The sequence below is a fragment of the Streptomyces sp. AA4 genome (assembly GCF_000158875.1).
Lineage (GTDB): Bacteria > Actinomycetota > Actinomycetes > Mycobacteriales > Pseudonocardiaceae > Amycolatopsis.
The window spans coordinates 1170641-1228311 of sequence record NZ_GG657746.1 but is presented as its reverse complement, the minus strand read 5'-3'; the positions used below and the strand labels follow the sequence as shown (position 1 = coordinate 1228311).

The window sequence follows — 57671 nt, the reverse complement described above, 5'->3', positions numbered from 1 at the left end:
AGTCCTTCGCCCACCGACTCCAGCACATGATCGAGGTTCGTCGGCGTGAGTCCGGCGGCGACGAAGATGCTGGCGAGGTCCCAACCCTGGTCGATGCCGTGGTCGTCGAACCAGTCGCCGATCTCGTCCTCGCGGTCGGCCTGCTGCATCGCGGAGAGCTTGGGCGCGTCGCCGACCTGCTTCACCAGGCGTTCCTGCACGTCGAGGAGCAACTCGAGCAGGTCCGGGTCGATGTCTTTCTTCGCCAGGATCGCCAGCTTGTGCCGCATGCCGGCGACTCGCTCCCGCAGCGCGGCAGTCGCTCGTACCGCGGCCGCGGCCGGGTTGTTGAGTTCGTGCATGAGCCCGGCGGACAGCTCGCCGAGCGCGACAAGCCTGCGGCGCGACGACACCAGCGCGTCGGTGTTGCGCCAGCCGAGGTACATCCCCTCCAGCAGGTGCGCTGCCATCGGGAACCACTGCCGGAACTCGACAGCGAACTCCGCGGCGGGAAGCGTGAGGAAAGTCAGGTCGCTGACGGCGTAGATCGTCGCGCCGTAGGTGGCTTCACTGTCCTGGAAGGCCAGGAATTGCGTTGCGCCGCAATAGGAACCGCGCTGATCGGACCGCTTCATTTCGACCTCGGCACCGGCCACCACGCGGGTCATCCGCAGCGCGCCGTTGAGCAGGACGTAGAAGCACGTGGCCGGGTCGCCCTCGCGGATCACCACGGAGTCCGCTTTGAACTCCTCTCGCACCGCGTTCTGCTCGATCCAGTCGAGCTGCGCGTCGGAGAGATGTTCGAACAAGAACAGGCCGCGGAGTTCTTCGCGCGGCAAGGCGGGCTGAGTCACTGTTCCTCCAAGTAACGGTGGACCAGGGTCACGGCCATGGCACCCTCGCCGACGGCGGAGGCCACGCGTTTCACCGACTGCGAGCGCACGTCTCCGGCCACGAACACGCCGGGTACTGACGACTCGAGGTAATGCGGATCGCGGTCCAGGGTCCATCCCGGCGGCCTGCGCCCGTCCTCCACGAGGTCTGGGCCGGTCCGGACGAATCCGTGGGCGTCCCGGAGGACGCTCTTCCCCAGCCACTCCGTGCGCGGAGCGGCCCCGATGAAGATGAAGAGGTGTTCCGTGTCCAGTTTCTCGGTCACGCCGTCTTTGCAGACCGTGATGGCCTCGAGGTGATCGTCCCCATGAGCTTTCACCACCGTGGTGTGCGTGCGGACGTGGACGTTCTCGATGGCCGCGATCTGTTCGATGAGGTAGTGCGACATCGAAGACTCCAGCGACGCGCCGCGAACCAGCAGCGTCACATCGGTGGCGTGCTGGGCGAAGAACACCGCTGCCTGACCCGCCGAATTCGCGCCGCCGACGATGTACACGTGGTCGTTCGAGCACTCAGGTGCTTCCGTCGCCGCGGAGCCGTAGTAGACACCCCGGCCGGTCAGCTCCTCGATTCCCTCGGCTTCCAGCGCTCGGTAATTGACGCCGCTGGAAAGGATCACGGAGTGCGCTGCGATCTCGGACCCGTCGCCGAAGGTCACGACGCGGCTCGACCCGCGCGCTTCCAGGCCCACAACGTCGCGCGCCGTGAGCACTTCGGCACCAAACTTCTGCGCCTGGCGGCGGGCTCGGTCCGTAAGCTGCGCGCCGGACACTCCGTCGGGGAAGCCCAAGTAGTTCTCGATCCGGGAGCTGGTTCCGGCCTGGCCGCCAGTGGCCTTGCGCTCGACAAGCACTGTCCGCAGTCCCTCGGAAGCGCCGTACACCGCGGCACCGAGTCCGGCCGGGCCCCCGCCGATCACCACGAGGTCGTAAAAGTCCTGCGCGGGCTGCGTGGAAAGGCCCACCGCATTGGCGATCTCGCTTCCCGATGGCTGTTTCAGCACCGTGCCGTCCGGCGTCACGACGACCGGAATGTCGGTCTCGCAGGCACCAGCGGCTTGGAGGATGCGGCCGGCTTCTTCGTCGTCGACCGAGTACCAGCGGTACGGGACGGCGTTGCGAGCGAGGAAGTCGCGCATCCGGAACGACGGTGCCGAGTACCGGTGCCCGATCAGCTTCGTCTCTTCCACCGGACGATCGCCGACCGCGAGCCAGGTCTCGACGAGCGAGTCGATGACCGGGTACAGCTTCTCCTCGGGCGGGTCCCAGGGTTTGAGCAGGTAGTGGTCGACGTCGACCACGTTGATCGCCTGGATCGCGGCGTCGGTGTCGGCGTAGGCCGTCAGAAGCGCGCGCCTGGCGTTGGGGAAGAGATCCATCGCCTTCTCGAGGAAGACGATGCCGTCCATGTGCGGCATGCGGTAGTCGGCGAGGATCGCCGCGACGGCGTCGCCGCGCAGCTTGATCTCGCGAAGCGCGTCGAGGGCGTCGGCACCCGAGTCGGCACGGATGACGCGGTAGTCCTTGCCGTAGCGGCGACGCAGGTCGCGCGCCACCGACCGCGAAACGGCGGGGTCGTCGTCGACGGTCATCAGGATCGGCTGGCTCACACGGCACAGCCTACGGTGTCCTGCCGGCTGTCGTGGCAACCAACAGAACCAGGGACCGGTGCCCGTCGCGGCCGCCACCGCGGCGGGCACCGGTTGTCCAGGTGGCGGCTACGGATAGCGCGCCAAGTTCACCGGTTTCGTCCCCGCCGGAGTGGTCGCGCCGACGTCGTTGATCACGTGGGTGATCGTTCCCTGGTGGTTGAGCGAAACCGTCACCATGCCGTGGAACCGCACGTCGGGCGCGGTCGGCGCGGCGAAGGCGCGCGAGCAAGACACTGACGGGTTCGTATTGAAGAAGCAGTAGCTGCCCAAGCCCCACGCTTCGTGACTGGTCACGTCCGGGGCGACTTGGTACGCGGCGTAGCCCGCGCTCCCGCCGTCCGTCCAGGCTGCCTCAGCGGGGACGTCGTAGGGCATCTCGTTCTGGAAGAAGTAGGTGCGCCCGCCGTTTCCGTTCCAGACGACTTGCGTCTTCTGGAAGTGCTCGACGAACAACCCGTAGACGGTCACGTCGTCGCCGTTCACCACCAGTCCGGTGTCGGCCGTGTTGGAGTTCCAGCCGACTTCGCTGTCGTCGGCGCCGTGGTCGGCTCGCCAGAGCCACAGGTGGTCGCCGATCACGTCATTGCTGTTGACGACGAGGCTGGTGCGTGCTTTGCCCGCGACGGCACCGCCGACGCGGAAGAACACGTCGTGCAGCGAGGTCGGGTTCGCCGAATGGTCTGCGGCCGATCCGTGCCCGCCGACCTGCATGAGCATGTCCGACGAGGTCGTCCCGGCGTCAATCAGTAGGCCCGCGATCTTCACGCCGTCCACGTCGTCGACAGCTATCGCGGTGATCCCACCGTCCGGCACCAAGGTCGCGATGCCGAGGCCGAGGACGACAGTGTCCGGGCGAGTCACGTGAAGCGGCTGATCGAGGTGGTAGACGCCTGGGGTGATCAGGAGGTTCTCGCCCGCAGCCAGTGCCGCGTTCATCTGGGCCGCGGTCGCGCCGGGCTTCGCGATGAAGAACTGGTCGATCGGCAGCGAATCGCCTGGCGCGGGGTCGTGTTGCCAGGTGACTCCGGAAGTGTTGCTTCGCAGTGCGGGCACGAAAACCCGGTAGTGCCCGGACTCGTCAACCTGGAGGCACGGCTTCTCGCGGACGACCGGGGTCTGGCCGATCGTCGTGTACGGCGGCTCCGGGAAGGTGCTGGCGGGAGCGCCGTCCACTCCGACGAACACCATGTTCCAGGTGGACCCGGTCCAGTTGCCGAATTGCGAATCGCGCGAGATCCATTGCTGTTGCGACCCGGAACGGACCTGTCCGTCGATCTTCGTGTCCGAGATCCAGCCCCCGCTAGACCAGCCGCCGCCGTGGTCGAGACGGAGGTCGCCGCGGACGTGCATGCGCCGGTAGGGGCTCGCCTGCGAAACGGCCCATTGATCCGTGCCCCCGACGGGGTTCACAGACAGGTTTTCCGCACCGCGCCAGAAGTTCTGCGTCGCGTTGTTCGGGGGGAACCAGTCTGCTTCTACGTGCACCGCACCGTTGATCGTCACGGCGTCGGGCGTGCTGCCCAGTCCGAGGATTTGGGTGTAGAAGCCGACGTTCACGTCGTTGAAGTACGTGCCTGGTTTGAACAGCACCGCGTAGCGCTGACTGCCGAACTGGTTCTTTTCTTGCTCCGCGAAGATGGCGTCCAGCTTGCGCTGGATGCTCGCACTCGGCATCGACGGATCGAAAACGACGACGTTCGGCCCCAGGTCCACTTGTCCCGGCGGCGGAGAAGTAGTGCCACCCACAGAACTCAGTGTGAACGACTGGCCGACGGTGTCCGGACGGCCGTGTTGCGTTGGCTTCTCTCGACCGGCAGCCAGCACGGCTGGGCGCGGTTCGAGGTCACGGCCCGATGCAAGATCGACTACCGCCGCAGCCGGATACGCTGGCCATCCCGGGTCAGGAACGGTCGACGGCAACCGCGGCGGGGCTGTGACGCAGAGGGGTCCAGCGGCGCTCTTGTCCTCCGACGAGGCAAAGCGGGAGGGGCAGGTGGTCGTCTCCGTATCGCTCTCCTGAGTGAGGCGGAAGTGCCAATCGTGCGCGTTTGTTCCGGTGCTGGTGTACGGGCGGGCCAGCGAAACGGGCACAGAAGGCGGACGACTGGCGGCTCGCCGAGAGTTCGCCGCCCCGGTTCGGCCGGGCCACGCTTCAACGTTCGCATCAAAGGGCTGGCAGGCTCGCGGTTCGCTGGCCCGGCCAGGGAGACTGCCGACCGAACTCGGAGAAGGCAGCGCCAGAGCGGCCACGCTACGTGATGCGGGCTTCATCGCCACCTCCTTGCTGAGACGGGACTAGCGGACGACCCCCGGCCGGAGATGCGGTCACCGCGTGGCGGGGTCGGCTCGACGTCGCGACTGCGGAGGAATGTAACCGCGAGCACACCGACACTCAACGCAAACCTGAAGAAAAGTCAGGAAGGGCAGTCGACCTGCACTAAGACGCCAGGAGCGGTCGACGGAGAGGCAAGTTCGACCTGCTTGACCGGCCGTCTCCCCGGGCGCGCGACGGCTAACCGACCCCCTGACGAAGGCCCTGAAGGCGGGGTGTACTGTATGTCCATACGAGATGCGGAGTTCACCTCTGCTTCGGGGCTATGGCGCAGCTGGTAGCGCACCTCACTGGCAGTGAGGGGGTCAGGGGTTCGAGTCCCCTTAGCTCCACAGGTTCGATGAACCCCTTTGATCACGCGGTTGGCGCTGGTCGGAGGGGTTTTCTCATGTTCGCGGGGTGATCTCGCGTGATCGGGTCGAGCTGCTGCGGGGTGTCCCAAGTGGGAAGTCTCTGGGGCGCGCTGCTCCAGAGCACGCGCTTGCGGGCAGCGCCCTTTCCTCTTCCCCGCTGGGCAAGGCGGGAGTTGTCCCTCTTTCCATCGGCAATAAGGGCACGCGAATTCGGCCGCTGCCGGGGGTCCGGGACGGCGGAATGGGAGGCCGAGATTTGGCCGCCGCCTTTTCTGTTGTGCGGGCCGGGCGGACGCGGGCTGCGGACGGCTTTTGTGCCAGCGGCGCTGCAGGTCGGCCAGCAACCGGGTCTCCACTTCGCGCGCCACATGCGAATACGTCTCCACGACCCCGTCCGGCAGATGGTGACCCAGCCGCCGTGCCTGCGCGATCTCCGGAGCCCCGCCCGCGATCAGCCGGGTCTTGCGGCTGTGCCACAACCCGCAGAACGTCAGCCCGGGGCACACCGAGTAGGCCCGGATCCTGGGTTTGCGGCAGCCGTCGATCGCGGGCCGCAGGACACGACGGTCGAACGTGGACCGCCACAGCCAGGTCCCGCGCGAGGTGGTGAACACGAACTCGAACGGATGGGGCGGCGGCGAAGGCCGTGTTCCAGGATCGGCGACGTTGCGCGCCCTCTCGTTCTGGTCGATCCGTGCCTGAACGCCCTGCGGCCGAGGAGGAGGCGGGGCCGGGCGGGCTGCCGCGCTCCGTCTTGCCGGGACGCCAGGGTTGAACTGTGATCGCTCTTGTCCGGCCTGCTCGTGTTGACAGCGGGGAGGCAGACGGGTGCGCAGAGCAATACGCCCGCCATTTGATCGGGCGCAGCCACCCGACCGAGTCGCTGACCTCGCACCCGTGGTCGGCAGGCCGGAATCCTCGACGGCAACGTCTGGCAAGCCACCGCACACCCTGGCACCGGGCCGGGCGCTGGCTGTGCGGTACGCGGCTAAAGCTTCTAGCGGCTGCGCGAATCCGCCTCGGACCGCCGCAGACCGTGCCGAAAGGTGGCGGCTTGTCGGATTTCCTTGCGGCACGGGTGACTTTCGCACCCATCCCGGTAACGCTTCCGGGACCCCGGCGATAGCGGTGTGGACAGATACCGGGTGGAGGTTTGCGGTGGGATGGTTTCGTAGTGCGGTGAGCGCGGGTGCGGTCTCCGTCTTGCTCGCGTGCGGGTTGGCCGGGACGGCGGCCGCCGCGTCAGGGAGTTCGGCGGTCTCGAGCACGCCTAAGGTGAGCGCCGCGGGCAAACCGGCGCATCCGGGGTCGGACTACCTGGGCTCCACGATCGGCAAGGAGCCTGTCGCGACGTCGAAAGTCGCGCCGCGGGCGGCCATGGCGGCGGGGGTGACGACGCCGGGCATGGACGTCTCTCACTACCAGGGCACGGTGGACTGGGGCGCGGCGGCGGGCAACGGCGCGAAGTTCGCGTACATGAAGGCCACCGAGAGCACGACCTATGTGGACCCGCAGTTCGCGGCCAACTACGCCGGTTCCGCGAACGCCGGGATCCTGCGCGGCGCTTACCACTTCGGACTGCCTGACACCTCCTCCGGCGCGGCGCAGGCGCAGTTCTTCCTCAGCCACGGCGGCGGATGGGTCTCCGACGGCAAGACCCTGCCGCCTGTGCTGGACATCGAGTACAACCCCTACAGCACCGCTGACTGGACGGGCTGGTGCTACAACATGAGCCCGGCCCAGATCTCGGCCTGGATCACCGACTTCACCACCACGATCCACGACCGCACCAATCGCTGGCCGGTCATTTACACCACCAACGGCTGGTGGAACCACTGCACTGGCAACAATCCCAGCTTCGGCAACGATCCACTGTGGATCGCCGCCAACCTGACGATTCCGGCCAGCTGGACCGACTACACGTTCAACCAGACCGCGACCTCCGGCACGTTCCCGGGCGACCAGGACGTCTTCAACGGCAGTGTCGCCGACCTGCAGACTCTCGCCGTCGGCAGCGAGCCGGACAAGATCGCTGAGCACTACAACGCACTCGGCGGCGCGGCGTCTTACCTCGGTGCGCCGACCGGCGACCGCTACCCGGCCGCAGGCGGGTGGGCGCAGAACTACCAGTACGGCGTCATCGGCTACAACCCGCCGACCGGCGCTTACGCGGTCCACGGCGCGATCAGCCAGCATTACCTGGAACTCGGCGGACCCAACGGCTTCCTCGGCCTGCCCATCACCGACGAAACCCCGACCCCCGACGCCAGCGGCAGCTACAACCACTTCACCAACTCGGGCTCGATCTACTGGACCTCGACGACCGGGGCACGCTCGATCCACGGCGCGATCCGCGACAAGTGGGCCGCGCTCGGCTGGGAGAAGGGACTGGGCTACCCCACCACCGACGAGGCCGGCACGCCGGACGGGACCGGTCGGTACAACCACTTCAACGGGGCCCAAGGCTCTTCTATTTACTGGACCCCCGCCACTGGCGCACAGTCGATCCACGGGGCCATCCGGCAGAAGTGGGCCGACCTCGGATGGGAGCGCGGGCTCGGCTACCCCACGACCGACGAAACCAGCACGCCCGACGGGACCGGCCGCTACAACCACTTCAACGGCGCCCAAGGCTCTTCTATCTACTGGACCCCCGCCACTGGCGCGCAATCGATCCACGGGGCCATCCGGCAGAAGTGGGCCGACCTTGGCTGGGAAAAGGGTCGCCTCGGCTACCCGACCAGCGACGAATACGGCATCACCGGCGGCCGCCGCAACAACTTCCAGTACGGGACCATCACCTGGTACAGCGGCGACGGGACCACTCAGGTCGCCTACAGCTGATCCTGAACCGGCACGTCCGGCGGCCGCGGAACAGGGCGGCCGCCGGGCGCAGAAGTGCTTTCGAGCACGACGATCTCGTTCAACTGACTTCTCAGCCCAGGATGGGTCTGCCCGAAGGGAATCCGGGCTGTGGTCGGAAGTTACTCGACGTGGACGTCGGGGTGCAGCTGCCGGACAGGCGGCGCGCGAACCCGGCGCGGACGTGAGGGCGAGGCCAGCGCGAGCGGCCCGTATCGAAGGGCAGCGTGGCGCTCGTTCTGAGGCCAAGACTCACACCCTCGCCGGATGACACAGGCGTCGGGGGTCCACCAGTTGCCGGACGGGTGGCGCATGAATCCGGCGCGGACGTGAGGGCGCGGCCAAGGCGAGCGACCGTTCCGAAAGGCAGCGCTGGTTCCGAGGCGGAGATCCGCGCCGTCGCCGGGACGAGGGCGCGTTTCGGATGACAGCCTTTCTCCGTGGACCGAGGCGCGACGCTGAGTTTGGCCTCCGGCAGCGCGATCCGAGCGCGCCTCCGGGCATAATCCGCGCCGCGGGGGGTCCAACGTCGAGCGGGACCAGACTTGTCACCGGGGATTTCCCTTAGCTCGCGCGAAAAACCGTGCTTGGCCGCAGGACTTGCTACGGCCAAGCACGGGAATCTCAGCGCGAAAGTCGGCTCACTGGAACGAGATCGGCACCCCTACGTGCACGGTGACCGGCTGGTCCACCGCGCCGATCAGGCAACCTCCGGGGACCGTTGGGCAGTCGACTGGGCCCCATTGCGTGCCGTCGAGGGTGTAGCCCGTGAAGGACTTTCGGGCGGTGACCGTGGTTGAGGCGCTGCCGGTCGCGTCTGTCGTGATCCTGGCGACTTGGGACTTGTCGCAGACGATCAAACCGGCCGAGGGGATCGCGCATTCGGACACCTGGACGGTTCCCCCTGCGGTGAAGCCGTTGACCGTGGCGGTGACTACGGTGCCGTCAGTCAGGCCGGTCGAGGGGGTTGCGGAGATGCTGGGGGATGGCGAAGCGGCGGCGATTTGGGGGAAGGCCAGTGCCGTCGCGACGGCGGTGGCGCCGCCTAGTACGCACAGTGCACGCACGGAATTCCTCTGCAAGGTTCACTCCCATTGCGGACTTGATGATGGGGTTGACGAGAGAAAAAGAGAAGCCGGTTCTTTCCTTCGGCCCTCTCCCCCAGGATAGCTTGTTTCGTCAACCGGCAACATACTTTGCCGCGTTCGTATTATTCACCGTCCGGCGAAGGAGGTGGTCAGGCGGAGCGACGCGCGGCCGCGGGTCAGCGGGGCGCCGGGGTCGTCCAGCCAGTCGTCTCGGTTGAGAATGGCGACCTGCAATGATTGCAGTTGCCCGCCGGGTTCCATGCCTAACGCTTCCAGGAGCGATTTCCGGAAGGCGTTGTAGACATTGAGCGATTCGACTGTTCTTCCGCTTCGATACAGGGCCAGCATCAGGGAGAAATAGAGGTTTTCCCACAACGGATAGGTGTCGGCGAGACCGTACAGTTCGCGCACCAGGGCAGTGTGCCTGCCCAGGGCGATCTCGAGGTCGAACCGGCGTTCGCAGGCCACTATCCGGCGCTCGTCGATCTGCCTGGCGATACTGGTCAGCAGCGGGACCGGCGGCAGGTTGGCCAGCGTCGGGCCCCGCCACAGCGCCAGGGCCTCGCCCAGCAGCTGCGCCGCGTCTTCCAGCCTCCCCTCGCGTTCGGCCCGCTGCGAGCGTTCCACCAGCGCGTCGAACAGGTCGAGGTCGAGGACCTGCCGGCTCAGGTCGAGCAGATAGCCCGGCGACTTGGTGCGCAGCACGTCGGAGCCGATGCCGCAGTCCAGGAATTGCTTGCGCAATTTCGAGATGTACACCTGGAGCGCGGTGGTCGAGGTGCGCGGAGGCGAGTCTTCCCACAATCCCTTCGACAATTGTTCGGTCGACACCACGCGGTTCGCGTTGAAACACAGCATCGCGAGAATGGACCGCAATTTCGCACTGCGCGGAGTAATGGTTCTGCCTTCCGCGTCCAGCAGCTCGAATGTGCCGAGCACCCGGAAGTTTCCCGGCAAATGCTCGACGACGAGTCCCCAATTGTGACTTTCCAAATCCCCCAGCCCCCAGTTGATCCGCCCAAAACGGACGCCTTGGATATGGCAATCGGCACCCCTGCCCGAAACGCTAGCATCGCACTGGCGGCCGAGCTTGGACCGAATGGGTGATCTTTGCGCATTCACGTACCGGAAAAGATCACCGGATCAGATCGGCAAACCCGCTGTGGAATCGAGCCAATACCGTTTGCGTTCGAACGCGTACGTCGGCAGATCGGGAACAGCAGGACCACCCGTCACAGTGGTCCAGTCCACTTGCAGACCACCTGCGTGCGCGATCGCCAGGGCTTTGAGCAGGGCGCGGACCGCGGTCGTGTTCTTGCCCAGCACCGGAATGAAGGTCATCGACGGGTCGGCGGGGTCGAAATGCTGCCCCAGGTCGAGAACCGCGTGCACATTCCGCTCGCGAAGGGTGGCAACGGCATCCTCCAGTCGGCAGGCGCCGTTGCGGTACTCGGACCAATACTCAGCAGTAGCCAACTCGTCGCCGGTGGCGATTTTGCCGGTCACGGTGGAGATGAGCGGGAAGCGCGGGGCGGCGGGAGCGGATGCGGTCCGAGTGCCGGTGGCGACCAGTTCGCAAGCCTCAGTGAGCGGGACCATTCCGGCGATGTACGCGGCAGTCACCTCGCCGATCCCCTGGCCGAACACGTAATCGGGCCGGACTCCCCATTCCGCGAGCAATCCGAACAAGGCTGTTTCCCGGGCAAATGCCGCGGAACGCGCGTATTCGGCGTAATCCGCCTCGGCGCCTTGGAGCAGGAGATCGCGGAGCGGACGGTCCAGACGGCGGTCGAGGGCGGCGCAGACCCGGTCCAGTTCCGCGGCATATGCCGGGAAAGCGCGGTAGAGCTCGCGAGTGGAAAGACCCGCTGCACCGTCGGAGAAAGCGATCGCGGTCGCGCCGCCGGCGGTTCCCAGGACGACGTTTTCTGTCGACAGTCCATCCGCGAGGTCTCGGGTGGCGCTCAGGAGCTCTTCCCGGTTCCGTCCGAGGAGCACCGCGCGGTGTTTGAACGCCGCCCGGGTCGTGGCCAGTGCGTGCGCGACCTCTGCGGTGCCCGCGTCCCGCGCGTGCTGGTGGAGGAGGCGAGCTTGTCCGCGCAGGGCCTCGGGGGTGCGGGCGGAGATCAGCCACGGCAGGTCGTCGGTCAGGGCATTCGAGTCGGGCGCGGCCGAGGGGCTGGCTTGTTCGATGATCACGTGCGCGTTGGTGCCGCTGACTCCGAAGGACGACACGCCCGCCCGCCGGGGGCGTTCGTCGTCGGGCCAGCGCACCGGTTCGGTGAGCACGGAGACGGCGCCGGACGACCAGTCCACCCGAGGCGTCGGCTGGTCGACGTGCAGGGTCCGGGGCAGCACGCCGTGCTGCATCGCCATGATCATTTTGATCACCCCGGCCACCCCTGCCGCGCTCTGGGTGTGCCCGATGTTGGACTTGACCGAGCCCAGCCAGAGCGGACGGCCCGCGGGACGCTGACCGTAGGTCGCGAGGAGCGCGTTGGCCTCGATCGGGTCGCCGAGGCTGGTCCCGCTGCCGTGCGCTTCGACGGCGTCGACGTCGGCGGGCGACAAGCCCGAACTGGCGAGCGCCTGGCGGATCACGCGTTCTTGCGCCCGGCCGCTCGGTGCGCGGAGGCCGTTGCTGGCGCCGTCCTGGTTTATCGCGCTTCCGCGAATCACGGCCAGCACTGGGTGGCCCTCGCGCCGAGCGTCGGAGAGCCGTTCCAGCAGCAACAGGCCCGCGCCCTCGGCGAAGCCGGTGCCGTCGGCGGAGGCTGCGAACGCCTTGCAGCGGCCGTCGGGCGACAAGCCGCGTTGTCTGCTGAACGCCACGTACGTCGCGGGCGTCGACATCACCGCTACCCCGCCGGCCAGTGCCATCGAGCAGTCGCCCTGCCGAATCGCCTGGCACGCCCAGTGCAGCGCCACGAGCGACGAAGAACAGGCGGTGTCGATGCTGATCGCCGGTCCCTCGAAGCCGAACGTGTAGGCGACTCGGCCGGAGGCGACGCTGCCGGAACTTCCGGTGCTCAGGTAGCCCTCGAGACCGCCCGGATCGGCCATGAGGCGCGCCCCGTAGTCGTTGTACATGACCCCCGCGAAGACGCCGGTGTCGCTGCCGCGCAGCCGCGCCGGGTCGATTCCGGCGCGTTCCAGCGCTTCCCAGGTGAGTTCCAGCAGGAGCCGCTGCTGCGGGTCGGTGGCGAGGGCCTCGATCTCCTTCATCCCGAAGAAATCCGCGTCGAACTGGTCCGCGTCTCGGAGGAAGCCGCCCTCGGCGGTGTACGACGTGCCCGGGCGAGTCCGGTCGGGGTCGTACAGCGAGGCCAGGTCCCAGCCGCGGTCGGTGGGGAAGCCGCTGATCGCGTCCGTCCCTTCGGCGACGATCTGCCACAGGTCCTCTGGCGAGGTCACTCCGCCCGGATACCGGCAGCTCATCGCGACGATCGCGATGTCGTCGCCGCTGGCGGCCGGGGTCGTGGTGAGCGGGACCGCGGCCGGGCCGGTCGCGCCGGTCAGCATGGTGCGGACGTGCCCGGCGAGTGCCTCCGGCGTCGGGTGGTCGAAGACGAGGGTCGTCGGCAACGTGACGTCGGTGGCGGCGGTCAAGCGATTGCGCAGTTCGACGGCCATCAGCGAGTCGAAGCCGAGTTCGCTGAAGGCGCGGCCGGCCTCGATCGCCGACGCGTCGTCGTAGCCGAGCACGGTGGCGGCTTCGGTGCGCACCAGGGCGAGGACCGACCGGTACTGCTCGGTCTCCGGCAGTCCGGCCAGCCTCTTGCCCGGCGAAGACGGCGCGTGGTTCCGCTGGATCCGGTCGCGGACGAGGTCGCGCAGCATCGGCACGACGGAGCCGTTGGCGGTGCGCAGGGCTGCCTGGTCGATCGGCGCGGCCACCAGCGCCGCCGCCTCGTGGCGGACGGCCAGGTCGAACAGGGCCAGACCGGCGTCCTCGCTCAGCGGGGCGATGCCCATCCGCGACAGCCGGGCGCGGTCCGTTTCGCCGAGCCCTCCCGCCATGCCGCTCGCGCCGTCCCACAGGCCCCACGCCACGGAGGTGCCGCTGAGGCCGAGCGAACGCCGGTGCTCGGCCAGTGCGTCCAGGAACGTGTTGGCCGCGGCGTAGTTCGCCTGGCCCGCGGTGCCGACGTATCCGGCGACCGAGGAGAACAGCACGAACATCGACAGGTCCAGGTGTGCGGTGAGCCGGTGCAGGTGCCACGCGGCGTCGACCTTGGGCCGCAGGACGGCGTCCACGCGTTCCGGAGTGAGCGAGGCCAGCACCCCGTCGTCGAGAACTCCCGCGGTGTGGACCACGGCGGTCAGCGGGTTTTCCGGCGGCACGGTCGCGAGCAGGTCGGCGAGCGCGTCCGGGTCCGCCGTGTCGCAGCGGACTATCCGGGCCTCGGCACCGAGAGCCTTGAGCCCGGTCTCCAGCGCGGCCGCTCCCGGTGCCGCGGGGCCTTGCCTGCTGGCCAGGAGGACGTGCCGGGCTCCGTATCGGGTCACGAGGTGGCGGGCGACGAGCGAGCCGAGCGCACCGGTGCCTCCGGTGACGAGCACCGTTCCGTTCGAGTCCGGTTCGCGGACGTCGCCGCGGCCCGGTTCGGCGGTGCGGACCAGCCGGGCCGCGGTCGCGACGCCTTGGCGGATCGCCAGCTGGGGTTCGCCGCCCGCCACCGCGCCGGCGAGGGCTTGCCACGAGCGCACGTCGTCGTCGAGGTCGGCGAGCACGAGCCGTCCCGGATGCTCGGTCTGGGCGCTGCGAACCAGCCCCCACACGGCCGCCTGCGGCAGGTTCGCCAGTTCCTCGTCGGCCTTCGCGCGGACCGCGCCGGACGTGACGACCACCAGCTTCGCGTTGGAGAGTTCCGGATCGGCGAGCCACTCGTTCAGCAGGCCGAGCACGGCGTGCACGGCGGCGCTCGTCGCACCGGGCACGTCTCCGCTGCCTTCGCGGCACGGCACCACGACGAACTCCGGCACCGGGCTGCCGTTCCGGAGGACTTCGCGCAGCGCGGCCAGGTCGAGGTAGGGCTCCGCCGCCAGCCCGTCGGGCTTGTCGCCGAGCACCGCGCCGGTGACCGCCGGGTGGCCCGCCGCGGTTGGCCGCCACGCCATCCGCAACAGCGACCGCGACGCCGGGGCGGTGCGGATCGGCCTGAGCCGCAGTTCGCCGACGGAACCGACCGGCATGCCCTGATCGTCGGCGAGCACCAGTCGCACCGTTTGCTCACCGGACCGCGACAGTGCGACGCGCAGATTCGTCGCGTCGGTGCGGGTCAATGTCGTATCGCGCCAGGAAAACGGCACGACGGGCGCGCTGCCGGAGCGCTCGGACACGAACACGGTGTGCAGCGCGGAGTCCAGCAAAGCCGGGTGCACGGCGAACCCGTCGTCCTCGGCTTGCTTGGGCAGCCGAACTTCCGCGAAGATCTCATCGCCTCGTCGCCACGCGGCGGTGAGGCCGCGGAACAGCTCGCCGTAGTCGTAACCGTTGTCTGCCAACCCGTCGTAAAGCTCGGTGACGTCGACCTCGCTCGCGCCGGGCGGCGGCCAGGCGGACAGGTCTTCGTGCCCGGCGTGCTCTCCCGCGGCGAGGACGCCGGTGGCGTGCCGGGTCCACGGCTCGCCGGAGTCGGCCGATCCGGGCTGGGCGTGGAAACCGATCTCGCGCCTGCCCTCCTCGTCCGCCTCCCCGATCGTCAGCTGGAGCCGGACGTCGCCCTCGGCGGGCAGGACGAGGGGCTCTTCCACAGTCAGTTCCCGCAGCTGCGCGGCACCGGTCAAGCTGCCGGCGCGCAACGCCAGTTCGGCGAAAACGGTGCTGGGCACGAGGGTTTTTCCGCCGACCGTGTGCTGGGCGAGCCAAGGCTGGGCCGATCGGGACAGCCGTCCGGTCAGCACCCGGCCGCCCGCGGCCAGCGGCACGGCTGTCGTGAGCAGCGGGTGGCCGGTCGCGTGCTGGCCTATCGCCGACGGTTCGCCCGAGACCGCGGGCGCGTCGAGCCAGTAAGACCGGCGCTGGAACGGGTAGGTGGGCAAGGACGTGCGGCGGGCGCCGGTGGTCGCGAAGAAGGCTGGCCAGTCGATCGCGATTCCGCGGACGTGCAAGTCGCCGAGCGCGGCAGCCACCGTCTCCGTTTCGGATCGCTTGCCGGTCGAGGTGAACAGGAACGCGGCGTCGGGAGCCGTTTCGCGGCCGAGCGCGGTCAGCACGGGTTCCGGGCCGATCTCGACAAACGTGGTGACACCCGCGCGCTCCAACGTTTTGACGCCGTCGTGGAAGCGCACCCCCTCCCGGACGTGCCGCACCCAGTACGCGGGCGTCGCGATGTCGTCCGTGACCAGCTCGCCGGTCGTGTTGGAAACCACGGGAATCCTGGGCTGGGCATAGGAAAGGCCCTGCGCGACGCGGTGGAAGTCCTCGAGCATGTCTTCCATCAGCGCCGAGTGGAACGCGTGGCTGACGTTCAGCGGCTTGGTCCGCTGGCCGCGCTCCCGGAAGGCCGCGGCGACTTCCGCGACCTCCTGCTTCGCGCCCGAGACGACGATCGCCCGCGGGCCGTTCACCGCCGCGACGGACACGGCGGGCCCCAGCAGCGGCAGGACCTCGGCCTCTTCCGCTTCGATCGCGACCATGGCTCCGTTCGCGGGCAGATTCTGCATGAGCGCGCCGCGCGCCGCGACGAGCGCGGTGGCGTCCTCGACGGTCAGCACCCCGGCGACGTGTGCGGCGACCAGTTCACCGAGCGAATGGCCGATCAGGTGGTCCGGGGCCAGTCCCCAGTGCTCGAACAACCGGTACAGGGAGACCTCGAAGGCGAACAACGCGGGCTGCGCGTAGCCGGTCTGGTCGAGCGCGGCGGGGTCGGAGATCAGCTCGCGCAGCGGACGGTCCAGGTGCGCGTCGAAGTGCGCGCAGAGTTCGTCGAACGCGGCGGCGAAAACCGGGAAGGCCTCGTAGAGCTGCTGTCCCATTCCCGGCCGTTGAGCGCCCTGTCCGGTGAACATGACCGCGGTCCGGCCGTGGGGGCGCGTCGTCGTCTCCGTGTTCGCGAGTACGGTGAGCCGTTTCCGGAGCTGGTCGTGGTCGTTCGCGACGACGACGGCGTGGTACTCGTGGACGTTTCGAGTGGTGGCAAGGGAAAACGCAACGTCGGCCAGGTGGTGGTCCGGGGTCAGGTGGCCGAGGAGGGTTTCGGCCTGTGCTCGTAACGCCGGAGCCGTTCGCGCGCTCAGTACGAACGGCAGCGGATACGCGGGGGCGGGCCTTTCCGGTGCTTCCGGCTCCGTCAGGGCTTGATCGAGAATGAGATGGGCATTGGTGCCGCTGATTCCGAACGACGACACCGCGGCGCGCCTCGGCCCCTCGCTCTCCCAGTCGACCTTCTCGGTCAGGAGCTGCACCGAACCCGTGCTCCAGTCGACGTGCGGGCTCGGCTCGTCCACGTGCAAGGTCTTCGGCAACACGCCGTGTCGCATCGCGAGGACGGCCTTGATCACCCCGCCGACGCCAGCTGCTGCTTGGGTATGCCCGATGTTCGATTTCAGCGAACCCAGCCACAATGGACGGTCCCGCTCTTGCCCGTAGGTCGCGAGGATCGCGTTGGCCTCGATCGGATCGCCCAGCTTCGTGCCCGTGCCGTGCGCTTCCACGACGTCAACGTCCACAGAGGACAAACCAGCCTCCGCAAGGGCCTGCCGGATCACGCGCTCCTGCGACGGACCACTCGGCGCGGTGAGGCCATTGCTCGCCCCGTCGTGGTTGACGGCGCTCCCCCGCACTACGGCCAGCACATCATGGCCGTTGCGGCGCGCGTCGGACAGCCGCTCCAGCACGAGCAACCCGGCGCCTTCGCCGAATGCTGTGCCGTCGGCGGCAGCGGCGAACGACTTGCACCGGCCGTCCGGAGACAGTCCCCGCTGCCGACTGAACTCCACGAACGTGGCGGGCGTGGCCATCACGGTCACGCCGCCCGCCAGCGCAAGCGAACACTCCCCGCGCCGCAATGCCTGCGCCGCAAGGTGAATCGCCACCAGCGACGACGAACACGCCGTGTCCACCGTGAGTGCCGGGCCGTGCCAGCCGAACGTGTAGGAGATCCGGCCGGACGCGACACTCGTGTGACTGCCGTTGCCGAGCTGGCCTTCGAGATCCTCGGGAACCTTCGGCAGCCGCGAGCGGTAGTCGCCGTACATCACCCCGGTGAACACGCCGGTGTCGCTGCCGCGCAAGGACTTCGGTGCGATCCCCGCGCGTTCCAGCGATTCCCAGGCTACTTCGAGCAGGAGCCGCTGCTGTGGGTCCATCGCCAGCGCCTCGCGGGGGCTGATCCCGAAGAACTCCGCGTCGAACTCGTCCGCGTCATACAGGAAACCCCCTTCTCGCGCGTACGACCGGCCTGCGCGGGCGGGATCCGGGTCGAACAAACCGGCCAGGTCCCAGCCGCGGTTCTCGGGGAAACTCCCCACCGCGTCGCGGCCCGCCGCCACCAGGTCCCACAGTTCCTCCGGCGAGGTCACCCCGCCCGGATATCGGCAGCTCATCCCCACGATCGCGATCGCGTCCTCGTCCGCCGGGACACTCGGGGCGACCGCCACGGGCGTGACGTCGCGGTCACCGAGTTCAGCGCGCAGGTGCGCCGCCAATTCGGCCGGAGTCGGATAGTCGAACACCAGGGTGCTCGCGAGCCGAACCCCGGTTGCCGCGACGAGCCGGTTGCGCAGCTCCAGTCCGATCAGGGAGTCGACGCCCAGGTCTTTGAACGTGCGGTCGGGGGCGATCGCGTCGCCGCTCCCGTGTCCGAGCACGGCGGCCGCCTCGGTCATGACGACGGACCGGCAGATCTCGTCTTGTTCCCGTTCGGACCGTCCGGCCAGCAATTCGGCGAGCGCGACCGGGGCCTGGCCCGCCCGCCGCTCCGGGCGGCGGAACAGCTCGCCGAAGACCACCGGCAGCTCGTCCGTGCGTGCCTGCCGACGCAAGGAAGCCGTGTCCAGTGCCGCCGCAACGGCGACCGGTTCGCCGATGCCGAGGATCTCGTCGAACAGGGCGAGACCGTCCTCGGCACGCAACGGCGCGATGCCGCGCCGACCCATCCGCGCGATGTCGAGTTCGGCCATGGCACCGGTCATCCCGCTCGCGTCGGCCCACAGGCCCCAGGCGATCGAAACGGCGGGCAAGCCCTCGCTCGCGCGGCGGACGGCGAGCCCGTCCAGGAAACCGTTGGCCGCGGCGTAGTTCGCCTGCCCCGGGCCGCCGACGGTGGCGACGACCGACGAGAACAGAACGAACGCGGCCAGGTCGTGGTCCCGCGTGAGCTCGTGCAGGTTCCAGGCGGCGGTGGCCTTCGGTCGCAGGACCGTGTCGAGGCGGTGCTCCGACAGGGACAACAGGATTCCGTCGTCCAGGACCCCGGCGGCGTGCACGACCGCGGTGAGCGGATGGGCCGAGGGAACGTCTGCCAGAACCTTCGCCAATGCGTCGCGGTCGGCCGCGTCGCAGGCCTTGATCGTGACGTCCGCGCCGAGTGCGGTCAGCTCGGCCTGCAGTTCGGGGGCGGTGCCCCGGCGGCTGAGCAGCAGGAGGTGGCGGATCCCGTGCCGGGCCACGAGGTGGCGGGCCAGCAATCCGCCGAGCGTGCCGGTGCCGCCGGTGACGAGAACGGTGCCATGGGGATCGAGCTGGCGACTGGTTCCGGCGGCCGGGGCGAGCCGCGGTACGCGGAGTTCCCCGTCGCGCACCGCCAGTTGCGGCTCGCCGGAGGCCAGCGCCCCGGTCAGGTCGGCGGTGCCGGAGTCGCGGTCGAGCAGGACGAATCGGCCGGGGTTTTCGGCTTGCGCGGATCGCACGAGGCCCCAGACCGCCGCACCGGCCAGGTCGACGTCCCGGTCTGCGTCCGAAGTGGACACTGCGCCCTCGGTGACGACGGCCAGCTTGCCGCCGGTCTGGTCTTCGGCCAGGAAGGCCTGCAGCCGTTCGAGAACGCACGTGGTCGCCGCCGCGACGCTTTGCCCACGCTCGCAGACGAATACCGCATCCGGTGCCTCGGCGCGGCGATCCGTGGCGGCCAGCACCGGCCACGTCATCCGCAGCAGCCTCCTGCTGTCTTCCGCGAGCAGGCTGGGCGAAAACGGCCGCAGCGCCAGGGAACCGACTTCGGCCACGAGCTGGCCTTCGTCGTCGGTCATGACCAGGCGAACGGTGCCAGCACCGACAGGAGTGCTGTGCACGCGCAGCTTCGCCGCCGGTACTCCGGTGAAGCGGACATCGCGCCACGCGTAGGGAAGAACTGGCTCGTCCATGCCGAGGACCACCGCGTGCAGGGCCGCGTCGGTGAGCGCCGGGTGTACGCCGGAACCGATGCTGTCGGCCGGGGTCTCCACCTCGGCGAAGATCTCGTCGCCGCGTCGCCAGGCCGCGCGCAGGCCCTGGAAGGCGGGGCCGTAGTCGTATCCGCTGTCGGCGAGGCGGTCGTACACCCCGTCGAGGTTCATCCGCTCCGCCCCGCGCGGCGGCCAGTCCATAGTGGACACTGCGTCGGCACCGCCGCTGGCCAGCGTTCCGACCGCGTGCACCTGCCTGCCGTCGGAGGATTCGGCGTACACCGTCACCGGGCGTCGGCCGCCGTCGACGGCACCGACCAGGACCTGCAGCCGGACGCCGTCCTCGCCGGAAAGCGGCAGCGGCGCGGGCAGGGTCAGCTCGGCAATCCGGTCGCAGCCGACGTGGCGTCCCGCTTCGAGCACCAGGTCCACGAACGCCGTCCCCGGCACCAGGACCGTGCCGAACACCATGTGGTCGGCCACCCACGGGACGGACCGCGTCGACAGCTTCCCGGTGCAGACGACGCCGTCGCCGTCCCCGAGTTCGACCACTGCGCCCAGCATCGGGTGTTCCGCGGGCGAAAGCCCGAGCGAGGAAGGGTCGGCGTCGCGTCCGGCGTCCAGCCAGAACCGCTCGTGTTGGAAGGCGTAGGTCGGCAGGTCGACCCGCTTAGCGGCCGGGTCGAGCGCGGCAGTCCAGTCGACCGGGAGGCCGTGGCCGTAAGCCTGGCCGAGGGACTCGAAGAACCGGTCGAGGCCGCCGTCGTCGCGACGCAGCGAGCCGAGGACCGTCGCGGCCGCGCCCGCCGCCTCGGCGGTTTCGTGCAGCGCCGAGGCCAGCACCGGATGCGGGCCGCATTCGATGAACGTCGTGTGCCCGGTTTCGAGCAACAGCCGTGTCGTGCGTTCGAACTCGACGGTGCCGCGCAGGTTGCGGTACCAGTAATCGGCATCCAGGCTGGTGGTGTCCAGCACGGACGCGGTCGCCGTCGAGTAGAACGGGATCCGCGAGGCGGAGGGCTGCGTGCCGTCGAGCACGGTGGCCAGCTCCGCCTCGATCTCCTCGACCATCGCGGAATGCGAGGCGTAGTCGACCGCGATCCGCCGGGCCTGCACGCCGTCGCGTTCGCAGGCGACGAGGAACTCGTCGACCGCCTCCGCCGGACCGGCCACGACCGTCGACAATGGACCGTTGACGACCGCGACCTGCAGCGCCCCGCCCGCGGCGGCCAGCCGCTCCCGCACGGCGGCCGCGGCCAGCTGGACCGACGCCATGCCGCCCCGTCCGCCGAGCGCGACCAGCGCCCGGCTGCGCAGTGCCACGATCTTGGCGGCGTCGGAAAGACTGAGCGCCCCGGCGATGTACGCGGCGGCGATTTCTCCCTGGGAGTGCCCGACCACGGCCGCGGGATGGACGCCGAACGCGCGCCACAGTTCGGCGAGCGAGACCATCACCGCGAAGAGCGCCGGCTGGATGACGTCGACCCGGTCCAGAGACGGCGCGTCCGCCCGCTGGTGCAGGACGTCGGTCAGCTTCCAGGCCACGAACGGATCGAGCGCCCGCTCGCAGGCCTCGATCGACGCGGCGAACACCGGGGACGCCGACAGGAGTTCCCGCGCCATGCCCGCCCACTGCGTGCCCTGGCCGGGGAACACGAACACGACCTTGCCGCTGGCCGGAACTGCCCCGGCCGCGTTTTCCCCGCGCGCGAGAGCGGTGAGCCGTTCCCGGAGCTGGTCATGGTCCTCCGCGACGAGAACCGCGCGCCGCGGGTGCGAGGTTCGGGTGGTAGCCAGCGAGAAGGCGAGGTCGGCGAGGTTGTCGTCAGGGGTGAGCCGGTCGAGCAACCGCTCGGCCTGCGCCCGCAACGCGGAGTCGGCGCGCGCGCTCAGCACGAACGGCAACGGGTGCGCCGGGGCGGGCGTTTCCGGTGCTTCCGGTTCCGTCGGGGCCTGTTCGAGAACGAGATGCGCGTTGGTGCCGCTGATTCCGAACGACGACACCGCCGCCCGTCGCGGGCCCTCGCTCTCCCACTCCACCGGCTCGGTCAGCAGCTTTACCGAACCCGCGCTCCAGTTCACGTGCGGACTCGGCGCGTCGACATGCAACGTCTTCGGCAGGACCCCGTGCCGCATCGCCAGCACGGACTTGATCACCCCGCCCACGCCCGCGGCCGCCTGCGCGTGCCCGATGTTCGACTTCAGCGAACCAAGCCACAACGGACGGTCCCGTTCCTGGCCGTAGGTCGCCAGAATCGCGTTAGCTTCGATCGGATCGCCCAGCGTCGTGCCGGTGCCGTGCGCCTCCACGACGTCAACGTCCACAAAGGACAATCCGGCATCCGCGAGGGCATCCCGGATGACCCGTTCCTGTGCCCGGCCGCTCGGCGCGGTCAAGCCATTGCTGGCTCCGTCGTGGTTGATCGCGCTCCCCCGCACCACAGCCAACACGTGGTGGCCGTTGCGCCGCGCGTCCGACAGTCGTTCCAGCGCAAGGATTCCCGCGCCCTCCGCCCAGGCCGTCCCGTCCGCGGCCGCGGCAAACGGTTTGCACCGGCCGTCCGGGGCCAGTCCGCGCTGCTTGCTGAACTCCACGAACATCCCCGGCGTGGCCAGCACGGTCACGCCGCCCGCCAGTGCCAGCGAACACTCGCCGCGCCGCAACGCTTGTGTCGCAAGGTGAATCGCCACCAGCGACGACGAGCACGCCGTGTCCACCGTCAGCGCCGGGCCGTGCAGCCCCAGTGCGTAGGCAATGCGGCCGGAGGCGACGCTCGTGGTCCCACCGGTGAGCGCGAATCCGTCCGAACCCGCGGAAAGCCCCGGGCCGTACTCCTGAGCGGTCGCCCCGACGAACACTCCGGTGCGGCTTTCGGCCAGCGAAGCGGGGTCGATCCCGGCGCGTTCCAACGTCTCCCAGGCGACCTCCAACAGCAGCCGCTGCTGCGGATCCATCGCCAGCGCCTCGCGCGGGCTGATCCCGAAGAATTCCGCGTCGAACTCGTCCGCGTCCGGCAGGAAACCCCCTTCCCGCACGTACGACCGGCCCGCCCGGCCCGGGTCCGGATCGAACAATCCGCCCAGATCCCAGCCCCGGTTCACCGGAAAACCGCCTATCGCGTCGCGGCCCTCCGCCACCAGGTCCCACAGCTCCCCCGGCGAGTTCACCCCGCCCGGGAACCGGCAGCCCATCCCGACGATCGCGATCGCGTCGTCGTGCACCGGGACACTCGGGGCGGCTACTACGGGCACTGCCGTGTCCTGACCGCCGCGCAGGTGCCGGGCCAGGGCGTCCGGGGTCGGGTGGTTGTAGAGCACGGTCGCGTCGAGCGGCGAACCGGTCAGCTCGACGAGCCGGTCACGCAATTCCAGCAGGCCGAGGGAGTCGAACCCGAGGTCCTTGAACGCGGCCGCCGGGTCCACCGCGTCCCCAGGCGCCAAGCCCAGGACCGCGCGCACCGCCGTACGGACCACGTCGAGCAGGTCGCGGTCCGGGTTTGCCTGCGGGACAAGCGTTTCGGTGGCAGTTTCGACCGATTCGCCCACCCAGTACCGCTGTCGCTGGAACTGGTAGGTCGGCAGTTCGAGCCGAGAGGTCCCGAGCAGCCGCGTCCAGTCCAGCGCGAGACCGTGCACGTGCAGCCGTGCCAGAGCGAGGCTGACCGCCGTGCTTTCGTCCAGATGCCGGCGCACTGCCGGGACGAACATCGCTTTCCCGTCCGCAGCGGCCCGACCGGCGACGCTGAGCACACTGTCCGGGCCGAGTTCGACGAACGTATTCGTGCCGGAGGCCAGCAGACCGCGAACGCCGTCGTGGAACCGCACCGCGCGTCGCGCGTGCTGCACCCAGTACTCCGGGGAAGTCAGGTCGCTGCCCGCGGCTAGCTCTCCGCTCAGGTTCGACACGACCGGGATGCGCGGCGGCGCGTACTGGACCTCGGCAGCCGCCACCCGGAGGTCGTCCAGGATGGCGTCCATGTGCGGCGAGTGGAAGGCACGGGTCACCCGAAGCCGCTTCGTCCGGTGCCCGCGCTGTTCGAGCGCCGTTGCGAGCGCGGCGACGGCGTCGTCGTCTCCGGCAACAACGGTCGCAGCTGGACCGTTGACCGCAGCGATGTTCATCTCGGCTTCGCGGCCGAGGAGCAACGGCCGCACCTCGTCCACGCTCGCCGAGACCGAGAGCATCGTGCCCCGGGCAGGCAGCGCGTACATCAAATGCCCGCGTGCGGCGACGAGTGCGCAGGCGTCCGTCAGCCCGAACACTCCGGCGACGTGCGCAGCGGCCAGTTCGCCGATCGAGTGCCCCAGCAGCACCGCGGGACGCACGCCCCAGTGCTCGAACAACCGGAACAGCGCGACCTCGAAGGCGAACAGCGCGGCCTGGGCGTAGTGCGTCTCGTCGAGCAGCGCCGCGTCAGGCGTTCCCTCGTCAGCGAACATCAGCGTCCGCAGCCGCCGGTCGAAGTACTGGTCGAAATGCCCGCAGATCTCGTCAAGGGCTTCCGCGAACACCGGATAGGTCTGGGCGAGCCGCTTGCCCATCCCCGGCCGTTGCGAACCCTGGCCGGTGAACAGGAACGCGGGCGCGCCCGGTTCGACGGCGGTGCCGACGACCAGGGAGCCCGGACGCTCGCCCGACTCGAGCGCGGCGAGTCCAGCGCGCAGGTCGTCGCGGCCGGAGCCGACGATCACCGCGCGGTGGGCGAAATGGGTGCGGGTGGTCGCCAGCGCGCGGGCGACCTCGATTTCGTCGGTGTCCTCGGAAATGGCTTCGTTCAGCGCCCGAGCCTGTGCCCGCAGCGCGGCTTCGTCCCGGCCCGACACCAGCCACCACGCCGGTGCCTCGCCGCGTTCCGCTGGTGCTTCGGGAGCCGAGGCTGGTGCTTCGGCGAGCACGACGTGGCAGTTCGTCCCGCCCATTCCGAACGAACTCACCCCGGCGACCAGCCGCCGGTCCGGCCGCGGCCACGGCCCGGTCGCCCGTCGCACGGAGAGGTTGAGCGCGGCCAGCGGGAGGTCCGGGTTCGGCCGCTCGAAGTTCAGGCTCGCGGGCAGCACCCGGTGCCGGATCGCCAGCACGGTCTTGATCAGGCCGACGATCCCGGCGGCGCCTTCGAGGTGCCCGACGTTGGTCTTGGCCGATCCGACCTCGATCGGTTCGTCCCGCCCCTCGCCCAGTGCCGCACCGAGCGCCGCCGCCTCGATCGGATCGCCGCGTCGCGTCCCGGTGCCGTGCAACTCCACGTACTGCACCGCGGCGGGATCGTGGCCCGCTCGCGCGTGCGCCGCGCGGATGACGTCCCGCTGAGCGTCGGCGCTCGGCACGACGAGAGCCTCGGTCTCGCCGTCGTTGTTGACCGCGCTGCCGGAAATCACGGCGTGGATCCGGTCGCCGTCCGCGAGGGCCCGCGCGAGCGGCTTGAGCACCACCAGCCCGCCGCCCTCGCCGCGCACGTAGCCGTTGGCCCGTTCGTCGAAGGTGAAGCACTGGTGATCCGGCGACAGGGCGCCGAACTCGGCCACCGCTGCCGTCGTCTCCGGCGCGAGGTTCAGATTCACGCCGCCGGCGAGCGCGAGCGTGCTCGCCCCGCTGCGGAGGCTTTCGCAGGCGAGGTGCACCGCCACCAGCGACGACGACTGGGCGGTGTCGACGGTCATGCTGATCCCGCGCGCGCCCAGCAGGTACGAAACCCGGTTGGCGAGCATGCCCCGCTGCGTGCCGGCGAGCGTGTGCCGGGTCGTCGCGCGTTCGCCGAGCCCGTGGGTGATCGCGGCGTAGTCGTCGCCGATCGCGCCGACGACGACGCTCAGGTCGGTGCCGTGCAGAGCGCGCGGCACGATCCCCGCGTTCTCCAGCGCTTCCCACGCCAGTTCGAGCACGAGCCGCTGCCGCGGGTCCATCGCCGCCGCCTCGCGCGGCGAGATGCCGAAGAACGCCGGGTCGAAAGTGTCGACGGCGTCGAGGAAGCCGCCCCGGGCCAGCCCCGGCTCCCGGCCGGGCGGCGGATCGGCGATCGCATTCCCGCCGTCGCGCAGCAGCCGCCACAAAGCCGCCGGATCGGGAGCCTGGGGCAGCCGGCACGACATTCCGATCACCGCGACTTCGCCCGCGGCATTTTCCAGGGTCGTCACACGCACTCCGAATCCTCCGGGCAGTCTTCGGAGCCGACCCTAGTAATATCTTCTTAGCACCCGCTAAAACGCGACTAATCGGCTTTGCCTAAAACCTCGCTAAAACCTTGCCTGCGCATTAGCCGAAATGCGGTCATGCCTTCGCCGCCCGGCGCGCGCGCCGCGCTTGCGCTTCCGCCCGGTCCAGTTCTTCGGCCTCCTCGAGAGTCGGCGCCGTCCCGCCGAGGCGCGCGGGCAGGAACCTCGCGTCGTCGCCGGCCAGCTCCGGATACGACTCCTGCACCTCGTGCAGCATCGTGCGCATGACCTCCTTCAGCTGCGCGGACATCTCGGCGACGGTGGCGTCCGGGGCCATCGCCACCGGCGCTCCCGCCCGCACCACGATCGGCGTCCGGCTCCGGCCCAGCCGCTTGGGAAGATCCTTCGCCCACACCCGGTGCGAGCCCCAGACGATCACCGGGACGATCGGCACGCCGGCCTCCCGCGCCATGCGCACCGCACCCGATTTGAACGGCCTGAGCTCGAAACTCCGGGAAATCGTCCCCTCCGGGAAGACCCCGACCAGCTCGCCGTCGCGCAGCGCGGACACCGCCGCTCGGTAGGCCCCGGCACCCGCCGAGCGGTCGACCCGGACGTGCTTCATGGACCGCAGCAGCGGGCCCGCCACCGGGTTGTCGAAGACCTCCTTCTTGGCCAGGAACCGGATCACCCGGCCGCGCTCGAGCGCGGACAGCCCGACGTAGGCATAGTCGAAGAAACTGATGTGGTTCATCGCGAGCACCGCGCCGCCCTCGTCCGGAATGTGCTCCGTCCCGATCTTGGCGAACCGCAATCCCTGCAGCGCGAAGAGGGTGCGCGCGAGCGCGATGACTGGCGAGTAAACCGGCCCGAATCTCATGCCGCCGACCTTACCGGCGAGGAAAGCGCCGCCGCCGCGAGGACGCGTTCCCGATCATTGCGAAATGAATGCTCGACTAACCGGCCGCCGGTCAAGTAATGTGCCCGGGAACAGCTGCGAACGGGGGAGCAGCTCAGCCGCGTCTGGTTTCACACCGCAACCACCGGGGGAAGTTTTGTTCGACAATATCCACGCCATTGCCGCTGACCGGAAATGGCGGCCGATCAAAGACACCGAACACATCCTGACCGCCGCGGGCGCGCACAACGGCCTGAGCGCGCGCCTGGTGGACGAGGCCGGCTTCGACTTCGTCTGGGCGAGCGGCCTCGAGATCTCGGCATCGCTCGGGCTCGCGGACGCCGACATCGTCGGGCGCACCGAGTCCGCGCAAGCGGTGAGCGCGATCCTGCGGGCCACTTCCCTGCCCGTGATCGTCGACTGCGACGCGGGATACGGCAACGCGGTCAACGCCTGGCACACCGCGCAGCACTACTTCGCGGCGGGCGTCTACGGCCTCTGCCTGGAGGACAAGACGTTCCCGAAGATGAACAGCTTCGTCGAGCACAGCCACGCCCTGATCCCCGCCGCGACCATGGCGGGCAAGGTCGAGGCGATGCTGGACTGCAAGGTCGTCGAGCAGCAGCAGGTCATCGCGCGCACCGAGGCCCTGATCGCGGGCGCGAGCGTCGACGAGGCCCTCGAACGCGGCCTCGCCTACGCCGAAGCGGGCGCCGACGCCGTGCTCGTCCACGACAAGACGAAGCACGCGGAGAAACTCCTCGAGTTCGCCGAACGGTGGACCTCGCCGACGCCGCTCGTCTGCGTGCCGACGACCTACTACGAGTTCACCACCAAGGAACTCGGCGAGGCCGGGTTCTCCCTGGCCATCTACGCCAACCAGGGGATCCGGTCCCAGATCGCGGCCGTCAAGCGCGTGCTGACGCAGATCCGCGCCAACGGGAGCAGCCGCGACGTCGAGGACGAGATCGCCCCGGTGAAGGAAGTCTTCGCCCTGCAACGCCTCGACGAGGTCTCGGCGCTGTTCGAAAGCTACGTCAGGTGACCGTTGACCACCTCGCCGCGGAGTCGTTCCACTCCGCCGTCGAAAAGGCGCTCGGGGCCGTCGATCTCGTGGCGGGCGTCCCGTGCTCGCTGCTGGCCCCGTGGCTGCGGGACCTCGACACCCTGGTGCCGCAGCACATCCTGAGCACCAACGAGGGCGAGGCGGTCGCGGTCGCGGCCGGTGCCCGGCTGACGGGGAAACGGTCCGCCGTGTACCTGCAGAATTCCGGCCTCGGCAACGCCGTCAACCCGCTGACGTCGCTGGCGGCCACCTTCGGGGTGCCGTTGCTGCTCGTCGTCGGTTACCGCGGCCGTCCGGGTACGAGCGACGAACCGCAGCACCGGCTGATGGGCGCGGCGACCGAGGGCGTGCTCGACGCGATCGGCGTGGGCCACACCGTGGTCGAGGACCACGATTCCCTGCTCGCCGCGACCGAGGAAGCCGCCCAGTCTGTCCACAAGGGACAGAGCCATGCCTGGCTCGTCCCGAAGGGCGTCTTCGAGAAGCAGCGCACGGAACCGTCTTCGGGCACCTTGCCGAACCGGCGGGCCTACATCGAACTGCTGGCCCGGCTCCGGCAGGGCCACGACCTCTCGGTCATCGCCACGACCGGCATGTCCGGCCGCGAGCTGGAATCCATCGAGGCCCGGGACGAGGACCTCTACATGGTCGGCTCGATGGGCTGCGTGCCCAGCCTCGCCCTCGGCGTCTCGCTGGGCTCGCCGCGGACCAGGCTGGTGGTGCTGGACGGGGACGGAGCGTTGCTGATGCGCCTGGAAAGCATGGTGGCGCTCGCGCGCTACGCGACCGTCCCGATCACGCATGTCGTCATCGACAACGGCGCCTACGACTCGACGGGTGCGCAACCGAGCCTCAGCGGCGGGGTCGACTTCGAAGGCATCGCGAGGTCGGTCGGCTACCCGTCGACCGGAACCGCCGACAGTCTCGAAAAGGCGGAGGAATTGCTGAACCGCTCCCTTGCGGCCACCGCGCCCGGCCCGCATCTGTGCGTGCTGAAGGCACGCGCGGGCGACGTCGTTCCCGTCGGCAGGCCGCGGCTCGGGCCGCGCGAACAAGGCGCCCGCTTCGCCGCGTCGGCGGTGAACGCCGGATGACGACCGCGCCCTGGCCCCAGCGTCCGCTGTTCAACCCCGGTCCGGTGTCGCTCGCCCCGAGCGTCCGGGAAACCCTTGCCTGGCCCGAAATCGGGCACCGCGACCCCGACTTCCTGTCCCTCCTCGGCACGATCCGCGCCCGGCTTCCCCTGGTGTACGAACCGTTGCTGGGCGCCACCCACGAAGCAGCGGTCTTCGCCGGATCAGGCGCGACCGCAGTGGACGCGATCGTGCTCGACGCCGCCCGGGAGGGTGGCGACACCGCGGTCGTGGTCGGCGGACCGTACGGGTCGCGCATGGCGCAAACCCTTGCCGCGGTGGGCTATCCCGTTTACGAGATCGGCTTCCGACCCGGCGAACCGCTCACCGACGTCGTGCGGTCCGGCCTTCGACCGGGAACGCACCGCCTGGCGATCGTGCACCACGACACGTCCACCGCCACGCTCAACGATCTGTCGGGCACCGCCGCGCTGTGCGCCGCCGAAGGTCTTGACCTCGTCGTGGACGCCGTCAGCAGCTTCGCCGGCGAGGATCTGACCGTGCCGTCCGGCGTCCGGACCTGGTGGGCCACGTGCTCGAACAAGGCGCTCGAAGCGCCGCCGGGGCTGGCGATCTGCCTGCGGCCGCGGGAAATTCCCGAAGCCGCTCCCCCAGTCCGCGCCCCGATCACCCTCGACCTCGGCAAGCACGTCTCCCACCAGACCGCGGGAGATCTCGCGTTCACCCTCCCCACCCAGGTCGCCGCAGGTCTTTCCGCGGCGCTGGACGACCTGCAGGCCGAGGGCGGGTGGCCGAAGCGCAACCTCCGGTACCGCCGCCGCAGCGAACAGCTCCGGGAACGGCTGGCCGCGCTCGGGCTGTGGCCGGTCCTCGACGGCGTCGAACCGGCGAGCGCGCTCACCATGGCGCGGCTGCCGGAGGGACACACCTTCGCTTCGCTTTCCGCACACCTGGCCCAGCGCGGCCTGCGCGCCTATGCGGCACAAGGGGAATACGCCGGATCCTGCTTCCGGATCAGCACCATGGGCGCCATCACGGCCGAGGATCTCGACCGGCTGGCGGACGCGCTCGAAGAGAGCGTCGGATGAGCGGCCCGGCGATCGCGCTCGTCGGCGGCGGGCCGCGGGCGACGTACCTGTTGCAGAGCCTGGTCCAGCTGCTCGACGAGGGCGCGACGCCGTGGTTCGGCGAGGTCGTCGTCTTCAACGCCGTCGGCGAGTTCGGCGCGGGCTGGGTCCACGACCCGGCCCTGCCCGCGTACGCCGTCCTCAACCGCTCGGCCGAAGGGCTTTCCCTCGGCCCCCGCGAGCAGACGCTCTTCGCGTGGCTGGCGGAGAACGGTTCCGGCGGGGAATCGCGGTCGTGGGCGGTGCGCGCGCAGCACGGTTCCGCGCTGATCGGCGCTTTCGAGCGGGCACGGCGCGAACTGACCGAACGGCACGGGATCGCGGTCCGGCTCGTGCGCGCGCTGGTCACCGACATCGAAGCCGAGCAGGGCCGGGCACCGTTCACGATCGTGACGCCCGGCGAAGGAACGTTCGAGGTCGGCGCGGTCGTGCTCCTGGTCGGCCACGAGGCCGGGCACCGGGCGCTGACCGACCGCGTCCCCACTCCTTATCCCTGGCCGGATTCCCCGCTTCCGGGCAGCACCGTCACGATCGAAGGCACCGGGCTCAGCGCGATCGAATTGGCCCTGCATCTCACCGAAGGCCGGGGCGGGCGCTTCGTCCCGCACGCGGGGCGATACCGGTACGAGCCGTCGGGCGCGGAACCGGGACGGATCGCGATGGTCAGCCCCAGCGGGCTGCTTCCGCTGCCGCGCCCGTTCGACGCGGACCGGCCGATGCCGGACTGCGCACCGGTTTTCCTCGACGCGGCGAACCACGGCCTGACCGCCGAGGCGCTGCGCACCAGGATCCTGTCGGAGATCGTCGTCGTGCACGCGGCTGCGTCGCTCTCGGCTGACCTCGCGGAACTGCCGGGGCGGCTGGACGAACTGCGCGACCTGAGCGCGCTCGACGACTGGGCCCGGGTGGCCGAAGCCGTCGACCGGCACTTGCCCCGCGCCCTCCCCCGCGTCACCGAGCATCCGCTGTTCCAGGTCTACGTGCTCGACCGCCGTCCGCGGCCGCCGATCGGCGAGCTGATCGAGAGTTCGGTGCGGACCGCGCGGCGAGGGCTCGCGGGCGACGTCCTGTGCACCGCGCTCGAAGTCGTCCTCCGCCGGTTCCGCCCGGCCATCCAGCGGCTCTGCGACCGGCGGGTGCTCAGCGCGGGCCAGGACCGCGCCGTCCGGAGCCGCCTTTTCCCGATGATCGGCAAATGCGTGAACGGGGCGAGCCTCGAATCCACCCGGCGCGTGCAAGCCCTGGTCGCGAGCGGCGTCGTGGACGTGCTGCCGCAGCAGTTCCCGGGCGCGGCAGCCGAGTCCGGCCACTTCCTCCGCGGCCGCATCGCCGCGTCGAGCGAACTCGCGCCGGGAGCCACGCTGACCTCGCGGCTGCTCGGCAAGGGGCAGCTGAGCACCGGACGCGAACCCGGCTACGAAGGCGTCGTGGTGAACGACCGCTTCCAGGTCGTGACCGCCGACGGAACCGAGGCGCCGGAGTTTTTCGCGCTCGGCGCCCCGCTGGAGGGATTCACCTCGTTCCAGTTCTCGGCCGCCCGGCCGACCGCGGGGCACGAGGTCCTGAACGAAGTACGAGTGGTCGCGGACGCCCTGCTCGGGTTGCCCGGCGCCGGGCACCGGCTCGTGGACGCGACCGCTGGGGGACAGCACCACAAGGGAGGACTATTCCAATGACACACATCGACACGTCCGGAACCGCGGTTCGGGAGCGGATCACCAAGTTCGTCGTCGGGCGCGCTTCCTACTACCTCGACCTCCCGGACTCGGCGGTCGACGTCGACCGGCCCCTCGGCGACTACGGCGTCGACTCGGTCTACCTGCTCAGCATCGTGACCGATCTGGAGGAAGAACTCGACGTCGAACTCGATCCGCAGAAGCTCGCGGAAGTCCGCACGGTGCGCGAGCTGGCGGACAAGGTCGCCCTGGAGCTGCCGGAGTGACGCGAACGATCCCGATCTGCGCGGCGTTCGAAGAGGCGGCGGTCGCCGGCGACCTGCCCGCGCTGGAACGCCTGCTGGCCGACGACGTCGTCCTGCACAGCCCGGTCATGCCCAAGCCCTACCAGGGCCGGGCGGCGGTGATGGGGCTGCTGACGGCGTTGTCGATCGCCCTCGACGAAATCCGGTACCCGTACCCGCCGATGTCGGACGAGAGCGGCGCCGCGCAACGGCACGCGTTGCGGTTCACCGCCTCGGTCGACGGCAAGACGGTGCACGGAATGGACGTGCTCACCGTCCACAATGGACTTGTCCGCGAAATCACCGTCTACGCCCGCCCGATGCCCGCGCTGATGTCCCTGGCGCGGGCCGTCGGCAAGGCGGCGGGAGGTCTCCCATGAGCATCGCCAGCACCGCCCGGCCGTCGATCGACCTCGGCGATTTCTTCGCCGAGGACAATCCGTGCGGGCTGCACGCCCTCAACGACCGGTTCGACCGGCGGGTTTATCCGCGGGAGGTCGAGGAAGCCGCCCTGCGCGCGGGGTTCGGCAAGTACACGGTTCCCGCGGCCCTCGGCGGATACCTGACGGATCCCTGGGACCTCTTCGTCATGGCCCGGCAGGTCTCGCAGCGGTCCATCACGCCGGTGATCAAATACGGCTCCAGCCTGCTGGGCGCGAACCCCGTGTGGCTGTGGGGCAGCGAGGAGCAGCGGGCGCTCGTCGCGTCCCGGCTGCTCGACGGCGGGGTCGCCGGCTTCGCGGTGTCCGAACGCGACACCGGCAGCGACCTCCAGGCGACCCGCACGACCTACCGCGTGCGCGGTCCGGGCGAAGCGGATCTTCGCGGCGAGAAGTGGCCGATCGGCAACGCGGCCAAGGGCAGCGTCTGCACCACCCTCGCCCGTTCGGACCGGGGCAGGCTGTCCGTGCTGCTCGTCGACCGGACCGCCTCCCCCGCGGTCCGCGCCGGCGATCCCGCCACTTCCATCGGGATGTGGGGACACGACCTCGGCGGGATCCGCTTCGAGGGACCCGCGGCGGCCGCGCTGGTCGGGCCGGAGTCCATCGGGGTCGCCCAGGTGCTCAAGACGCTCCAGGTCACCCGCACGCTGATCTCCGGCCTGTCGCTCGGCAGCCTGGACAGCGCGCTGGCGATCGCGGTCAAGTACGCCGACCGGCGCAAGCTGTACGGGCAGGCCATCTCGCGGCTGCCCGAGGTGCGCGAGGAAATCCTGTCGATGGCGCTCGACGCCGCGCTCGGCGAACTCTTCGCGCACATCTCGCTCCGCTCGCTCGTCCTGCGTCCGCAGAGTTTCGCGCTCTGGTCGTCGATCGCCAAGGCCGGGATCCCGTTCCTCGCCGAACGCGGAATCCGTGCCGCGCAACGGGTTCTCGGCGCGCGGAGTTTCCTCGACACGCCGTACGCGTGGCGGCTGCACCAGCTTTCGACCGAACACGACATCGCCGGGATCTTCGAAGGAACGTCGCACGTCAACCTGCGCAACGCCCTCGAACAGGCCGGAACCGCGCTCCAGGAACGCGATCCCGCGGCGCTTGCCCCGCTGGTGTCCGTCGACAGCCCGCCGCTCGCGTGGCAGCCGTCCGGTCGCGACCTGCGGCTGACCAGCCTGGGAGACAACCCGATCCTGCTCGAACTGATCCACGACCTCGACGCCGGCACGCTGCCGATCGAGATGAGCGGGCGGGAAACCGCCGCGCTCCGCGAGCACCTCGACCGCACCCGGAGCGGCGACCGGTCCTCGGCCGCCGGGTACGCGCTCGTCTGGACGCACCTTTTCGGTGCGGTGTGCGGCTTCCTGAAGGTCAACGCGGACGTCCTCACCAGCCACCAAAAGGACATCGCCGAACTGGCCGCGGTGCGCGCGCTGCACCTGCTGGGCATCCGCACGGCGTGTCCGGACGGTCTCGCCGACCGCGTGGTCGAACTCGTGCTCCAGGAGGACCGAGCCGGGTGGCCCGCGATCAGCGTCCTGAACGAGAAGGCGTAGCCCCATGCACGAGATGTTCCTGGACCGGTGGACCGCGAACGTGGCGGGCTCGGCGGGCTCCGTCGCCTTCTGCGACTTCGAGCGGGACGAGATCCTGATCGACCGGAAGTCGTCCGCGGAGGTCGACGACCAAGCCCGCCGCCTCGCCGCGGCGCTGGGCGAAATCACGAGCCCGTGCGTCGTGCTCGCGCTGGAGCACCAGTTCGAATTCGCGTACGCGTTCCTCGCCTGTCTCCTGCGCGAGGTTCCGGCCGTGCCGCTGCCGCCGCCGTCCGGCGGTTCCCGGGCGAAGGAACGCTTCGGCCGGATCGTGAACGAGAGCGACGGCGCGGTCGTCCTCACGTCCCGGACGGCGATCCCGCCGGAGAAGGCGGGCGACTATCCCCGGGCACGGATCCTCTACGTCGAAGACCTGCTGGGCACGGCCGAGCCGTGGCCGGACACACCCGCGGTGTCGCCCGACCGCGTGGCGATGGTGCAATTCACCTCGGGCTCCACGTCGTCGCCCAAGGGCGTGCCGATCACCCACGGCGCGCTCGGCGCGAACCTGGCTTCGCTCGAGGAGCTGACCGGGGTGACGGCGGACGACGTCGGCGTCGGCTGGATCCCCTTCTACCACGACATGGGCCTGATCGGGTCCCTGCTGCTCCCGATGTACCGCGGGTTCGGCGTGTACTTCCTGTCGGCGTCGGCGTTCATCCGCCGTCCCGGCCGCTGGCTCGACCTGATCGGCCAGGTGCGCGCGACGATCAGCGTCGCCCCGGACTTCGGGTACCGGCTCTGCGTCGACCGCGTGCCCGCCGCCTGGTCCGGGGACTTGTCGACGCTCCGGACGCTGCTCAACGGCTCGGAACCGCTCAGCCACGCGACGCTGAAGAGGTTCGAGGACCGGTTCGCCGCCGCGGGATTCGACCCGTCGGCCTGGCTGCCGTGCTACGGGATGGCGGAAGCCACGCTGATGGTGTCCGGACGCCGGCGCGGCACCGGAGCGGTGAGCCGCGCCTTCTCCGCCCGCGACCTCGACCACGCCGGGACCGCCCGGCCGTGTTCGGACGACGGGGCCCGCCGCTTGGTCAGCTCGGGACGGCCGGTGGGCTGCGAGGTCGAAATCCGCAAGGACGGCGAACCGGTTCCGGACGGGACGGTCGGTTCGGTGCTGATCCGCGGGGAGAACGTGTTCACCGGAACGTACTGCCGGTCGATCGGCTCGGTCCCGGCCGTCGCGGACGCCCCGGCCGGGCGCTGGTGGCACGAATCGGGCGACCTCGGGTTCTTCCACGAGGGCGAGCTGTACGTCTGCGGCCGGGAGGCCGATCTGATCAGCCGCAACGGCGTCCAGCACCACGCCGTCGACATCGAGCGGAAGCTCTCCGAGATCGCGCGGCGCGACGTCCCGTCCGCGGCGTTCGGCATCGCGCACTCCACCCATGACGAGGCCATGGTCCTGCTGGAGGTGCCGCGGTCGCTGGTGCGCGGCGAGGACGGACTGGGCGCGGTGCTGGACACGTGGGGCCAGGAACTCGCCGCGGCGCTCGACCTCCCCCGGGTCGGGATCCAGATCGTCCCGGTCGGCTCGCTGCCGCGCACGACGAGCGGCAAGGTCCAGCGCGGCCTCGCCCGGAGCCGGTTCCGCGACCAGCGGTTCGAAGCGTTCGGCACGAGCACGGTGGGCCAGGACATCATCGCGCTGCTGAAGTCGTCAGCGGCGACCGGGAACGAGGTGAGCGCACCATGATGACTCCGCGGCGCGTGTGGCGGCAGCGGGACCTGAGGCCGTCGTTTTTCGCGTTGAAATACGTCTTCCCCGGCCCGCTGCTCAAAGCGATCATCCGGCCGAAGGTGAAGGGACTGGAACGGCTCAGCGCCGAAGGCCCGATCATCCTGGCCCCCAACCACCTTTCCCCGTTCGACCCGTTCCTGCTCTCGCTCGTGTGCCCCCGCCGGATCGTGTTCCTCGCCAAGCGCGAGTACTTCGAGGCCCCCGGAATCCGCGGGCGGCTGATGCGCCTGCTGTTCGAAAGCCAGGGCCAGATCAGCACAATCCGCGGCGGCACGATCGGCGGCCTCAACGCCGTCGACGTCTCCGTGGCCAACTTGGAGGCCGGAAAGGTCTTCGGCGTGTTCCCCGAGGGCACGCGCGGCAGGCCGGGCCTGCTCTACCGCGGCCACACCGGGGTCGCGCAGGCCGCGTTCCGCACCGGGGTGCCGGTGCATCCGGTCGTGATCACCGGAACGGCGGACTTCTCGCTCGGCGCGTTGCTGTCGGGCAAACTGACCCACTGCTCGGTCGAGATCGGCGAACCCATCGCGCCGCCGGAGGGCAACGTGAAGAGCCCGAAGGAACTCCACCGGTTCACGCGGCAGGTCATGGCGGGGATCGCGGAACTCGGCGGGTTGGAAATCCAGGACCGGTTCTCGCCGGGTCGGGCAAGCTGATCCCTCAGCCGCGCCGGGCGCGCTGAGCCCGCAGAGCCGCGGCGGTGGTGATCGCTCCCGTGATCATCACCGCCGTGCTCACCAGCAGCGCGGGCCCGGCGTGCGTGCCCGGCAGGAAACTCCAGAAACCGTCGCCCCGCCGCAGCTGCGTCAGCACCACGGTCATGCTGGCGCCGAGGGCCGCACCGAACTGTCGTCCGAAGTTGTAGAGCCCGGACGCCGCACCGCTCAGCGACGGTTCCACCTCCCGGATCGAAACCGCGCTCAGCGCTCCGAAAACGCAGGTCGACGCGATCCCGCAAACCGCCGACAGGCCGAGCAGCACGACGATCGGCGTGCCGGGGCCGCCGCGCAGCGCGAGGAAACCCATGCACAGCGCGAACAACACGAACCCGGCCAGCACCAGGTACCACTCCCGGTCGCGGGACGTCTGACGCGCAGCCACCGGGGCGAACAGCAAAGCCAGCACCGCCATCGGCGTGAGGATGAGCCCGGACTCGACCTCGCCGAGACCGCGGTCCGCCTGCAGGTACTGCATCACCGCGGCGAGCATCGCGGTTGTGGCGAAACCGAGTTGCACGGCGACGACCGAAGCGTAGGAAAAGTCGCGAACGGCGAACAAGCGCGGCGGGGTGATCACGGTCTGAGCGGGCAGGATGCGTTGCCGCCGCAGGAAAACCAGGAGTACGACCGCCCCGGCGGCGATCAGCAGCAGGCAGACGGTGAGGTTCGCACCGCCGACGAGGAGGCCCACGCAGATCACCAGCGGGAAGACGAAACTCATGACCGCGCTGGGCGAATCGAGCGCGGCAACGCCGGGACGGACCCGCCCGGACGCGGCGGCGATGAGGACCAGCGCGACCAGCCCCAACGGCACCTGGCCGAGGTAGAACAGCCGCCACGACGCGAGCACCGTGCTCACCCCGGCGAAAGCGGGACCACCGAAGAACGCGATCACGACCACCACGCCGTGTGCGGTCATCGCCGCGCCACGCAACCGCGCCGGAACGTGCAGCTTCAGCAGGCTGAGCAGTTGCGGAGTGGCGATCCCGCCGAGCAGTCCCTGGACGACGCGGGTCACCAGGAGAAGCGGGAACGTTCCAGCGAGGCTCGCGCCGAGCGTCGCCAGCAGGAAGCCCGCGGTGCTCCACAGCAGCACCCCGCGGTGGCCGAACCGGTCGCCGAGCCTGCCCGCGACCAGCAGCGGCGCGGCGTAGGCGACGAAATAGCAGGCATACACCAGTCCGGCGCGATCCGCGCCCACGCCGAAATAGCCGCTGACCGCCGAACGCAGGGCGATCGTCCCGGACGCGTCGACCAGAATGAGGAAGAAGACCGTGACGACGCCGACGACGAGCAGCACCGGCCGCGCGGTCTTCTCCGTCTCAACGGTGGCCACGGAGATAATCCTGGTACTCCGGGCCGGTGAACCCGGCCCGCGCGCGGTCTTGGCTCAGCGGAGAGACGTTCCGGGCCAGCGAGGCGAGGTCGCCGCGCACGATGCGCGGCACCAGCTCGCCCTGGATCTCCGCGCACGCCATCGCGGCCCCCTTGCACCGGAAGCCGTTGAGCAGGATGAGACGGTCCACGGCGGGCGGCACCATTCCCAGCAGGAGCCCGTCATCTCGGACCGATTCCTCCACGGCGGCAGGCAGGTGCGGCAAAGCCCATTCGTAACCGGTTGCCGACACGACGACGTCGTAGCGCTCCTCGCTCCCGTCCGCGAAGCAAACCTCCTTCTCGCCCAACGACTCGACCGCCGGGCGCAAGGTCACCAAACCGTGCCGGAGCACGTGCAGGAACAGGTCGGAGACCACGGGCATCGCCCCGGCCGCGGGCTCGGGCAGACCCCAGACGTCCTGTCTGCCGACGAGGAACCGCAGCAAATGCGGGGTGAGCCGGCGTTTGACCGGCGAACCGAGCCGCCGCGCGAGTCCGGACGCGCGCGACACCCGGGCCGGTTTGCCGAGAAGGTACTTCGGGACGATCCAGCTGCTGGACCGGATACTGCAGTCGACCTCGTTCCCCCGGAGCGCGAGATCGCTCGCGATGTCCACTCCGGACTGACCGAGCCCGACCACCAGGCACCGCGCGTCCCGGACGTCCGACAATTCCCGGTACTCCGCGGCGTGCACGTACCGGTAGGCCGTGCCCTCGGCCGGAACCGGCAGTGCACTGGGACGGTTGTTCCGGCCGGTGGCGTTGACGATCCAGTCGAACTTCTCGACGAACTCGCCGTCCGCGTGCACTTCCCAGCCGTCCCCGACCGGGCGGCATTCCCGCACCCGAGCCCCGAAAACGCGCTTCTCGTCGCCGTCCGGTACGGCCCGGGCAAGGTAGTCGGCGTACTCGCGCCAGCGCAGGAACCGGTCCGGATTGCCGAGTTCCGCCCGGTGTTCGGCGAACACCGAGTCTCCCCCGGGCGTGATCATCAGCAGCGACGGATACACCTTGCTGGCCCGGGATTCCTCGCGCCACAACCCGCCGGGAACCGGATCCTCGGACAGCCAGGTCGCCTCGAAACCGGACCGCCGCAGGCCGCGGACGGCCGCGATCCCGAACAGCCCCGAGCCCAGCACGGCGACCGAAGTCACGGGCAACCCTCTTCCTGGCGGTTCATCCGGGCTCAGGCGGCCGGACCGGCCGCGTCCCCGGGCTCCCACCCCGGCGGGCCGAAGAGGTACTTGACCCGTTCCCGCGCGTTCCGCGCCTTGCGGACATCCCGCCACAGGTCCTTGAACTCGAACGTCTGCAGGCCGACGACGTTCTCGGTCGGCACCGGCTTCGTCAGGCCGTACGTAGGCCGCTCCTCCTCTTCCTGGAACGTGCCGAACAGCTTGTCCCAGATGATGAGGATCGAACCGTAGTTCTTGTCGAGGTACTTCGGCTCGACGCCGTGGTGCACGCGGTGGTGCGACGGCGAAACGAAAACCTTCTCGAACCAGCGCGGCATCCGCTCGATCTTGTCCATGTGCGCGAACACGCCGTAGACGAGGTGGTAGGCGTGCATGTAGAAGACGGCTTGCGGCGGGTAGCCCAGCAGCGGAAGCGGCGCCCAGACCAGCTTTTCGAACCACTGCGACCACTTGCGGCGGAACGCGGTCGAGACGTTGACGTAGTCGCTCGAATGGTGCACCTGGTGCCCGGCCCACAGCAGCCGCCGCTCGTGCGCGTTCCGGTGGTAGACGTACACCAGGAAATCGACCGCGATGAACAGGATCAGCCAGTCCCGCGGGCTTTGCAGCTTGCGCTTGCTGGGCGCCACGTGCTCGTACAGGTAGGTGTACGGGATCGTCATCAGGGCGCGCAGCGCGCTCGAGAAGCCCAGTCCGATCAGGCCCTGCGCGACCGAGGTCGCGGTGTCTTTCAAGTAGCGCTTGCGCTCGTCGCCCTTCTGGTCCTGCAGGGCGTCGAGCGCCTCGGCGACGAGAATCAGGGAAATGGCGGGCAGGCCGCGTTTGATCGGGTCTTTGAATTTCACGAGATCTCTCCACGGTATTCCGGAGCGGCGGCGGTCATTTCTTGACCCTGCGCAGCCGCCGGGACATCGGCACTTCGATGTACTTGTGCAGCGCCCAGGCCGCGAGCGTGCAGATGCTGAAGGACAGGAGCAGGTTGAACAGCAGCAGCGGCAGCGGAAGGTCCAGGGACGGGGCCGGGATGAACCCGATTTCCGTGTAGAGCCGCAAAAACACCGGCTGCAACGGCAGGAACGCCAGCACGTGCACGAGGTAGAAGCTGTAGGACCGGTCGCCGAACCAGACGAACGGGCGAGCCCGCAGCCACGACGTCCGCCCGGCCAGATCCGCCCGCGACAGGGTCGCCATGAGCAGCAGCACCACCGGCAGCAGACCGCCGACGCGCTGGATCCGGTTGGGCAGGAACAGGAAGTCGATCACGAACATGACCGCGACGAGGACCAGCGTGACCGGCATGTTCGGCCCGCGCCACGTGCCCCGCCGCAGCAGCATGCCCACCGCCGCGCCGGTGACGAAGTCGATGAGCCGGAACACCGGGAAGATCATGGTGAACCAGAACGTGAATTCGCCGCCCTGCTCCGAATGGTTGAAAAACGAGGAGCCAGACGAATGCGCGAGAGTGAAAGTATCCCCCACCAGGAACGGCAGCCACCACGACAGGACCAGCAGGACGGCCATCGTGATCCACAGCAGCCGGTCGGTCGCCCTGCTCAGCAGCAGGAGCAGCGCCGGGAAAACGAGATAGAAGAACACCTCGACGCTCAGCGACCACGAAACCGGGTTCACGCCGTAGATCACGCCCTGGTCCGGAGCCCAGGCCTGCAGCAGGAACACGTGCGACAGCACGTTTCCGATCGACGTCGGCATGTGCAGCACGAACAACGCGACCGCGGCCAGGATCGTGGTCACGAAATAAATCGGGTACAGCCGCGCGAACCGGCGGCGCCAAAACGCCTGCGCCGTGTCGTCCGGCCGCGCCGCCCACGCCATCACGAAACCGCTCATCGCGAAGAAGACGTTCATCCCGGCGTACTGGACCGGCACCAGGATCGACGCCATTTCCGTGGTGACGAACCGGATGTGCCCGTCCTGCGGCAGCAGATGGAGCGTGGTGAAGTGGCACAGGAACGCGAGCGCGGCGAGCACGCCGCGCAATCCGGTCAGGGAGTGCAGCTGGACGCGGGGAGTCGGTTTGAGCGGAAGCTCGCCGCGAACCTCCCTGGCCAGGCTCATCCCTTCGCCGATCGCCGGGCAGTCCCGCCGGACGCCGTTTCCGCCGCGCGCGTTCTCTCAGCCAAAACGCTCCCCCAAACAATAATCCGAAAATGCCCCAGAAGATCGCTTCTCGCGTACGCAATCGGCGATCCGCGCTGGTATGCTCTCACACAGTTCGCACCACGTCTACCACGAAGGACCTGCCGAAACGAGGCCGGAAGTTCTCTTCCGCGGCCCCGTTCCGGGCAGATTAAGCGGCTTTTTAGCGAGTTTTTAGAATTGCGCTCCCGACGTCCGGGACAGCTATTGTTCGGATAGCCAACCCGTGCGCGGCGGCGCACCGACCCGACGAGGTTCCCGCATGGAAGAACGACTCACCGAAAAGACCGCGATCGTGACGGGCGGCAACAAGGGCCTCGGGTTCGCGATGTCCGAAGCCCTCCTCGCCGAGGGCGCCAGCGTGCTGTGCGCCTCGCGCACCCCGGGACGGACCGGCGAACTCCGCGAACGCTTCGGCGACCGGGTACGGCACTGCGAAACCGACGTCACGGACGCGGAGTCCGTGGCCGCCGCGCTGAAAACGGCCGCGGAGACGTTCGGCGGGGTCGACATCGTCGTGTCGAACGCCGCGGTGCGGCACGACGGGTTCGTCAAGAAGCTCACGCCGGGCGAATGGCGCGAGACCGTCGAAACCTGCCTCACCGCCACGTTTCTGCTGACCAACGCCGCCGTCCCGTACCTGTCCGAGCGCGGCGGGCGGATCGTCAACATCTCGTCCGGAATGGCCCGGCGGCCGATGCCCGGCGCGGCCGCCTACAGCGCGAGCAAGGCGGGCGTCGAGATGCTCACCCGGACCAGCGCCGTCGAACTCGCCCGGTACGGCATCACCGTCAACTGCATCTCCCCCGGCCTGTTCGACGTCGGCATGGGAGCGGATCTCCAGAAGGTGCCCGGGCTGTGGGAGAAGTACCTGGAGAACATCTCGCTCGGCCGCGCCGGGAACAGCGAGGACATCGGCCGCGCCCTCGTCTACTTCTGCACCGAGGCGAGCAGTTACGTCAACGGGCACGTGCTCGAACTCGACGGCGGCTACCTCGGCTGAACGCGGCCCACGAAACCGGGAGGGAATGAATGGCGGTGCGCACGCCTCCGGATCTCAGTCCGGAAATCGGTCCTCTGTTCGCGCGAGAACGCGACGACGCCCTGTACGAGTTCTACCATGCGTTCCGCGAGCAGTCGCCGTTCGCCATTCCGGGCCTCAACATGGTCTGTATCGGCAAATACGATCATGTCGCCTCGGGTTTCCGGCTCCCCGGTCTGGTCAAACAGGATCCCGGCCGGCGGGACGGGAAACATCCGGGCTGGCGCGACCAAGTCGGCCTGGCGCAGTTCTACCAATCGCTGCTGTGGGAGAACGGGTCCCGGCACCGCAGGCTGCGGGGACTGGTCAACAAGGCGTTCACCCCGAAGCGGGTCGCCGCGCTTTCGGACGGCATCGCCCAGGTCGTCACGGATCTCTACCAGGACCTGGAATCGGCCGGGCGTGAGGCTGATCTGGCCAGGGACCTCTGCTCGCGGATCCCCATGCACGTCATCGGGAGCCTGGTGGGCGTGCCGAAAGCCGACCAGTTCGCGCTGCTTCCGCACGTGCTGGACTTCCTGCTGGTCATCGATCCGGTCCACGCGGCGGAAGCGGCCGCACGGGCGGGCGAAGCCAGCGAGGTCCTGCACCGCTACTTCCTCGATCTCGTGGCGGAACGCCGGCGGTCCCCGCGCGACGATCTCGCTTCGGCGCTGATCGGCGTCCGGGACGACACCGAGGAGCTGTCCGAAGCGGAGCTGGTGCAGACGATTTTCCTGCTGTTCGCCGCCGGGTTCGAGACGACGTCGAACATGCTGGGCAACGGCTGCGTCGCGCTGCTCTCCCGTCCGGACGTCGTCGCCCGGATCCGGCGCGACCCGGAAGCGGGGGCCCACGCGGCGACCGAGGAGGTTCTGCGGTACGACCCGCCGCTGCAGTTCGTCAGCCGTATCGCCGAGGAACAGCTGGTCATCGGCGACACCCGGATCGAGGCGGGCACCGAGGTCGTCTTCCTGATCGGCTCGGCGAACCGCGACCCGGACGCTTACGAAAACCCGGACGCCTTCGACCTGGACCGGCCCCGGCCGCCGCTGGCGTCGTTCGCGTTCGGCTCGCATTTCTGCCTCGGCGCCGGCCTGGCCCGGCTGGAGGGCCGGATCGTCTTCGGCTCGCTGTTCGACCGTTTCCCCGGGCTCGCCCTCGCGGGCAAGCCCGTGCGCCGGAAGACGTTCAACATGAACGGCTACGAAACCATTCCGGTGACGCTGTACTGACCCGCTGTCCGTCCACTCAGGACGGACAGCGGCGAGCGGCTTTCAGACGGCTTGCCGACGCGGGGAGCGGGCGAAGGCCGCACAGACCAGCGCGATCATCAAAATCCCGGCCAGCACCAGCAACGTCGGCCGCACCGCGCTGACCACCGACTCCCGCAAGATCTCCCGCGCAGCCGCCTCCCCGGCCGCACCACCAGGGACCGCGCCACCGCTGCCCGTCCCGGCGTACTCCGCCGCCTTGCCGATCGAGGACATCGAATTGCCGACGAACGCCTCAAACGATGCCCGGTCCGAAGCGGGAAGCTGGCCGACGTGCGAGGCCGTCTCGGTGGTCACCGCGGACGCCAGGAACGCTTGCATCAGCACGGCCATCACCGAACCGCCGATGACCGAACCGAACTGGCGGGCGGTGTGCAGGATGCCCGAGGCCGATCCGGCTAGTTGCTTCGGGACGTTGTGCATGGCCAGCGAATTCAAGGGCGTGAAGGTGCAGCTGAGCCCCATGCCGACGAGCAGGAGGCCGGGGATCAGCAGCAGCCACCACGTGTCGATGTCCGCGACGCCCACGAACCACAGGATGCCGACGCCGAAGAACACCGGCCCGGCGAGGAAGACCCGTTTCCCGCCTATTCGGTCCGCGAGTTTCCCGGCGAGCGGCGCGCAGATCGCGACCGTGACGAAAATCGGGAACATCAGGGCGCCGACCTGGGCGGGGCTGAAGTCGAGCGCGTACTGGCCGAACATCGCCATCGGCAGCATCGTGCCCACGATGACCAGCGACACGGTGGTCGTGGCGGGCACCATCAGCGTGTAGTTGCGATCCCGGAAGAATTGGAACGAGATCAGCGGGGAGTGCCCTTGTTTGCGTCGCTCCACGACGACGAAGGCGGCGAAGAACACCACCGACAGCACGAGGATCAGCGGGATGGAAATCCAGCCGTAAATCGTGCCCCAGTGGTATTTCTCGCCCTCGATGAGGCCGAACGAGACGCCCACGAGCGCGGCGGTGACCAGGGTGGCGCCGAGCCAGTCCAGGCGCTGCCGCTGCCGCGCCCCGGCCGCGGGGAGGACGAAGGCCCCGACGACGACCAGCGCGATGCCGATCGGCAGGTTCAGCACGAAGTTCGCGCGCCAGCTCGCCAGCGACGTCAGCGTGCCGCCGATCAGCGGGCCCAGCACCGAGGCCAGGCTGGACACCGCGCTCCAGATCCCGATGGCCGCGCCGCGTTTGGCGGCCGGGTAGACGGCCACGATGATCGCCATCGCCTGCGGGTACAGCATCGCCGACCCCACGCCCTGCACCGCCCGCGAAATCAGCAGGGCCTCGAGGTTCGGCGCCACTGCGCAGCCCACCGACGCGACGGTGAAGACGGTCGCCCCGGCGAGGAACATCCGCCGGTGCCCGAACATGTCGCCGAGCCGGCCGCAGAGGATCACCAGTGCCGCGTTGGCGATCAGGTAGGCGTTGATCACCCAGGTCATCGCGGCCAGGCTGCTGCCGAATTCCCGCGCCATCACCGGCGTGACGATGTTGATGATCGACATGTCGAGCGACGACATGAACGACCCGAAGCTCACGACCGCGAGGATCAGCTTCGGGCTGCGCGCGAAACCGCCTTCCCTGCTTTCCCCGGCCACCCGGCCCGGACTCGCCGTCACTTGAGCTCGCTGATCACGGGGGCCAGCGCGTCCAGGTACTGCTCGTGGACGGTGAGGTAGCTGACGCCCCACCGGTCCCGGCGTTCCCTGAGGATCTCTGCCATCTGCGCGACGTTGCCGATGAGCCCGGTCGGCGCGTCCAGGCGCTGTTCACCGGACATCTGCGGCGCGATCGCCTTCAACTCCTCGGCGGCGGCCGCCCGGTTTTCCGTGGGGTGCACGTGGTGGATCATCAGGTTCAGCTCGATCGACGGGAAGCGGTCCCCGGCGACTTTCCGGACCTTCTCCACCCGGACGTCGAGTTCCTCCGCGGTGATCGCGCGAAGCTGGGCGGGCTGACCGGGGCCGGCCGGCTCGTCGGTGAGCGTGCTCAGTCCGATGATGTCGGCGTAGCGTGCCGCCAGGCTCAGTGTGCGGTCGCGGCGCCCGGCGACGAGCAGCGGGGGCTTCGGGAGCGTGCCCGGCGACGACTCGTCCGAACGGGCGACCTCCACCGCGCGGCGCAGATTCTCGACGCGGCCGGCGCGGCTGGGAAAGGCGATGCCGGCTTGCTGGTATTCCGCTTCGACGTATCCGGCGCCGAGTCCGAGTTCGAACCGGCCGCCGGTCATCAACTGCGCGGTCGCGATCTCGCGCGCGAGAAGACTGCCGTTCCAGAAACCGCTGTTCAGGACGAACGTGCCGACCTTCGCTTTGTCGCACGTCTCGGCGGCGAGCAGCGCGCCGGGAAACGGCGACGGCATTCCCAGGTGATCGGGCACGACGAGCACGTCGATGCCCAGTTCGGTGGCACGCTTGCACTTCGCGACGAACTCCTCGCGGCTGCAGCGCTTGTGCAGGCTCAGGCCGAACCGGAACGGCCGAGGGGAATCCGGCATTTCAGCACCATCCCTTCGCGCGGGCGCGAATAGCCGGAATGGAAAGGTTCGGAACGCACCACGAAGTTCCCGCGATTCCCGCTGTCAACACTTACCCCCCAGTAAAGAAAAAGGCTGCCCCACAGTCAGCACGCTGTCGGCAGCATACACGATCCTTCGACCGTCGACCGCAGTTTCCGGGGGCGAAGAGAACGCGTTCGGAGCTTTCCGCCGAATGGCCCAATGCGACACTGGACGCTCGCGCGGGCCCCAGCGACCCTCCCGGAGAACAGCACAGGAGACTCCGCCGCATCCCGAGAACCCGTGAGCCCCCGGGTGGCACCAAAATCCACAATGGACAATTGTGGAGCTGATTTGACAGTGCTGCACTCAACAGGAATTTTCCCGGCGCATTCGTCCGATTTGTCATTTTAGCGCCCACTCAGGACAGAACGCTCCGCTGTCGTTCACCACCGCCGGTACCGACGGGACACTGACGCGCGGCTTTCACCACAGCACGACAGCAGTGACCACGTGCACCGCACCTACCACGGAACTGCCGCGATCATGCCGATTTCCCGGCGCGACACCCCGATGCCGACGTCGCCCGCCTGCGCGACCGCTGCCGCGAGCAGGACCACCGCACAGACTGGTCCAGACCAGAGGAACGGCACGACCGCGGCCGCACCCCCCAGCGGCACGGCTCTGACCGCGTACATCCAGCTGTAGAACTTCTCGCCTTTCGTCGGCACTTCGCTGTGGCTCAACGCCGCCGGTCGCACCACCGCCACCACCGCGAAAACGACACTGACCACCGCGAGCACCGCATTGCCCGCCAGCAAGACCGCCATCATTAGCTCACCCCTCAACTATTCACATATTGAACTGTTCACGGATGATAGAGTACCGTCGTGGCGACCAACAGCTCCTTGTCCGAGACCGCGGCCTTCCGGCTCATGGTTCTCGGCACCGACCTGGCGAACGATTTCGCCGAGCACCTGCGCGAAACCGGCCTGACGCCCAAGCACCTCGGGTCACTCGCGATGGTCGAGCAGGGTCTCGCGCGGACGCAGGACGACATCGCCCGGCTCATGCGGGTGAGTCCCAGCCTGGTCGTCCGGCTGGCGGACCAGCTGCAGCAGCGCGACCTGATCGAGCGAGAGCGGGACCCGGCCAACCGGCGCAAGCACATCCTCACCGTCACCGAGAAGGGGCACTCCCTGCTGGCCGAGATGGGTTCGCGCGCAGCGGCCGTCGACGCCGAACTGGACGCCCGGCTCGGCCCGCGGCTCGGCGGCCAGCTGGGCGAGGCGCTCACCCGGTTGATGGGCAGGCTGATGGCGGATCGGCAGCGTCCCGCGCCGCGGTGATCAGCGGGATTCCGCTCGCCCGGCTACCGTCGCAAGCATGCGCGTACTCGTCGCCGGAGCCTCGGGGTTCGTCGGCAGGCGGTTGTGCCCGGCGCTGACCGACGCCGGGCACGACGTGCTCGCCATGACCCGCCGTCCGGAGCACTACCGCGGCGCGGGCGAGGCGGTCCGCGCCGACGTCGCGGACATCGGTTCCCTGCGGGATGCGTTCAAGAACGTCGAAGCCGCCTACTACCTCGTGCATTCCCTGGACAGCACCGATTTCCGGAAGCGCGACGCCGCCGCGGCCCGCGCGTTCGCCCGCGCGGCGGCGGAAGCGGGAGTGCGCCGGATCGTCTACCTCGGCGGGCTCGGGGACGACGCCGACTCGCTGTCCGCGCATCTGGCCAGCCGCCGCGAGGTCGAACGGCTGCTGGCGGAGACCGGGGTGCCGGTGACCGTGCTGCGCGCGGGGATCGTGATCGGGCACGGCGGGACGTCGTGGGAGCTGACCCGCCAGCTCGTCGAGCGGCTGCCCGCGATGATCACGCCGCGCTGGGTCGGCACGCGCACCCAGCCGATCGCGCTCGCCGACGTCGTCCGCTACCTGACCGGCGTGCTGGAGCATCCGGAGACCGAGGGCCGGACGTTCGACATCGGCGGCCCGGAGGTGCTGACCTACCGGGAGATGCTGCAGCGGGTCGCGGCGATCGAGGGCAGGATGCTGGCGATCGTGCCGGTCCCGCTGCTCTCGCCCCGGCTGTCGTCGTACTGGCTTTCGCTGGTCACCGACATCGACGCGACGACCGGGCGCGCGCTGATCGACTCGATGGGCAACGAGGTCGTCGTCCGCGACGACGCGATCCGCCGGATCTTCGACTTCGAACCGATGGGCTACAACGACGCCGTGCTGCAGGCCTTGGGCGAACGAGCGAGACAGCGGTGGACCAGGTGAAGACGTTCCTGAAGGCGGTGACCGCGGCGGGTTCCGGGCTCCTGGGCGCGTCTTTGGCCAGCAAACCGGGTTCGCGCCGGTTTCACGCCTTGACCGCCTCAGTGGCGGCGACGTGGTTCGCCGGAGCACGCGCAGCCGGGCCGGTGTCCCGGGGTCGTCCGGACGTCGTGCAGCCGGCGTTGGTGGGCGCGGGCGCGTTCGGGGTGTTTTACGGCGGTGCGCTGGTCGCCCGCCGAATTCCGTTGCTGCGCCGGGCGATCACCGGCGTGCTCGGCCACGCCCACCACGGTTCGACGCCCACCGTGGTGACGACCGCGCTCGTAACCGGTGCCGCGGAAGAGGTTTTCTTCCGCGGCGCGCTTTACGACGCGTTCGGCGCGCGAGACTCGACCGTGCTGTACGTGGCGTCCACGACGGCGACCCGAAACCCGGCTTTGGTGCTGGCGTCCGCGGCCATGGGAACGCTCTTCACGCTGCAACGCCGTTGGGGCGGCGGAGTGCAGGCACCGATGCTGACGCACGTGACCTGGTCCGCGTTGATGATCGGCTTCCTGCCGCGCCTTTTCCCGCCTCAGGACTCCAGCGACGGCGGAGTAGGCCCGTAGGCATTGGCGCGAGCGGCGCGGGCCCGCGCACCCGGAATACCGGTGAGCAGGCGCAGCAGCCGATACGGCGGAGCGGCGGGACGACCGCGTTCCCTCGCCCGGGCGGCGCGCTGTTCGAGCCGGACCTGCTGCGCCTGCACCTGCCGGATCGCGGGCTCGCGTTCGGCTTGGATCCGCGCGAGCGCGGCATCGGACAAATCCCGCCCGAGGTGATTGGCCGCGGCGACGGCGTCCTGCACCGCCATGAGAATCCCGTTGCCGCCGACCGGCGAGATGACGTGCGCGGCGTCGCCGATGAGCAGCAATCCCGGTCGCCACCAGCGCTCCACGCGGGAGATATCGACCGACAGCAGGGTCGTCTGGCCGAAATCGGTCAGCAGCTCGGCCCGGTCCGCCAGCCACGGCACGTGCTCGGCAAGGAATGTCCTAATCGGACCGACCCCCTGTTCGCGGGCCTCGGCGTAGCCGCCTTTGGGTAGGCTGTATCCCACCTGCCAGCCACTGGTCCCGGCGAGCAGGCCGACGTAGTGGTGCTGCCCGAAGAAGAGGTCCACGTCGGCGTCCGGCGGGTCTTCGGGGCGGTGCGGCAGCCGGAACCACAGCAGGTCGGTGGTGGCGCCGAGCGAGCGGGCCGGAGCGTCCGCGAGGCGGCGGACCCGGGAAAACCGGCCGTCCGCGCCGACCACGAGCGCGGCGGGCTGGTCGTGAGTTCCGGTGTCGTCGCGGTAGCGGACGCCGGTGACGCGCCCGTCGCCGTCGCGGTTCAGGTCGACGACTTTGGCTCCGGTACGCACGTGCGCATCGGGCAACGCAGAGGTTTCGGCCGCGAGGAAATCGAGGAACCGCGCCTGCGGCATCAGGGCGACGTAGTTGTACCGGGTGGAAAGCTTGCCGTAGTCGGCGGTCGTGATCGACCCGGCCGGGGTGTGGAGCCGGAAGTAGCGGGCTTTGTGGTGCGGCAGGGCGAGCAGCCGGTCGGCCAGGCCGAGGCGGTCGAGCAGTTCGAGGGTGTAGGGGTGCAGCGAATCGCCGCGGAAGTCGCGGTCGAAGTCCTGGTGCGCTTCCAGCAGCGTCACCGGGATCCCGGCCCGCCCGAGCAGGTACGCGAGCACCATCCCGCCGGGACCGCCGCCCGCGACGACCACGGGAGCGGATTCGCTAGATTTTCTAGCCATATCCCCCAGCGTAGCCCACCGCTAGAATTTCTAGCTACTATTCGCCCGTGGCGGACCAGCAAGCGGCGCGGGAAATCTCCCTGGCGGTGCGGCGGCTGCTGCAAGCGGGCCGGGGCATGCAGGCGGCGCTGGCGCGCAAGCTGTCACTGCGGGTCACCGACGTGCAGGCCCTCGACCTGGTCGTTTCCAGCGCGGAGCCGCTCGGACCGGGCGAGCTGGGCCACCGGCTCGGCATCACCTCCGCGTCCGCGACCGTGCTGGTCGACCGGCTCGCCGCCGCCGGGCACCTGGCCCGCCACGCCGACCCGGCCGACCGGCGGCGCGTCCACCTCGAGGCCACCGACCACGCCCGCGAGGACGTCCGGACCGCGCTCAGCCCGCTGCTCACCGAGATGGAAGCCATCACCGACCGGCTCGCCCCCGAGCACGTCCCGGTCATCCTGGACTTCCTCGACGACGTCGCGGCCGCGATGCGCGCCTACGACCGGCGCTGAACCGCCTGCTCGCCCCGCCGCCGGGTCAGCAGCGTCCACCCGATCAACCCCCCGAACGCGACGATCATCAACGCCTGCGAACAAGCCGCCGCCGTATCGAACGGCAGCGTGTACACGCCGACGATGCGCAGCACCGAATCGGCGGTCAGCCCAAGTCCCCACACCAGCGAGACCTGGTACCACCGCCGCCGCAACGTCGCGTCCTGCGCGGTGGCCTCGAAGGCGCGCTGCTGCTCGCCGCCGGCCGAGTGCGCGAAGCGCCGTGCCGCGTAGTACGCGAGCGGGCGGTTGAGCACGCAGCTGCCGACCAGAGCGACGCCGGCGCAGAAGGTGGTCACCGATTCCTTCGCCAGCAACAGGCGCGGATCGCCGGTGAGGAAGCTCAACCCGAGGCCCAGGCCGAAAAGCAGCATGAGGAACGACGAGAAGAGGTCCAGCCGCCGCTGCGCGACCGCGACCCAGACCGTCCGCAGTCCCGCGACGATCGTGCCGATCAGCAGTGACACGTAAGCACTCGCGCCGAGCAGGTTGGCGGTGTAGTAGGCGACGACGGACAAACCGACGTCCAGGAACATCGTGGTGATCATCATGCGGGCGGGCGAAGGCATGCCGTACTCCCCGTTTTCGGCTCGGCTGCTGGGATTTCCCGGAAAACGCTACGGTCGCGCCCGCCCGCCGTCTTGCCGCCGGGGGCGTATCCCGGGTGGAGAAATCCAGGCTCGGGTGGAGGGATTTCTCCACCCGCGGATACGCCTCGCACCGCACGACTTCGCCGCCGTTCCTCCGTAGTTTTCTCGGCATCGGAACGCGAATCGAAAGGCAGGAACAACCCATGAGCGGACCCGTGGAGATCGTCCTGATCGCGGCGGCGGTCGGCTACCTGATGGTGCGGCGGATGATCGGCGAACCCGCGCAGGCCAAGCAGATGCTGATCCTGCCCGCGATCCTGTCCGTCGTCGGCCTCAGCACGCTGTCCGGCGACGTGAAAACGGCCGCGTCGCTGATTTTCCTGGTCGGGACGGCGGCGATCAGCATCGTTCTCGGCGTCCTGCGCGGGGCCAGCGTCCGGATTTCCCGGCGCGACGGCATCGCCTTCGTCCGCTACACCCCGGTCACCGTCGCGCTGTGGGTGGCGAACATCGTGGTCAAGGTGGGCGTGAACTTCGCGCTCGACGCGTTCGACCCGCAGGACGCCGGCGGCGTGTCCAACAGCCTGCTGTTCACCCTGGGCGTCGGCATCCTCGCCGAAGGGCTGGTCGTGCTCTACCGCGCGCTGCGCGCCGGGCACCAGGTCATGTGGGCCCAGGGTCGCGACGGCGCGCCCGGGCAGACCTCGCCGCTGCTCGACAACCTCCAGCGCAACCTCGCCGGCCGCCCGGCCGAGTGGAACACTCAGTCCGCGCACGACGCCGGCCAGACGAGGAGGAACCTGGTCCCATGAGCAAGCCGGACCAGCGGCCGCTGTCCCTTCTCGGGCAGTACCGGGACGAGCTGATCCAGCCCGTCCTCGTCCTCACCGCCATCGCCTGCACGGCGGTGCAATGGCCGGGCGCGACCATCGCGTTCCGGCCATTGGCCTTGTCGCTGTTCGTACTCGTTTCGCTCGCCGGGATCGTCTCGCTGCTGCCCTGGGCCCGGATGGCCGAAACCCGGCAGATCGCCGTGATGAGCGCCTACATGCTGTTCGGCGCTCTGCTGCTGCCGCTGGCGCACGGAACCTTCGCGGCGATGTTCCCGTTCGTCGCCGCGTCCGCCTCGGGGATCAAGCTCGCGTCCCGCCGGGCCGCGGTGACCATCGCGGTCGGCGGCTCGGTCGTCGCGGCCGTAGCGACCTGGACGGTCGGACAGCTCTCCCCGGACGTCCCGGTATGGCCGGTGTGGGTGACGCTGACCGTGGGCCTGCCGGTCGCGGTCGGCATCTCGCACCACGACCGCCTCGACGCCGTCCGCAGCGCCCAGCTCGCCGCCGAATCGGCCCAGCGCGCCCGCGAGTCCGAGGCGCGCGAGGCAGCGCTCGTCGAACGCGGCCGGATCGCGCGCGAGATTCACGACGTCCTCGGCCATTCGCTTTCCGGGATCGCGCTGCAGCTGGACCTGGCCGACGCCCTGCGCGACAGCGGCCGCGACGACGAGGCCGCCGCCGCGGTCCGCAAGGCACGCGCCATCGCGGTCGACTCGATCACCGAGACCCGCCGGGCAGTGCACGCGCTGCGCGAAGACACCTTGCCGTTGTCTGAGACGTTGTGCCAGCTCGCCGAACAGGCGTCGGCCGAGTTCTCGGTCGAAGGCGAGGCCGGGACCGTCGGCCCGGAGACGACGCACACCATGGTCCGGGCGGCGCAGGAGGCGATGACCAACGCGGCCAAGTACGCGCCCGGAGCGCCGCGCCGCCTTCGGCTGGCCTTCACCGCTGATCAGGTCAGGCTGACCGTGCACAACGGGCCCGCGACCGAACCCCGCCGCGCCGAGCTGGCCGGTGGTTCCGGCGTCGGGCTCGTCGGGATGCGCGAACGAGCCGCCCTTCTCTGCGGCACCCTGCGAGCAGGCCCGGCCGACGACGGCTGGACCGTGGAACTGGAGCTGCCTCGATGACCGACCGCCCGATCACCCTCGTTGTCGTCGACGACCAGGCGACTGTCCGCGAAGCCCTCGCGGTCATGCTCGACCTCGCCGAGGACGTCAACGTCGTCGCGACCGCGACCAACGGGGAGGAAGCGGTCAAGGCAGTGCGGGAGCACAGCCCGGACGTCGTGCTCATGGACCTCAACATGCCGGTGCTGGACGGGGTCGGCGCGACCGGGAAAATCCGCGAAACCGAACCGGGCACCACCGTTCTCGTGCTCACCACGTTCGACGACGACGAATCGATCCTGGCCGCCCTCCAGGCGGGCGCGAGCGGGTACCTGACCAAAGAGGCCGACCGCACCACGATCCTGCACGCCGTGCGCACCGCCGCGCAGGGCCAGACCGTGCTCTCGCCCGAGGTGCAGCGGCGGCTGCTCGCGCTGGCCGCCAAACCGGCCCCGCCCGCCGAACCGGACCTGTCGCTGACCGCGCGCGAACGGGAAATCCTCGGGCTGATCGGCGACGGCCTGCGCAATCCGGAAATCGCCGCCGCCTTGGTCATCAGCGAGGCCACCGTGAAAACTCACATCAACAACCTTTTCGCCAAAGCCGGATTCCACTCGCGTGCCGACGCGGTCCGCTACGCGCTCAAGTATCAGAACGGCCAACGCAAGCAATAACTGAGACCCGGCAAGGATTCTTCGCGGTTTCGCGATGACGCATCGGTGCCGCATCCGCGACGCCGCGACCGGACAGCATGGTTCGCGAGGCGCACCATCCGAGGTGCCGCCCCGGCGCAAAGGAATATTCACCATGCTTCGATCCACTGGCCCGGATTCCCTTTCCCGAAGAGCGGCCAAGCCGTTCCTCGCCCTCGCCTTGACGATCGCCGCCTTGTTCGCGGGCGCGAGCGTCGCGACCGCGGCCCCGGCCGGCGGCACGCAGGCCGGAACCCTCAGCTCAGCGGGCGCGCTCGCCGCGCCGAACACCACGCCGCCGGTGTTCAACTGCAGCTATTTCTCCCGGATCCCGTTCCACGACGTCGCGGTCAGCTGTTCGGTGCGCGTCGGGGTGATGCGGGTTTATCTCATCTGTTCGAACAATGCCCGGATCAACGGCCCCGTCATGTTCGCGGGCAACACTTACCGTTTCGTTCTTTCGTGCCCCGGCGTCCCTTTGCGCAGCATTAACTGGGAAGCCTTGTCCTAGCCGGGAAAACGTCCGGGGCGGCCATCCGGCGGGCCGCCCCGGACGCGGTTTCCGGTCCGCTCGGCCGAAACTGCTCGGCCGTAGCGCCGCAGATCCGCCGCGGCGGTTGCCCGGGCGGGGCCAGGACCGCTAAACACACCATGTCCTGGTCCGGCGACCGGCTCACGGGTGATCACGATGACGGTGCGGTTCCGCCTGCTCGGCCCAGTCGGCGTGACCGTGGACGGCCGCGCGATCGAACTGGGCCATCCGCAGTTGCGCTGCATGGCCGCGGTGCTGCTGATCGAGGCGAACCAGACGGTCGCGATGGACGAACTCATCGACCGCGTCTGGCCGGAAGGCGCGCTGCCCCGCCAGCCGCGGCGTGCGGTGCAGCACAACATTCCGTTGCTGCGCAGGGTTCTCGCTCCGATTCCCGAGGTCGAGCTCACTCGCGCCGACTGCGGGTACCGGCTTTCCGTGGAACCGGACGCGGTCGATCTGCATCGCTTCCACGCACTGCTGGCCCAAGCCCGCGCCACCCCGCACCACGATCCGGACGAGGCGGACACCCGAGCCGCGACCGCACTGGAACAAGCGTTGTCCTTATGGCAGGGCAAACCTTTCTCCGACCTCGCCGCCGCGGCCGACATCCCGTGGCTGTGCGCGCTGCGGGCCGCGCTCACCGCCCGCCAGCGAACCGCGCGGCTCGATCTGACCGACATCCGGCTGCGGCAAGGCAAACACACCGAACTGCTCGCCGAACTCGCCGCCGACACCGCGAGCCACCCGTTCGACGAACGGCTCGCCGGACAGTACCTGCTGGCTCTCTACCGAAGCCGCCGCCAAGCCGAGGCGCTGCAGCATTACCACCGCCTGCAACGGGTTCTCGCCGACGAACTCGGCACTGATCCCGGCCGTCCGCTGCGCAGGCTGCACGAGCAGATCCTCGCCGCCGACCCCGCGCTGTCCACCCCCGCGCCGGAGCCCGCGACCCGTCCGCCCGTCCCCCGCCAGCTGCCCGGCCCGCCCCGGCTGTTCGCCGGTCGCTGCGCCGAGTTCGTGCATTTGGACCGGCACATGGACCTGGCCGGGACGGTGGCGATCGGCGGCGCCGGCGGAATCGGCAAGACCTGGCTCGCGCTGCACTGGGCACACCAGCGGCTCGACCGGTTCCCCGACGGGCAACTGCACGTCAACCTGCACGGTTTCGATCCCATCGGACAGCCCCGGTCCGCCGCCGAGGCGATCCGCGGCTTCCTGGACGCCCTCGGCGTCGCCCCCTCCGCGATCCCGGTCGACCTGGAAGCCCAGATCGGCTTGTACCGCAGCCTGCTCGCCGGGAAACGCATGCTGCTCCTGCTGGACAACGCCCGCGACATCGACCAGGTCACGCCATTGCTCCCGGGCACGCCCACCTGCACAGTCCTGATCACCAGCCGCCGCCACCTGGTCGGCCTCGCCGCGCTGTACGGCGTGCACCTGCTGGACCTGGACGTCCTCCCCGACCCGGACGCGCGCGAACTGCTCGCCGGGCACCTCGGCCCGGACCGGCTGGCCGCGGAACCGGACACCGTCGCCGACCTGCTCGCGATGTGCGCCGGTTTGCCCCTGGCAGTACGGATCGTGGCCGCGCGGGCCCAGCACCACCCGACGTTTCCGCTGGCCGTCCTCGCCGAGGAACTGCGCGACGCCTCCGCCCGGCTGGACGGCCTGAACGCCGGCGGTCTCAGGGTGAACCTGCGGGCGGTGCTGTCCTGGTCGGTCCGCGCGCTCAGCCCGCAAGCGACGCGGCTGTTCGGCTTGCTCGGCATCGCCCCCGGTCCGGACATCAGCCTCGCCGCCGCCGAAGCGTTGGTGGCGCTCCCGGCCGTCCAGCTGCGCCCGGTGTTGCGCGAACTGGAGCTGGCTTCCCTGGTGCAGCAACACGTTCCGGGCCGGTACCGGATGCACGACCTGATCCGCCTCTACGCCGGCGACACCGCCCAGCACACCCTCGCCGAGGACGCCCGCGACGCCGCACTGCAGCGAATCCTGTACTTCTACACGCACACCGCCCACGCCGCCGACCGGCTCCTCAACCCGCGGCAAGCCTCGGTCCGGCTCGATCCGCCCGCACCGGACGTCCTCCCCCATCCGCTGCCCGACGCGCTGGCCGCGCTGGCGTGGTGCAACACCGAGCACGCCTGTCTCGTCGCCGCCCAGCACACCGCCGCGACGCTCAGCTGGCAACTGGCCTGGGCGCTGGAGACCTTCCACGCCCGGCTGTCGCGCCTCTACGACCGGCTCGCCCGATGGCAGGCCCCGGCGGACCTCGCTACGACTCCTCGCCCAGGTAACGCGTCTGGTCCTGCCGCCGGTTGACGTCCGCCGCCCGGTGCACTACGTCCACAGTGGACGTTGATTGGCCGCGGTAACGGGGATTTCCTTACGCGGGAAGGTCTTCGAGACTGAGTCGATACCAGTCGTGCCGGGTCACGATGTGCAAGTCCGCGCCCCGCCCGAAAACCCGGGCGTCTCGCGGTAGTTCCTGACCATCCGGCAGAACGAGCCGGTACTCGCCGGTCACGCGGTACCGGTCGCCGTCCAGAACCCCGGCCACCAGCCGATCCCGCTCTGGCTCGTACCCGCCGTAGAACGCCAGCCGCGAACCACGCACTGCCAACGCGGTAGCGCTGCGGATTTCGTTGCGCCACCCGGTGACGCGGCCGTCGCGGATCCGGACGACGGGCCATTCGGTGTAGAAGCACGTCCAGGCGGTGTCGCCATCGACGTTGAGGGCGTAGCAGTCCAAAATATGCCCCCAGGACATCCGCGCGGACCAGGGATAACGCCAGTCCTCAGTCAAGTCGGCCGAGAACCGGACCAGCCCGCTCCGGCCGACCGGCGGGGCGGCTCCGTCCTCGCCCCAACCGCGCGAGCCGAGCACGCCTTCGTCGAAGTAGCCGACCCAGATCTCCCCGGCCCGGAGGCCTGCACGTGCAAGATTCCGTCCCCGAAAGTCTGCTCGGCCACCACCTCGCCGTCGGAGTCGAAGACGATCGCATTGCGCTCCAGCCCGGTCGTCCGCCAGTCGCACCGAGGCCCGACCAGCAGCACGCGCCCGTCCGGCAGCGGCTGCACCTCCGGGCTCTCCAGCCGAAGCTCCGGAATTCGCGCCGCGACCGCCATCTCCGGCACGTGCACTGTCACCCGCACCGCGCGGTCCGCTGGAGCCGACCACACCGCCGTCAGCTCGCCGAACGGACCGATCGCCTCCGAAATCCGCACCTCCCCCGGCTCCGGCGGCAAGATCCGCGCATGATGCCAGGTCGGAACGGGCCGCAGCGCCAGGACTTCCGCCCGGCGCGCCAAGATCTTCCGCTTCCGCTCTTTCACCGCGACATCCGACCACGCCGGTGCCCGCTCGCTCCACCCCATTTCTCTCGCGGCCGCATATCGTCCGTGTATCGGAAACCGCATACAGGCTGGCAACATCCCGCCGCCTTGACTGACCCGCATGACCTACCGCGAACCGGCCCGTGCCGCGGGGCTTCGGGTCCGGTCGTCGGTTCCGGCGGCCGGGA

General features: G+C 69.6%; 40 protein-coding genes and 1 tRNA gene (2 of these 41 running past the window's edge). 23 read left to right on the top strand and 18 right to left on the bottom strand.

Going from position 1 to position 57671, the window contains the following annotated elements; genetic code table 11:
• The 3 genes from SSMG_RS05830 to SSMG_RS05820 form a co-directional block, all read right to left on the bottom strand.
• On the bottom strand, positions 1-833 hold the 5' portion of the coding sequence (locus SSMG_RS05830) for an ATP-binding protein (RefSeq protein ID WP_009073709.1). Its footprint begins 595 nt before the window's first position; only the first 833 of its 1428 coding nucleotides appear in the window; it begins with the start codon at positions 831-833; its stop codon lies off the left edge, out of view.
• The gene (locus SSMG_RS05825) at positions 830-2464 is read right to left on the bottom strand and encodes an FAD-dependent oxidoreductase (RefSeq protein WP_199786162.1); all 1635 of its coding nucleotides are present in this window, start codon (positions 2462-2464) and stop codon (positions 830-832) included. Before SSMG_RS05825 ends, SSMG_RS05830 begins: the two co-directional genes overlap by 4 nt.
• A gap of 126 nt (positions 2465-2590) precedes the next feature.
• Entirely contained in the window at positions 2591-4270 is a 1680-nt protein-coding gene (locus SSMG_RS05820; protein ID WP_286156935.1) for a coagulation factor 5/8 type domain-containing protein, read from the bottom strand.
• An 845-nt stretch (positions 4271-5115) separates the two neighbouring features.
• Here SSMG_RS05820 and SSMG_RS05815 point away from each other — a divergent pair.
• Positions 5116-5188, top strand: a tRNA-Ala gene (locus tag SSMG_RS05815).
• Between the two features lie 1200 nt (positions 5189-6388).
• Positions 6389-8053, top strand: a complete 1665-nt coding sequence (locus SSMG_RS46665; RefSeq protein ID WP_199841115.1) for a GH25 family lysozyme — start codon at positions 6389-6391, stop codon at positions 8051-8053.
• A gap of 659 nt (positions 8054-8712) precedes the next feature.
• Here SSMG_RS46665 and SSMG_RS05805 read toward each other — a convergent pair.
• The 4 genes from SSMG_RS05805 to SSMG_RS05790 form a co-directional block, all read right to left on the bottom strand.
• On the bottom strand, positions 8713-9138 hold the full coding sequence (locus tag SSMG_RS05805) for an enediyne antibiotic chromoprotein (protein WP_037712681.1): 426 nt from the start codon (positions 9136-9138) through the stop codon (positions 8713-8715).
• A 147-nt stretch (positions 9139-9285) separates the two neighbouring features.
• On the bottom strand, positions 9286-10281 hold the full coding sequence (locus SSMG_RS05800; RefSeq protein ID WP_009073701.1) for an AfsR/SARP family transcriptional regulator: 996 nt from the start codon (positions 10279-10281) through the stop codon (positions 9286-9288).
• Between the two features lie 21 nt (positions 10282-10302).
• Positions 10303-25626, bottom strand: coding sequence for a type I polyketide synthase (locus SSMG_RS44630; RefSeq protein WP_158687994.1), 15324 nt, complete (start codon positions 25624-25626; stop codon positions 10303-10305).
• A 127-nt stretch (positions 25627-25753) separates the two neighbouring features.
• Positions 25754-26518, bottom strand: coding sequence for a 1-acyl-sn-glycerol-3-phosphate acyltransferase (locus SSMG_RS05790; protein ID WP_009073695.1), 765 nt, complete (start codon positions 26516-26518; stop codon positions 25754-25756).
• Between the two features lie 175 nt (positions 26519-26693).
• On the opposite strand from SSMG_RS05790, the gene SSMG_RS05785 reads away from it, so the two are divergent.
• From SSMG_RS05785 to SSMG_RS05745, 9 genes are read left to right on the top strand one after another with little or no spacing between them, the layout of a single operon-like run.
• Positions 26694-27581 carry an isocitrate lyase/phosphoenolpyruvate mutase family protein gene (locus SSMG_RS05785; RefSeq protein ID WP_050788121.1) on the top strand — a complete coding sequence of 296 codons (888 nt, stop codon included), beginning with the start codon at positions 26694-26696 and terminating at the stop codon, positions 27579-27581.
• Positions 27578-28696: a phosphonopyruvate decarboxylase gene (aepY, locus tag SSMG_RS05780; protein ID WP_009073693.1), complete on the top strand. Its 1119-nt coding sequence runs from the start codon at positions 27578-27580 to the stop codon at positions 28694-28696. The genes SSMG_RS05785 and aepY overlap by 4 nt, the downstream gene beginning before the upstream one ends.
• A complete protein-coding gene (locus SSMG_RS05775; RefSeq protein WP_009073692.1) occupies positions 28693-29784 on the top strand; it encodes an alanine--glyoxylate aminotransferase family protein in 1092 nt (363 codons plus the stop codon). Before aepY ends, SSMG_RS05775 begins: the two co-directional genes overlap by 4 nt.
• The gene (locus tag SSMG_RS05770) at positions 29781-31499 is read left to right on the top strand and encodes an FAD/NAD(P)-binding protein (RefSeq protein ID WP_009073690.1); all 1719 of its coding nucleotides are present in this window, start codon (positions 29781-29783) and stop codon (positions 31497-31499) included. Before SSMG_RS05775 ends, SSMG_RS05770 begins: the two co-directional genes overlap by 4 nt.
• Positions 31496-31765, top strand: a complete 270-nt coding sequence (locus SSMG_RS45240; RefSeq protein WP_009073688.1) for an acyl carrier protein — start codon at positions 31496-31498, stop codon at positions 31763-31765. Before SSMG_RS05770 ends, SSMG_RS45240 begins: the two co-directional genes overlap by 4 nt.
• Entirely contained in the window at positions 31762-32163 is a 402-nt protein-coding gene (locus tag SSMG_RS05760; RefSeq protein WP_009073687.1) for a nuclear transport factor 2 family protein, read from the top strand. Before SSMG_RS45240 ends, SSMG_RS05760 begins: the two co-directional genes overlap by 4 nt.
• Positions 32160-33773, top strand: coding sequence for an acyl-CoA dehydrogenase family protein (locus tag SSMG_RS42255; protein ID WP_009073683.1), 1614 nt, complete (start codon positions 32160-32162; stop codon positions 33771-33773). Before SSMG_RS05760 ends, SSMG_RS42255 begins: the two co-directional genes overlap by 4 nt.
• Before the next feature lie 4 nt (positions 33774-33777).
• Positions 33778-35508, top strand: a complete 1731-nt coding sequence (locus tag SSMG_RS05750; RefSeq protein ID WP_009073681.1) for an AMP-binding protein — start codon at positions 33778-33780, stop codon at positions 35506-35508.
• Complete coding sequence (locus SSMG_RS05745) at positions 35505-36209, top strand: 1-acyl-sn-glycerol-3-phosphate acyltransferase (RefSeq protein WP_078560712.1); 705 nt, start codon at positions 35505-35507, stop codon at positions 36207-36209. Before SSMG_RS05750 ends, SSMG_RS05745 begins: the two co-directional genes overlap by 4 nt.
• 4 nt (positions 36210-36213) lie before the next feature.
• Here the strand turns inward: SSMG_RS05745 and SSMG_RS05740 are convergent, their stop codons facing one another.
• From SSMG_RS05740 to SSMG_RS05725, 4 genes are read right to left on the bottom strand one after another with little or no spacing between them, the layout of a single operon-like run.
• Positions 36214-37608, bottom strand: a complete 1395-nt coding sequence (locus tag SSMG_RS05740; protein WP_009073677.1) for an MFS transporter — start codon at positions 37606-37608, stop codon at positions 36214-36216.
• The gene (locus SSMG_RS42250) at positions 37595-38803 is read right to left on the bottom strand and encodes an NAD(P)-binding domain-containing protein (protein WP_009073675.1); all 1209 of its coding nucleotides are present in this window, start codon (positions 38801-38803) and stop codon (positions 37595-37597) included. Before SSMG_RS42250 ends, SSMG_RS05740 begins: the two co-directional genes overlap by 14 nt.
• Before the next feature lie 32 nt (positions 38804-38835).
• The gene (locus tag SSMG_RS05730; RefSeq protein WP_009073673.1) at positions 38836-39690 is read right to left on the bottom strand and encodes a sterol desaturase family protein; all 855 of its coding nucleotides are present in this window, start codon (positions 39688-39690) and stop codon (positions 38836-38838) included.
• Positions 39691-39724: 34 nt separating this feature from the next.
• Positions 39725-40921 (bottom strand): acyltransferase, encoded by a 1197-nt coding sequence (locus SSMG_RS05725; protein WP_009073672.1) that lies wholly within the window; start codon positions 40919-40921, stop codon positions 39725-39727.
• A 343-nt stretch (positions 40922-41264) separates the two neighbouring features.
• Between SSMG_RS05725 and SSMG_RS05720 the strand changes: the two genes are divergently transcribed.
• Complete coding sequence (locus SSMG_RS05720) at positions 41265-42005, top strand: SDR family NAD(P)-dependent oxidoreductase (RefSeq protein ID WP_009073670.1); 741 nt, start codon at positions 41265-41267, stop codon at positions 42003-42005.
• 29 nt (positions 42006-42034) lie between these two features.
• The gene (locus SSMG_RS05715) at positions 42035-43258 is read left to right on the top strand and encodes a cytochrome P450 (RefSeq protein ID WP_009073668.1); all 1224 of its coding nucleotides are present in this window, start codon (positions 42035-42037) and stop codon (positions 43256-43258) included.
• A 42-nt stretch (positions 43259-43300) separates the two neighbouring features.
• Here SSMG_RS05715 and SSMG_RS05710 read toward each other — a convergent pair whose 3' ends face one another.
• The 3 genes from SSMG_RS05710 to SSMG_RS05700 all read right to left on the bottom strand — a co-directional run bounded on the left by SSMG_RS05710 (position 43301) and on the right by SSMG_RS05700 (position 46625).
• The gene (locus tag SSMG_RS05710) at positions 43301-44917 is read right to left on the bottom strand and encodes a DHA2 family efflux MFS transporter permease subunit (protein ID WP_100266715.1); all 1617 of its coding nucleotides are present in this window, start codon (positions 44915-44917) and stop codon (positions 43301-43303) included.
• The gene (locus SSMG_RS05705) at positions 44914-45795 is read right to left on the bottom strand and encodes a TIGR03621 family F420-dependent LLM class oxidoreductase (protein ID WP_009073663.1); all 882 of its coding nucleotides are present in this window, start codon (positions 45793-45795) and stop codon (positions 44914-44916) included. The genes SSMG_RS05710 and SSMG_RS05705 overlap by 4 nt, the downstream gene beginning before the upstream one ends.
• Before the next feature lie 524 nt (positions 45796-46319).
• Positions 46320-46625 carry a hypothetical protein gene (locus SSMG_RS05700; RefSeq protein ID WP_199785812.1) on the bottom strand — a complete coding sequence of 102 codons (306 nt, stop codon included), beginning with the start codon at positions 46623-46625 and terminating at the stop codon, positions 46320-46322.
• Positions 46626-46685: 60 nt separating this feature from the next.
• Between SSMG_RS05700 and SSMG_RS05695 the strand changes: the two genes are divergently transcribed.
• Genes SSMG_RS05695 through SSMG_RS05685 form a run of 3 tightly spaced genes read left to right on the top strand, consistent with a single transcriptional unit; the run spans position 46686 to position 48683 of the window.
• Positions 46686-47144, top strand: a complete 459-nt coding sequence (locus SSMG_RS05695; protein WP_009073659.1) for a MarR family winged helix-turn-helix transcriptional regulator — start codon at positions 46686-46688, stop codon at positions 47142-47144.
• A gap of 37 nt (positions 47145-47181) precedes the next feature.
• Positions 47182-48078 carry an NAD(P)H-binding protein gene (locus SSMG_RS05690; RefSeq protein ID WP_009073657.1) on the top strand — a complete coding sequence of 299 codons (897 nt, stop codon included), beginning with the start codon at positions 47182-47184 and terminating at the stop codon, positions 48076-48078.
• Positions 48075-48683 (top strand): CPBP family intramembrane glutamic endopeptidase, encoded by a 609-nt coding sequence (locus tag SSMG_RS05685; RefSeq protein ID WP_037716652.1) that lies wholly within the window; start codon positions 48075-48077, stop codon positions 48681-48683. Before SSMG_RS05690 ends, SSMG_RS05685 begins: the two co-directional genes overlap by 4 nt.
• On the opposite strand, the gene SSMG_RS05680 is transcribed toward SSMG_RS05685, so the two are convergent.
• A complete protein-coding gene (locus SSMG_RS05680) occupies positions 48650-49858 on the bottom strand; it encodes an FAD-dependent oxidoreductase (RefSeq protein WP_078560708.1) in 1209 nt (402 codons plus the stop codon). The genes SSMG_RS05685 and SSMG_RS05680 overlap by 34 nt on opposite strands.
• A gap of 47 nt (positions 49859-49905) precedes the next feature.
• On the opposite strand from SSMG_RS05680, the gene SSMG_RS05675 reads away from it, so the two are divergent.
• Complete coding sequence (locus SSMG_RS05675) at positions 49906-50352, top strand: MarR family winged helix-turn-helix transcriptional regulator (protein WP_009073651.1); 447 nt, start codon at positions 49906-49908, stop codon at positions 50350-50352.
• Here SSMG_RS05675 and SSMG_RS05670 read toward each other — a convergent pair.
• Entirely contained in the window at positions 50337-50960 is a 624-nt protein-coding gene (locus SSMG_RS05670) for a VC0807 family protein (protein ID WP_009073650.1), read from the bottom strand. The two genes, SSMG_RS05675 and SSMG_RS05670, sit on opposite strands and share 16 nt — an antisense overlap.
• Before the next feature lie 224 nt (positions 50961-51184).
• On the opposite strand from SSMG_RS05670, the gene SSMG_RS05665 reads away from it, so the two are divergent.
• The 5 genes from SSMG_RS05665 to SSMG_RS05645 all read left to right on the top strand — a co-directional run bounded on the left by SSMG_RS05665 (position 51185) and on the right by SSMG_RS05645 (position 56469).
• Entirely contained in the window at positions 51185-51793 is a 609-nt protein-coding gene (locus SSMG_RS05665) for a DUF1453 family protein (protein ID WP_009073648.1), read from the top strand.
• Positions 51790-52944, top strand: a complete 1155-nt coding sequence (locus SSMG_RS05660) for a sensor histidine kinase (protein ID WP_009073646.1) — start codon at positions 51790-51792, stop codon at positions 52942-52944. Before SSMG_RS05665 ends, SSMG_RS05660 begins: the two co-directional genes overlap by 4 nt.
• Positions 52941-53597: a response regulator transcription factor gene (locus SSMG_RS05655; protein WP_009073643.1), complete on the top strand. Its 657-nt coding sequence runs from the start codon at positions 52941-52943 to the stop codon at positions 53595-53597. The genes SSMG_RS05660 and SSMG_RS05655 overlap by 4 nt, the downstream gene beginning before the upstream one ends.
• Positions 53598-53730: 133 nt before the next feature.
• Entirely contained in the window at positions 53731-54126 is a 396-nt protein-coding gene (locus tag SSMG_RS05650; RefSeq protein ID WP_037712674.1) for a hypothetical protein, read from the top strand.
• A 177-nt stretch (positions 54127-54303) separates the two neighbouring features.
• A complete protein-coding gene (locus SSMG_RS05645; protein WP_037716649.1) occupies positions 54304-56469 on the top strand; it encodes a BTAD domain-containing putative transcriptional regulator in 2166 nt (721 codons plus the stop codon).
• A 64-nt stretch (positions 56470-56533) separates the two neighbouring features.
• Here the strand turns inward: SSMG_RS05645 and SSMG_RS05640 are convergent, their stop codons facing one another.
• Together SSMG_RS05640 and SSMG_RS05635 are read right to left on the bottom strand one after the other, a co-directional pair.
• A complete protein-coding gene (locus tag SSMG_RS05640; protein WP_158687993.1) occupies positions 56534-56953 on the bottom strand; it encodes a hypothetical protein in 420 nt (139 codons plus the stop codon).
• A complete protein-coding gene (locus SSMG_RS05635) occupies positions 56950-57483 on the bottom strand; it encodes a hypothetical protein (protein WP_158687992.1) in 534 nt (177 codons plus the stop codon). Before SSMG_RS05635 ends, SSMG_RS05640 begins: the two co-directional genes overlap by 4 nt.
• 121 nt (positions 57484-57604) lie before the next feature.
• On the opposite strand from SSMG_RS05635, the gene SSMG_RS05630 reads away from it, so the two are divergent.
• Positions 57605-57671 carry the beginning of a D-isomer specific 2-hydroxyacid dehydrogenase family protein gene (locus SSMG_RS05630; protein ID WP_009073635.1) on the top strand. The gene runs 953 nt beyond the window's last position, so only the first 67 of its 1020 coding nucleotides appear in the window; the start codon lies at positions 57605-57607; the stop codon falls past the right edge of the window.

Coding starts and splice junctions, on each gene's coding strand:
- SSMG_RS05825 (WP_199786162.1), bottom strand. CDS start 2,464: ATGACCGTCGACGACGACCCCGCCGTTTCGCGGTCGGTGGCGCGCGAC.
- SSMG_RS05790 (WP_009073695.1), bottom strand. CDS start 26,518: ATGAGATTCGGGCCGGTTTACTCGCCAGTCATCGCGCTCGCGCGCACC.
- SSMG_RS05775 (WP_009073692.1), top strand. CDS start 28,693: ATGACGACCGCGCCCTGGCCCCAGCGTCCGCTGTTCAACCCCGGTCCG.
- SSMG_RS05770 (WP_009073690.1), top strand. CDS start 29,781: ATGAGCGGCCCGGCGATCGCGCTCGTCGGCGGCGGGCCGCGGGCGACG.
- SSMG_RS45240 (WP_009073688.1), top strand. CDS start 31,496: ATGACACACATCGACACGTCCGGAACCGCGGTTCGGGAGCGGATCACC.
- SSMG_RS42255 (WP_009073683.1), top strand. CDS start 32,160: ATGAGCATCGCCAGCACCGCCCGGCCGTCGATCGACCTCGGCGATTTC.
- SSMG_RS05750 (WP_009073681.1), top strand. CDS start 33,778: ATGCACGAGATGTTCCTGGACCGGTGGACCGCGAACGTGGCGGGCTCG.
- SSMG_RS05745 (WP_078560712.1), top strand. CDS start 35,505: ATGATGACTCCGCGGCGCGTGTGGCGGCAGCGGGACCTGAGGCCGTCG.
- SSMG_RS05725 (WP_009073672.1), bottom strand. CDS start 40,921: ATGAGCCTGGCCAGGGAGGTTCGCGGCGAGCTTCCGCTCAAACCGACT.
- SSMG_RS05720 (WP_009073670.1), top strand. CDS start 41,265: ATGGAAGAACGACTCACCGAAAAGACCGCGATCGTGACGGGCGGCAAC.
- SSMG_RS05715 (WP_009073668.1), top strand. CDS start 42,035: ATGGCGGTGCGCACGCCTCCGGATCTCAGTCCGGAAATCGGTCCTCTG.
- SSMG_RS05705 (WP_009073663.1), bottom strand. CDS start 45,795: ATGCCGGATTCCCCTCGGCCGTTCCGGTTCGGCCTGAGCCTGCACAAG.
- SSMG_RS05700 (WP_199785812.1), bottom strand. CDS start 46,625: ATGGCGGTCTTGCTGGCGGGCAATGCGGTGCTCGCGGTGGTCAGTGTC.
- SSMG_RS05690 (WP_009073657.1), top strand. CDS start 47,182: ATGCGCGTACTCGTCGCCGGAGCCTCGGGGTTCGTCGGCAGGCGGTTG.
- SSMG_RS05680 (WP_078560708.1), bottom strand. CDS start 49,858: ATGGCTAGAAAATCTAGCGAATCCGCTCCCGTGGTCGTCGCGGGCGGC.
- SSMG_RS05670 (WP_009073650.1), bottom strand. CDS start 50,960: ATGCCTTCGCCCGCCCGCATGATGATCACCACGATGTTCCTGGACGTC.
- SSMG_RS05665 (WP_009073648.1), top strand. CDS start 51,185: ATGAGCGGACCCGTGGAGATCGTCCTGATCGCGGCGGCGGTCGGCTAC.
- SSMG_RS05660 (WP_009073646.1), top strand. CDS start 51,790: ATGAGCAAGCCGGACCAGCGGCCGCTGTCCCTTCTCGGGCAGTACCGG.
- SSMG_RS05655 (WP_009073643.1), top strand. CDS start 52,941: ATGACCGACCGCCCGATCACCCTCGTTGTCGTCGACGACCAGGCGACT.
- SSMG_RS05650 (WP_037712674.1), top strand. CDS start 53,731: ATGCTTCGATCCACTGGCCCGGATTCCCTTTCCCGAAGAGCGGCCAAG.
- SSMG_RS05645 (WP_037716649.1), top strand. CDS start 54,304: ATGACGGTGCGGTTCCGCCTGCTCGGCCCAGTCGGCGTGACCGTGGAC.